Annotated in this window: 47 protein-coding genes and 2 tRNA genes (2 of these 49 cut by a window edge); 25 read left to right on the top strand and 24 right to left on the bottom strand. The window is 71.1% G+C overall.

All coding sequences use genetic code 11. The features are described 5' to 3' along the window. Positions 1-471: the final stretch of an MFS transporter gene (locus tag KY5_RS14000; RefSeq protein ID WP_098242560.1), read on the top strand. Its footprint begins 738 nt before the window's first position; only the last 471 of its 1209 coding nucleotides appear in the window; its start codon lies off the left edge, out of view; the stop codon is at positions 469-471. 36 nt (positions 472-507) lie between these two features. On the opposite strand, the gene KY5_RS13995 is transcribed toward KY5_RS14000, so the two are convergent. Further along, positions 508-1524 carry an aspartate-semialdehyde dehydrogenase gene (locus KY5_RS13995; RefSeq protein WP_098242559.1) on the bottom strand — a complete coding sequence of 339 codons (1017 nt, stop codon included), beginning with the start codon at positions 1522-1524 and terminating at the stop codon, positions 508-510. 177 nt (positions 1525-1701) lie between these two features. Here KY5_RS13995 and KY5_RS13990 point away from each other — a divergent pair, with 177 nt between their 5' ends. Further along, the gene (locus KY5_RS13990; RefSeq protein WP_098242558.1) at positions 1702-2244 is read left to right on the top strand and encodes an RNA polymerase sigma factor; all 543 of its coding nucleotides are present in this window, start codon (positions 1702-1704) and stop codon (positions 2242-2244) included. A gap of 1 nt (position 2245) precedes the next feature. Beyond that, positions 2246-3007 carry a hypothetical protein gene (locus KY5_RS13985; RefSeq protein ID WP_234362723.1) on the top strand — a complete coding sequence of 254 codons (762 nt, stop codon included), beginning with the start codon at positions 2246-2248 and terminating at the stop codon, positions 3005-3007. A gap of 8 nt (positions 3008-3015) precedes the next feature. Here the strand turns inward: KY5_RS13985 and KY5_RS13980 are convergent, their stop codons facing one another. Together KY5_RS13980 and KY5_RS13975 are read right to left on the bottom strand one after the other, a co-directional pair. Next, positions 3016-6300 (bottom strand): S8 family serine peptidase, encoded by a 3285-nt coding sequence (locus KY5_RS13980; RefSeq protein WP_234362722.1) that lies wholly within the window; start codon positions 6298-6300, stop codon positions 3016-3018. A 223-nt stretch (positions 6301-6523) separates the two neighbouring features. Further along, complete coding sequence (locus KY5_RS13975) at positions 6524-7081, bottom strand: CGNR zinc finger domain-containing protein (RefSeq protein ID WP_098242556.1); 558 nt, start codon at positions 7079-7081, stop codon at positions 6524-6526. Between the two features lie 114 nt (positions 7082-7195). Here KY5_RS13975 and KY5_RS13970 point away from each other — a divergent pair, with 114 nt between their 5' ends. The 6 genes from KY5_RS13970 (at position 7196) to KY5_RS13945 (ending at position 13675) form a co-directional block, all read left to right on the top strand. Continuing rightward, a complete protein-coding gene (locus KY5_RS13970; RefSeq protein WP_098242555.1) occupies positions 7196-7654 on the top strand; it encodes a VOC family protein in 459 nt (152 codons plus the stop codon). 88 nt (positions 7655-7742) lie between these two features. Next, positions 7743-8690: a pyridoxamine 5'-phosphate oxidase family protein gene (locus KY5_RS13965; protein ID WP_098242554.1), complete on the top strand. Its 948-nt coding sequence runs from the start codon at positions 7743-7745 to the stop codon at positions 8688-8690. Next, positions 8675-9142, top strand: a complete 468-nt coding sequence (locus KY5_RS13960; protein WP_098242553.1) for an NUDIX hydrolase — start codon at positions 8675-8677, stop codon at positions 9140-9142. Before KY5_RS13965 ends, KY5_RS13960 begins: the two co-directional genes overlap by 16 nt. A 257-nt stretch (positions 9143-9399) precedes the next feature. Then, entirely contained in the window at positions 9400-11229 is a 1830-nt protein-coding gene (locus tag KY5_RS13955; RefSeq protein WP_098242552.1) for a TIGR03767 family metallophosphoesterase, read from the top strand. 128 nt (positions 11230-11357) lie between these two features. After that, the gene (locus KY5_RS13950) at positions 11358-12536 is read left to right on the top strand and encodes a serine hydrolase domain-containing protein (RefSeq protein WP_098242551.1); all 1179 of its coding nucleotides are present in this window, start codon (positions 11358-11360) and stop codon (positions 12534-12536) included. After that, positions 12533-13675, top strand: coding sequence for a serine hydrolase domain-containing protein (locus KY5_RS13945; RefSeq protein WP_098242550.1), 1143 nt, complete (start codon positions 12533-12535; stop codon positions 13673-13675). Before KY5_RS13950 ends, KY5_RS13945 begins: the two co-directional genes overlap by 4 nt. Before the next feature lie 102 nt (positions 13676-13777). Here the strand turns inward: KY5_RS13945 and KY5_RS13940 are convergent, their stop codons facing one another. Together KY5_RS13940 and pepN are read right to left on the bottom strand one after the other, a co-directional pair. Continuing rightward, positions 13778-14833, bottom strand: coding sequence for a hypothetical protein (locus KY5_RS13940; protein WP_098242549.1), 1056 nt, complete (start codon positions 14831-14833; stop codon positions 13778-13780). 166 nt (positions 14834-14999) lie between these two features. Then, a complete protein-coding gene (pepN, locus tag KY5_RS13935; RefSeq protein ID WP_098242548.1) occupies positions 15000-17573 on the bottom strand; it encodes an aminopeptidase N in 2574 nt (857 codons plus the stop codon). A 144-nt stretch (positions 17574-17717) separates the two neighbouring features. Between pepN and KY5_RS13930 the strand changes: the two genes are divergently transcribed. After that, entirely contained in the window at positions 17718-18365 is a 648-nt protein-coding gene (locus KY5_RS13930) for a DsbA family protein (RefSeq protein ID WP_098242547.1), read from the top strand. Between the two features lie 3 nt (positions 18366-18368). Here the strand turns inward: KY5_RS13930 and KY5_RS13925 are convergent, their stop codons facing one another. The 4 genes from KY5_RS13925 to KY5_RS13910 form a co-directional block, all read right to left on the bottom strand. Next, entirely contained in the window at positions 18369-18575 is a 207-nt protein-coding gene (locus KY5_RS13925; RefSeq protein WP_098242546.1) for a hypothetical protein, read from the bottom strand. 162 nt (positions 18576-18737) lie between these two features. Beyond that, on the bottom strand, positions 18738-19388 hold the full coding sequence (locus KY5_RS13920) for a superoxide dismutase (RefSeq protein WP_098242545.1): 651 nt from the start codon (positions 19386-19388) through the stop codon (positions 18738-18740). A gap of 215 nt (positions 19389-19603) precedes the next feature. Beyond that, a complete protein-coding gene (locus tag KY5_RS13915; RefSeq protein ID WP_098242544.1) occupies positions 19604-21034 on the bottom strand; it encodes an amino acid permease in 1431 nt (476 codons plus the stop codon). A 135-nt stretch (positions 21035-21169) separates the two neighbouring features. After that, positions 21170-22582, bottom strand: coding sequence for an amino acid permease (locus tag KY5_RS13910; protein ID WP_098242543.1), 1413 nt, complete (start codon positions 22580-22582; stop codon positions 21170-21172). 274 nt (positions 22583-22856) lie between these two features. On the opposite strand from KY5_RS13910, the gene KY5_RS13905 reads away from it, so the two are divergent. After that, entirely contained in the window at positions 22857-23435 is a 579-nt protein-coding gene (locus KY5_RS13905; protein ID WP_098242542.1) for a biotin transporter BioY, read from the top strand. 27 nt (positions 23436-23462) lie between these two features. Here KY5_RS13905 and KY5_RS13900 read toward each other — a convergent pair whose 3' ends face one another. Together KY5_RS13900 and KY5_RS13895 are read right to left on the bottom strand one after the other, a co-directional pair. Next, complete coding sequence (locus tag KY5_RS13900; protein ID WP_199843069.1) at positions 23463-24791, bottom strand: FAD-binding oxidoreductase; 1329 nt, start codon at positions 24789-24791, stop codon at positions 23463-23465. Positions 24792-24953: 162 nt separating this feature from the next. Further along, complete coding sequence (locus KY5_RS13895; protein ID WP_098242541.1) at positions 24954-26432, bottom strand: amino acid permease; 1479 nt, start codon at positions 26430-26432, stop codon at positions 24954-24956. Between the two features lie 205 nt (positions 26433-26637). On the opposite strand from KY5_RS13895, the gene KY5_RS13890 reads away from it, so the two are divergent. Both KY5_RS13890 and KY5_RS13885 read left to right on the top strand, forming a co-directional pair. Then, positions 26638-27123, top strand: coding sequence for a ribose-5-phosphate isomerase (locus tag KY5_RS13890; RefSeq protein ID WP_098242540.1), 486 nt, complete (start codon positions 26638-26640; stop codon positions 27121-27123). Positions 27124-27215: 92 nt separating this feature from the next. Then, the gene (locus tag KY5_RS13885) at positions 27216-28028 is read left to right on the top strand and encodes an Fpg/Nei family DNA glycosylase (protein ID WP_098242539.1); all 813 of its coding nucleotides are present in this window, start codon (positions 27216-27218) and stop codon (positions 28026-28028) included. A gap of 90 nt (positions 28029-28118) precedes the next feature. Here the strand turns inward: KY5_RS13885 and KY5_RS13880 are convergent, their stop codons facing one another. Further along, the gene (locus KY5_RS13880; RefSeq protein WP_098242538.1) at positions 28119-29348 is read right to left on the bottom strand and encodes a GNAT family N-acetyltransferase; all 1230 of its coding nucleotides are present in this window, start codon (positions 29346-29348) and stop codon (positions 28119-28121) included. Positions 29349-29499: 151 nt separating this feature from the next. Here KY5_RS13880 and KY5_RS13875 point away from each other — a divergent pair, with 151 nt between their 5' ends. Both KY5_RS13875 and KY5_RS13870 read left to right on the top strand, forming a co-directional pair. Next, positions 29500-30675 (top strand): PP2C family protein-serine/threonine phosphatase, encoded by a 1176-nt coding sequence (locus KY5_RS13875; protein ID WP_098242537.1) that lies wholly within the window; start codon positions 29500-29502, stop codon positions 30673-30675. A gap of 4 nt (positions 30676-30679) precedes the next feature. Beyond that, complete coding sequence (locus KY5_RS13870; protein WP_098242536.1) at positions 30680-31825, top strand: hypothetical protein; 1146 nt, start codon at positions 30680-30682, stop codon at positions 31823-31825. Here KY5_RS13870 and KY5_RS13865 read toward each other — a convergent pair. Next, entirely contained in the window at positions 31756-32964 is a 1209-nt protein-coding gene (locus KY5_RS13865) for a cation:proton antiporter (RefSeq protein ID WP_098242535.1), read from the bottom strand. The genes KY5_RS13870 and KY5_RS13865 overlap by 70 nt on opposite strands. Positions 32965-33245: 281 nt before the next feature. Between KY5_RS13865 and KY5_RS13860 the strand changes: the two genes are divergently transcribed. From KY5_RS13860 to KY5_RS13850, 3 genes are all read left to right on the top strand, one after another. Next, positions 33246-34073 (top strand): ABC transporter ATP-binding protein, encoded by an 828-nt coding sequence (locus KY5_RS13860; RefSeq protein WP_098242534.1) that lies wholly within the window; start codon positions 33246-33248, stop codon positions 34071-34073. Next, a complete protein-coding gene (locus KY5_RS13855; RefSeq protein ID WP_098242533.1) occupies positions 34073-36526 on the top strand; it encodes an ABC transporter permease in 2454 nt (817 codons plus the stop codon). The genes KY5_RS13860 and KY5_RS13855 overlap by 1 nt, the downstream gene beginning before the upstream one ends. 124 nt (positions 36527-36650) lie before the next feature. Continuing rightward, positions 36651-37103 carry an HD domain-containing protein gene (locus tag KY5_RS13850; RefSeq protein WP_098242532.1) on the top strand — a complete coding sequence of 151 codons (453 nt, stop codon included), beginning with the start codon at positions 36651-36653 and terminating at the stop codon, positions 37101-37103. 8 nt (positions 37104-37111) lie between these two features. Here KY5_RS13850 and KY5_RS13845 read toward each other — a convergent pair whose 3' ends face one another. Next, positions 37112-38305, bottom strand: a complete 1194-nt coding sequence (locus KY5_RS13845) for an acyltransferase family protein (RefSeq protein ID WP_098242531.1) — start codon at positions 38303-38305, stop codon at positions 37112-37114. Positions 38306-38903: 598 nt separating this feature from the next. Here KY5_RS13845 and KY5_RS13840 point away from each other — a divergent pair. Beyond that, complete coding sequence (locus tag KY5_RS13840; RefSeq protein ID WP_098247237.1) at positions 38904-39098, top strand: hypothetical protein; 195 nt, start codon at positions 38904-38906, stop codon at positions 39096-39098. A 49-nt stretch (positions 39099-39147) separates the two neighbouring features. On the opposite strand, the gene KY5_RS13835 is transcribed toward KY5_RS13840, so the two are convergent. The 3 genes from KY5_RS13835 to KY5_RS13825 all read right to left on the bottom strand — a co-directional run bounded on the left by KY5_RS13835 (position 39148) and on the right by KY5_RS13825 (position 42275). After that, entirely contained in the window at positions 39148-40467 is a 1320-nt protein-coding gene (locus KY5_RS13835) for a cysteine desulfurase (RefSeq protein ID WP_098242530.1), read from the bottom strand. Continuing rightward, a complete protein-coding gene (locus KY5_RS13830; RefSeq protein WP_098242529.1) occupies positions 40454-41842 on the bottom strand; it encodes a family 2B encapsulin nanocompartment shell protein in 1389 nt (462 codons plus the stop codon). The genes KY5_RS13835 and KY5_RS13830 overlap by 14 nt, the downstream gene beginning before the upstream one ends. 362 nt (positions 41843-42204) lie before the next feature. After that, positions 42205-42275 (bottom strand) — tRNA-Gly (locus tag KY5_RS13825). Between the two features lie 154 nt (positions 42276-42429). Here KY5_RS13825 and KY5_RS13820 point away from each other — a divergent pair. The 5 genes from KY5_RS13820 to clpX all read left to right on the top strand — a co-directional run bounded on the left by KY5_RS13820 (position 42430) and on the right by clpX (position 47302). Further along, positions 42430-42506, top strand: a tRNA-Pro gene (locus KY5_RS13820). Between the two features lie 137 nt (positions 42507-42643). After that, the gene (gene tig, locus KY5_RS13815; protein WP_098242528.1) at positions 42644-44032 is read left to right on the top strand and encodes a trigger factor; all 1389 of its coding nucleotides are present in this window, start codon (positions 42644-42646) and stop codon (positions 44030-44032) included. Positions 44033-44455: 423 nt separating this feature from the next. Beyond that, positions 44456-45061 (top strand): ATP-dependent Clp protease proteolytic subunit, encoded by a 606-nt coding sequence (locus KY5_RS13810; protein ID WP_055552955.1) that lies wholly within the window; start codon positions 44456-44458, stop codon positions 45059-45061. A gap of 61 nt (positions 45062-45122) precedes the next feature. Beyond that, on the top strand, positions 45123-45827 hold the full coding sequence (locus KY5_RS13805) for an ATP-dependent Clp protease proteolytic subunit (protein WP_098242526.1): 705 nt from the start codon (positions 45123-45125) through the stop codon (positions 45825-45827). Positions 45828-46015: 188 nt separating this feature from the next. Beyond that, positions 46016-47302, top strand: coding sequence for an ATP-dependent Clp protease ATP-binding subunit ClpX (clpX, locus tag KY5_RS13800; protein WP_055552958.1), 1287 nt, complete (start codon positions 46016-46018; stop codon positions 47300-47302). Positions 47303-47397: 95 nt separating this feature from the next. Here the strand turns inward: clpX and KY5_RS13795 are convergent, their stop codons facing one another. The 3 genes from KY5_RS13795 to KY5_RS13785 all read right to left on the bottom strand — a co-directional run bounded on the left by KY5_RS13795 (position 47398) and on the right by KY5_RS13785 (position 50698). Continuing rightward, entirely contained in the window at positions 47398-48426 is a 1029-nt protein-coding gene (locus KY5_RS13795) for a hypothetical protein (protein ID WP_098242525.1), read from the bottom strand. 106 nt (positions 48427-48532) lie between these two features. Further along, positions 48533-49585: a hypothetical protein gene (locus tag KY5_RS13790; protein ID WP_098242524.1), complete on the bottom strand. Its 1053-nt coding sequence runs from the start codon at positions 49583-49585 to the stop codon at positions 48533-48535. A gap of 174 nt (positions 49586-49759) precedes the next feature. Further along, the gene (locus KY5_RS13785; RefSeq protein WP_098242523.1) at positions 49760-50698 is read right to left on the bottom strand and encodes a hypothetical protein; all 939 of its coding nucleotides are present in this window, start codon (positions 50696-50698) and stop codon (positions 49760-49762) included. A 136-nt stretch (positions 50699-50834) separates the two neighbouring features. On the opposite strand from KY5_RS13785, the gene KY5_RS13780 reads away from it, so the two are divergent. After that, the gene (locus KY5_RS13780) at positions 50835-53459 is read left to right on the top strand and encodes a valine--tRNA ligase (protein ID WP_098242522.1); all 2625 of its coding nucleotides are present in this window, start codon (positions 50835-50837) and stop codon (positions 53457-53459) included. 67 nt (positions 53460-53526) lie between these two features. Here the strand turns inward: KY5_RS13780 and KY5_RS13775 are convergent, their stop codons facing one another. The 4 genes from KY5_RS13775 to KY5_RS13760 all read right to left on the bottom strand — a co-directional run. Next, positions 53527-54876: a glycosyltransferase family 2 protein gene (locus KY5_RS13775; protein WP_098242521.1), complete on the bottom strand. Its 1350-nt coding sequence runs from the start codon at positions 54874-54876 to the stop codon at positions 53527-53529. Positions 54877-54910: 34 nt separating this feature from the next. After that, positions 54911-56074 (bottom strand): non-hydrolyzing UDP-N-acetylglucosamine 2-epimerase, encoded by a 1164-nt coding sequence (wecB, locus tag KY5_RS13770; RefSeq protein WP_234362721.1) that lies wholly within the window; start codon positions 56072-56074, stop codon positions 54911-54913. 223 nt (positions 56075-56297) lie between these two features. Next, positions 56298-56984 (bottom strand): response regulator transcription factor, encoded by a 687-nt coding sequence (locus KY5_RS13765; RefSeq protein ID WP_098242519.1) that lies wholly within the window; start codon positions 56982-56984, stop codon positions 56298-56300. Further along, positions 56981-57393, bottom strand: partial view of a sensor histidine kinase gene (locus tag KY5_RS13760; protein ID WP_159072524.1) — the 3' end only. It continues 724 nt past the right edge of the window; only the last 413 of its 1137 coding nucleotides appear in the window; its start codon lies beyond the right edge, outside the window — the gene reads right to left on this strand; the stop codon is at positions 56981-56983. The genes KY5_RS13765 and KY5_RS13760 overlap by 4 nt, the downstream gene beginning before the upstream one ends.

Raw genomic sequence — 57393 nt, 5'->3', positions numbered from 1 at the left:
CTGGAGCGGCTGCCCGACATCGGCGCCGGGCTCATCAGCGTGCTGCTGCTCGGCTACGGCGTCGCGGGCATCGTCGGCAACTTCGTGGCCGGAGCGGTGGCCGCCCGCGACCCGCGCCGCGCGATGCTCGCGATCTGCGCCGCGCTCACCGCCGTGGTCCTCCTCCTGGAGCCCGCGGGCGGTTCGCTCCCCGTGTCGGTGGTGCTGCTCGTCGCCTGGGGCGTGGCCTACGGCGGGGTCTCCGTCTCCACGCTGAACTGGGCGGTGGCGGCCGCTCCCCGGGCCCGTGAGGCGGCGTCGGCGCTGCTCGCCGGGGTCTTCAACCTGGCGATCGCCCTCGGCGCGTTCGTCGGCGGCCGGGTGGCGGACAGCCGGGGGGTCTCCCACGTGCTCTGGCTGAGCGCCGGGCTCGCGGGCCTCTCGCTGCTCGTGGTCGCGTACGCGAAGAGGGCGGCCACCCGCGCGGGGTGAGCGCCCTCCTCGGCGTTCTCGGCGTCCTCGCGGGCGTCAGCCCTTGAGCTCGGCCGCGACCAGCTCCGCGATCTGGACGGCGTTCAGCGCGGCGCCCTTGCGGAGGTTGTCGTCGGAGATGAAGAAGGCCAGGCCGTTCTCCACGGTCTCGTCGCTCCGGATGCGGCCCACGAACGCGTCGTCCTTGCCCGCGGCGACCAGCGGCGTCGGGACGTCCGTGAGGACGACGCCCTCGGCGGAGGCGAGGATCTCGGTGGCCCGCGCGGGGCTCAGCGGACGCGCGAAGCGGGCGTTGACCTGGAGGGAGTGACCGGTGAAGACCGGGACGCGCACACAGGTGCCGGAGACCTTCAGGCCCGGGATCTCCAGGATCTTGCGGGACTCGTTGCGGAGCTTCTGCTCCTCGTCGGTCTCGTTCAGGCCGTCGTCGACGATGGAGCCGGCCATCGGCAGCACGTTGTACGCGATGGGCGCGACGTACTTGTCCGGCTCGGGGAAGTCGACCGCCGAGCCGTCGTGGGTGAGCTTCGGGGCCTCCTCGCCGACCTTCTCGACCTGCTCGAAGAGCTCGTCGACACCGGCGAGGCCCGATCCCGACACCGCCTGGTACGTGGCGACGACGAGGGCTTCGAGCTCCGCCTCCAGGTGCAGCGGCTTGAGGACCGGCATCGCGGCCATCGTCGTGCAGTTCGGGTTCGCGATGATGCCCTTGGGGCGGTTCGCGACCGCGTGCGGGTTGACCTCGGAGACGACGAGGGGGACCTCGGGGTCCATGCGCCAGGCCGAGGAGTTGTCGATCACGACGGCGCCCTGCGAGGCCACCTTCTCGGCGAGGGCCTTGGACGTGGCGCCACCGGCGGAGAAGAGCACGATGTCCAGGCCCGTGTAGTCCGCCGTGGAGGCGTCCTCGACGGTCACGCCGTCCAGGACCGAGCCCGCCGAACGGGCCGAGGCGAACAGGCGCAGCTCGCTGGCGGGAAACTTCCGCTCGGCGAGGATCTTGCGCATGACCGTGCCGACCTGACCGGTGGCTCCGACGATTCCGACCTTCACAGGTACTTCCTCCGTGTGTGTGCGGCCCGGTGACCCTGGCCTGGGGTTGCTCCATGATGCGTCTGTCCAGGCCCGCGTTGTCCAATCCATTGTCCGAGGTGCGGGACGCCACATCCGGGGCGAACGTTTCGGGCCGCCCCGGCGTCGTAGGGGAAACGCGGGGATCGGAGGGGCACATTGCCGCGCAGGAAAGTGCGCCGCGCGTCACGGGCGGGGGCCGTGCCACGGGGGTCGGATCCGCTCGATCCGGCCCAGGAGGACCGGGTCAGGGCCGTGCTCGCGCTCGGCGGCGTGCCGCACGCGGACCTGCCGGACGGGGTGCAGCAGGTCCGCCTGAAACTCCTGGAGCGGGCGGCGGACGGGCGCGAGGCGCCGCGCGACGTCTCCGCGTGGGCGGCCGTCGTCGCCTCCAACCTGGCCATGGACTGGCACCGGGCCAGACGCAGGCAGGAGCGGCTCGGCGAGCGGCTGGCCGTGCTGTGGCGGGAGGCCACCGACGAGGACGGCGCGGAGGCCCGAGCCACCTCGCTCGCCGTCGCGCAGGGGCTCGGGGAGCTGCCCGACGCCCAGCGCCAGGTCGTGGTCCTGCGCTTCTACGCGGATCTGCCGGTCCGGGCGATCGCGGACGAACTGGGCATACCGGAGGGCACGGTCAAGAGCAGGCTGCACACGGCGGTACGTCTCCTGCGGGCGCGGCTGCACGAAGGGGAGGTGGTGTGACGTGCCGGGCGACGACAAGGCCGACGGCAGGGACGTCGACGCGCTGATGCTGGCGCTCACGGACGACCCGGTGCCCGCCGACGCGCTCAGCGACCCCGACTTCGCCGCCGAGCACGCGGCGGCCGTGGCGGACGTCACGCTGCTGCGGGAGCGGCTCGGCGCCGTGGGCGACGCGCTCGCGGCAGCGCCGACGCCGCCGGTGGTGCCGGTCAGGGCCCCGCGTTCGGCGGCGAGGCACCGCCTCACCGTCGGCCTCGGAACCGTCGCCGCGACGGTGGCCGCGCTGGTGATCGGCGGTCTCGGCTGGCTCGCGGTGGACGCCGGGCAGAGCACGAGCGGTGACTCGGACGCGGGGAAGGGCGCCGCCTCCGACAGCAAGGACGGCGCGGGCGGCGGCTCCGCCGATCTGACCCCCGAGGGCTTCGTCGCGTGCTCACGGCTCATCGTGGAGGGCACGGTCACGGCGGTGGACCCGGTGCCGGGCGGTGTGCAGGACCGCGTCACGGTCGACGTGCGGCGGTATCTGAAGCCGGAGTCCGGGCCGCGGACGATCACGTTCCCCATGAACCACGACGTGGACCCGCGCCTGGAGAAGGGCGACGACGTCCTGGTGACCATCCCGAAGGACGCGGCCGAGCCGGACAACTGGGCGAAGGACCGCAAGGACAGGGACCGGCTGCGCGCGATGGTCATCGAGGCCCTGCCGAGGTCGGCGACGATCCCGTGCGCCGGACGGGCTCGAACGAGCCCGTCCGGCGACTGAGGACACTGCTACGGCGTGACCTTCTCGACCTTCACGCTGCCGCTGCCCGCGACCGTGCCGCCCGCGTTCAGGAGCGACACCTCGCCGAACAGCTCACGGCCCGCGGCGGCCGGGGCCTTCGCCTCGACCTTGGCCTCGACGCCCGCCGTGGCGCCGTTGGCGAGCTTGATCTGCTTCGACTCGTCGACCGTGACCCGGCCGAGCGCGTCGGAGAAGAACACGTCGCGGTAGTCGTACGCGGTCGTCCCGGACGGCACCGAGTAGCCCGCCACCTCGATCGTGTACGTACCGGCGGCGGGCTTGGTCAGGCTGACCGACTCCTCCGAGTCGCCCTCGGCCGACGAACCGACGACGACGCCGTCCTTCTTGACGGCCAGGTCCAGGTCGGCGGCGACATCGGCGGTGGAGCCGATGGCGACGTCGAGACGCTCCGCGCCCGCGGGCACGACGACCTCGGTGACCTGCGTCTCACCCTGCTTGATGGTGGGCCGCGCCGACTTGGACGAGCCGAGCGAGCCGCCCTTCAGCTTGCCGTCGACGGCCGCGAAGTTGTTCGTGGCCTGCCAGGTGACGGGGGCGGGCGTGCCGACCTTCGCCTCGGGCAGCGTCTGCACGGCCGGGTCGAAGGCGACACCGAGCGCGGCGACGTTCAGCTTGTACGGGTTGTCGAGCAGCGGCGACGTACGGCGCGACTCGACCTCGATCTCCCAGACACCGGCCTGCGGGTCCGCGTACGAACGCAGGTCCGGACGGCAGGTGTTGGCGGGGTTCTCGTAGTTCGGGTAGCAGACGATCGACGAGGTGGAGTCGAGCGGGACGCCGTACGGGTGCACCGCGATGAAGCGCGTCTGGCTCTTGTCCTTCAGACCGCCGAGCGAGACCTCCAGGGACTTGGCGCCCTTGGGGACGGTGACGAAGTACGACTGGGTGCTGTTGCGCTGCGTCGAGCTCGTCGCCGAGAACGTGTACGACGGCTTGGCGAGCGGCGCCGAGACGACGACCGTCGACATGATCTGCTGGTCGATGCCCTCGGTGCGCTCGTCGTCCACGGTCAGGATCGCGCTGTGCAGACCCGCCGAGGCGGCCTTCGCCTGGACCTTGACGGTGACCGGCTTGTTCAGCGGCAGCGTCACCTCGTCCTTGCCCAGCAGCTTGAACGTGCCCTCGTGGTTGTTGGCCAGGTCCAGCTCGTGACGGACGCCGCGGTCGGGGCCCGAGGTGCGGGTGATCGTCACGTCGTACGTCCGCTTCTGGCCGGTCCTCAGGCCGCCCTCACGGTCGTAGATGCCGGTGCCGGGCTTCTTCAGCTCCTGCTCAAGGGCGGTGTCGACCGGGGCCTTCACCGTGTACGTGTGGGCCTTGGCGCCGTCCTCGATGGCGTCCCAGGCGTCCACGATGTCGATCAGGCCGGTGCCCTGCGCGTACGCCTGCTCGCCGCGGATGTGGCTCGCGGTCGAGGTCAGCGCGGTGCGCAGCTTCGCCGGGGTGAGGGCGATCTTCTCCTGCTTCGCGGCGGAGAGCAGCAGTGCCGAGGCGCCCGCGGCCTGCGGGGACGCCATCGAGGTGCCCTGGAGCATCGAGTAGCCGGCGGGGAGCTGGTAGCCCGCCTCGGCGACCGGGGAGCCCGGCAGCCAGGTCTGCGTGGTGTTGATGGCCGAGCCCGGCGCCGAGATGATCGGCGCGAAGCCGCCGTCCTCACGCGGACCGCGCGAGGAGAACGGCATCATGGCGTACTTCTTCTCCACCTGGGAGCCGTAGTTGGCGGCCCAGGTCTCCTTGGAGATGGCGGCGCCGACCGAGATGACCTTGTCCGCGAGGCCGGGGTCGCCGATGGTGTTCGCGCCGGGGCCGCTGTTGCCCGCGGAGATCACCAGCTGCACGCCGTACTCGTCGATGAGGCGCTTGTAGAGCTCGGCGCGCGCGTTGTTGCCGTCGTTCAGCGCCGGGAGCCCGCCGATCGACATGTTGACGATGTCGACGCCGCGCTTCGTGACGAGGTCGATCATGCCCTCGGTGAGCGCGACGTTGGTGCAGCCGCCGGTCCAGGTGCAGGCGCGCGAGGAGACCAGCTTGGCGCCGGGCGCCGCGCCGTTCATCTTGCCGCCGAACAGGCCGTTGGCCGCGGTGATGCCCGCGACGTGCGTGCCGTGCTCGGACTCGATGACGCCGATGTTGACGAAGTCGGCCTTCTTGCCGACCCAGTCGCCGCCGTACGGGTCGGTCGGCACGTCCTTGCGGATCTCGACGACGAACGGGACGCGCTCGACGACGTCGGTCGCCGGGTCGTCCTTGCCGAAGTAGGCGACCTGGTGGTCCTCCTTGTACGGCTTGAGGACCTCGTCGTCGGTGAAGTCGTTGTTGTCGTTCAGGTCGACGCGGACCGTCCCCGCGGCCGGGTCGTACAGGACGCCCCAGCTGTCGGTGGTGTCGCCGTCGCGGTTGATGTCGCCCTTGGCGTCGCCGCCGGTGGTGGCCGACTCGCGGAAGCGGTTGACCTGGAAGGAGCCCGCGGGGGCCTTCCACGTCTCGCTGTCCCAGGTGAAGACGGGGCCGGTGACCGGGTTGGTCATGCGGCGCCAGGTGCCGTCCGCGTCCACGATCGGGTCGGTCGCCGTCACCCAGTCGGTGATCTTGCGCTCGCCGGTGGTGGTCTTCTTCAGCGCGGGGTGGCCCAGGTCGATGCCGGAGTCCAGGATGCCGATGGTGATGCCCCGGCCGTCGGCCTTCGGGTGCTTCTTCACGAAGTCGACGGCGCCCGTCTCGGCGGACGGGTTGTACGGGTTCTTCGCCGGGGTGCTCTTGCCCGGGCCCGCGTACGTGCCCTTGGCCGCGGGCTTCGCGCCCTTGGCGCGGTCGGCCGCCGGGGTCGGGTCGTCGAGCTCGATCTCGTGGCGCAGGTCGATGCCGTGCACGGACGACAGCTTGGCGGCCGACTTGATCGCGGCGTCAGCCTCGGCCGTCGGCACGGTCGCGCGGACGTAGCCGAGCTTGTCGTAGGTGCGGCCGACCGAGCCGCCCTTGACGGCGTCGAGCTGGTCCGCGACCTGCTCGGTGGCGCCCGGCGCGGTGGCCACCATCATCGTGACGGTCTTCTCGCCGTCCGCCTTGGCGTCCGCGAGCAGTTCGGCGTCGGCCGAACCGAGCTTGTCGCCGGTGGACTTGGGCGCGGGGACGGGCGTGCTGTCCGCGGCGAAGGCCATGGGGGCGGCCCCGGTCGCGCAGAGCGCGGCGGTGAGACCGACGGCTATCGCGAGGCGGGGCGCGCGTCTGGCGCTGGAACTGGATCTGGGCATCGGCATCCCTGTGCGTGAAGGTCGGGAAGGAGGGTCTGTCCGGCCCCGGATTCCGGAACGTTCCGGAATCCGGGGCCGGATGACCGCTCAGCCTTACGCAAGTGACTGCTGTTTGGGGAGAGTTGTCCGAGCTGTGATCGGGGCGTGACGCAATTCCGCCATGCGCCATGGCGGACAAGGCGGGGTATAGGGGGACTTGGGCAGGGAACTGTTTCGGGTCCCCTCACGTCTCGCGCGAGCGCGCGTAGTGCCGCGACGCCTTCGCGCGGTTGCCACAGGCGGCCATCGAGCACCAGCGCCGGGTGCCGTTGCGCGAGGTGTCGAAGAAGTGCAGCACGCACGCCTCGTGGGCGCAGCCGCGGATCCGGTCGGGCGCGGCGGCGAGCAGCCGCAGGTAGTCACGGGCCGCGAGCCAGGCGGCGCCCCACGCCGGGTCCGCGAACTCGGGCTCCTCGCCGGGGCCTTCGCCGGTGAGGCGCGCGCGGATGCGGCCGTGCGCGAGGACCTCGTCGACGCGGGCGGCGCCCGCCGGGTCGCCGGGGGAGTCCACGGCGGAGGCGAGCGCGTCGCGGGCGCGCAGGACGTGTTCGAGCGTCGGCCCGTCGGCGGCGAACCGCTCGTCGAGCCCGTTCGCCGCGAGCCAGACCGCGAGCCCCTCGGTGCCGGTGAGCCCCTCGGTGCCCGTGAGCAGGTCCTGGCGCTCGCCGTCGCGCATCCAGACGGTGTTGAGCAGATCGAGGGAGAGCGGCTCGCCGGTGAGGGGGCGGGGGTCGTGCGGCATGGGGGTTCCCTTCAGTGCTAACCGGTCAAGCGTACGTGACTGGTTGACGCGCTCGGCGTCTAACCCTTAACCTCAATATGAAAGGTTAGGCGCATGTCCGACCAGGGGAGAGTCATGACCACGTCCACCGCTCCGCGCACCGGCCACATCGGCCTCAACGTCACCGACCTGGAGCACTCGCTCGCCTTCTACCGGGACGTCCTCGGCTACGGCGTACTCGGCGAGGGCAAGGAGGAAGGCCGCCGCTTCGCCTTCCTCGGGGAGGAGGGCGCCCGCCCCGTCCTCACGCTCTGGCAGCAGGCGGACGCGGCGTTCGCCGGGGGCAACGCGGGCCTGCACCACCTCGCGATCGAGGTCGACACCATCGAGCGCGTCAGGGAGTACGAGAGCGCGCTGCGGGCGTACGGCGTGGAGTTCGCGTACGAGGGGGTCGTGCCGCACGGCGAGGGCGCGACGTCCGGCGGAATCTTCTTCCACGACCCGGACGGCACGCGCTTGGAGATCTACGCTCCGTCCGGTGCGGAGTCGGGTGCGGCGCCGATCGAGTCGGCCCCCACCTGCGGCTTCTTCTAGAGGGGGGAGCGCCCCGCCAGGGGCGCCCCGTCAGGGGCGCGGGGAACTGCGCGCCCAGCCACAACGCACCCGCAGACGGAGTCCATCCATGTCCTCGCACGCAGTGCAGTCCCCCTACCACCAGGGCTCCCGCGCCCTTCAGAAGAAGGTCGGCGTAACGGACCTCGCCGACCATGTGGGCCGCTCCATAGGCCAGGGCATCCGCCCGGTAGCGGGCGCCTTCCTGGAGCTCCAGCCCATGCTGGTGATAGGCGCCCCCGCCAGCTCCGGCGCCGTCCACGCCTCACTGCTGACCGGCGCCCCCGGCTTCGTACGGGCCACAGGGCCCCGGCAGGTCTCGGTGGCGGCCTCTCCACCCGCCACCGACCCCCTCGCCGAGGTCCTGACCCACGACAGCACGCCCCTGGGCACCATCGCACTCGACCCGCGCACGCGACGCCGCATGCGCCTCAACGGCCGCGCGAGGCCCACGCCCCGCGGTCTCGCGATCGAGGCCGACCAGGTGTTCTCCAACTGCCCCAAGTACATCCAGAAGCGGGAGCTGTACGACGGGCGGCGGCCGGAAGGTCCCGGCGAGCCCCGGCGCGGCACGGCGCTCACGGACGGGCAGCGCGCCTTCGTGACCGCCGCGGACACCTTCTTCCTCGCCACGGTCCACGCGCGCGGCGCCGACGCCAGCCACCGCGGCGGCAACCCCGGCTTCGTCCGCGTCACCTCGCCGTACGCACTGGAATGGGACGACTTCCCGGGCAACGCGATGTTCCTCTCCCTGGGCAACCTCGCCGAGAACCCCCGGGCGGGCCTCCTCTTCCTCGACTGGACCACAGGCACCACGCTCCAGCTCACCGGCACGGCCGAGACGAGCCACGCCCCCGACGCCACCCGCACGGTCCACTTCACGCTCACCGAAGCGATCGAGACCCCGCACGCGAGCCCATGGCGCTGGTCGGCACCGGAGTACTCGCCCGCGAACCCGCAGGTTATCCCCCCAAACCCCAGCGGAGCGCCTAGCGTCGGCATGTGCAGAAAGAGCTGAGGGTGGCGGCCTACGCCGTATGCGTACGGGACGACCACGTGCTGCTCGCCCGCTGGGTGGCGGGCGACGGCAGCAAGCGGTGGACGCTGCCCGGCGGCGGCATGGACCACGGCGAGGATCCCTACGACACCGTGATCCGCGAGGTCGACGAGGAGACCGGCTACGCGGTCGAGCCGCTCACGCTCCTCGGCATCGACTCCCTGCGCCGCCGCTACCCCCGCAGGCTCGGCGCCGTCGCCGACTTCCACGGCCTGCGCATCGTGTACGAGGGCCGGATCACCGGCGGCGCACTGCGCCACGAGACGGACGGGTCCACGGACCTGGCCGCCTGGCACCCCCTGGAGTCCGTACCGGACCTCGACCGCGTCGGACTCGTCGACATCGGCCTCGCCCTGTGGCGCGCACGCCCCGCCGACGGGCACGGGACCCGCACCGCGGACCCCGGCCGCTGAACCCCCGACGAGCCTTCCCTTCCCCGGAAGATGAACGTGGAGTGACCGCCTCCTCTCCGGCCGGAGAGGGCCTCATGACCGCGCAGGGTATCGGCTGATCCACGTACGGTGATCTGCGCCGCACGTTGCGGTCTCGTTCACGCGCAGGTCATCCCCGCTGCCAACGATCCAGTACGAGCGGGGAGTTCGCAGGCCGAAGCCAGGCCCGGGCCCCCCGCGACCACTGCCGACGCGTTCGCACTCGGGGAGACCGCGCCATGCCGCGCACACGCTCTGTCGCCACCGCAACCGCCAAGGTCGTAGCAGGTACCACCGCCGCGACGGCCGACGTCGCCTCCGCCGTGGCCGGCGCCACGGCGCGACTCGACCGCCGTGCCTTCCTGGCCGCCGCCGGAGCGGTCACCCTCTCCGCCGGGGTCGGCTACGCGCTGGGCCCCGGCGCGGGCTCGGGCAACGCCGCACCCGCCGGGCACGCCACCGTGCCGCGCTCCCGGCAGGCGCCTGCGGCGCCCCTCGCGCCCTACCGGGGCGGCACCACCCTGCTCACCGCGGCCGCGGCGCGCGGCGCCTCCGGCTACCGGCGGCTCGGCGAAGGGCCCGCCTGGGGCCGCGTGGTCCGCGGCGACCTGGCGGCGGCGAAGCCGGGGCGCGAGGGGCGCAGGACCGCGCTCGCCGCGTTCGTCCAGTTCACCGATCTGCACCTGGTCGACGTCCAGCACCCGCTGCGCTACGAGTACTTGCGCGCGCAGACCGCGAGCGCCTGGCGTCCGCAGGAGTCCCTCTCGGTGGCCGGTGCCGTCTCCCTCGTCGAGCGCGTCAACTCGCTGCGCGGCGCGCCCGCCACCGGCGCGCCCCTGCACTGCGTCGTCACCACCGGCGACAACACCGACAACAACTCCCGCGGCGAACTCGACTGGTTCCTCAAGGTGATGAGCGGCGGCCGCATCACGCCCAACACGGGTGACCCGCGCCATTACGAGGGCGTCCAGGACAGCGGGCTCACGCTCTACTGGCACCCGGACGACGCCCTGCGCGACGCCGACAAGCGCCTCGGCTTCCCGCGCCTGCACGGCTTCCTGGACGCCGCGATCCGCGAGGTCAACAGCCCCGGCCTCGGCCTCCCCTGGTACTCCACGGTCGGCAACCACGACGCGCTGCCCGGCGGCTGCTGGGCGCCCGCAGACTCCTACTTCACCGAATTCGCCGTCGGTGGACGGAAGTTGATGGCACTGGACGAACAGCGCGGTGCCGCCCTGTGGAAGGCCGTCAAGAAGGGCCGCGACCCCAAGGGCGATCACTTCAAGGAACTGCTCAGGAGCGAGTCGCGGCGCATGCGGAACGTCACGCCCGACGCATCGCGGGCGCCCTTCACCCCGGCCGAGTACATACGGGCGCACCTGGACCCGGCCCACAAGGGCCGGGGCCCCGTCGGCCACGGCTACACGCAGGAGAACCTGGCGTCCGCCACCCAGTACTACTCCTTCCGCATCAGCGACGACGTGCTCGGCATCAGCCTGGACACCACCGACCCCGGCGGCCACTACGAGGGCTCGCTCGGGACCGCCCAACTGCGCTGGCTGGAAAGGGAACTGGCCGCCAACGAGCGGCGTGCGGGCGGTCCCTCGTACGTCGTCGTCCTCAGTCACCACACCAGCAGGACCATGCGGAACCTGCGGCACGACCCCGCACGGCCCGGCGAGGCCCGGCACGGCGGCGACGAGATCCTCGCACTTCTCGGCCGCCACCGATCAGTTCTGGCCTGGGTCAACGGCCACAGCCACAAGAACGCCATCACGCCGCACCGGACCGCGCACGGCTCCTTCTGGGAGGTCTCCACGGCGTCGCACATCGACTTCCCGCAGCTCGCGCGGGTGGTGGAGATCAGCGACAACCACGACGGCACGGTCTCCCTCTTCACCACGCTCATCGAATCCGCCGCCCCGCACCGCACGGACTTCGCCGACCTCTCCCAGACCGGCCTGGCCGCGCTCTACCGCGAGCTCTCCTTCAACGCCCCTGGTGCGAAGCCCGCGTTGGGCGGCGAGGCGGGGGACAGGAACACGGAACTCATCCTCAAGAAGGGCTGATCGGCCGAGACCGAGGAGGCGCCGGGCGATCGGCCGGAAAGCGCTCAACCCGCATGCCGCTGTCAACCTCCGCACCGGGCCGCCCAGTCCCCCCTGGCGACCACGATCGACAACGGAGGGGGCACCACATGTCAGTGCGGAGGGATCGTGTGCGAAGGGGTCGTGTGCTGGGGGCGGCGGCGCTGTTGAGCACGGTGACGGCGATGACGGCGGGGGCGCTCGCCGCCCCGGCGTCCGCCGCGCCGGGGCATGACCGTCATGAGGCGACCCGGCGGGCGCTCGACGGCATCGTCGCGGAGGGCGTGCCCGGGGTGACGGCTCAGGCGCGCGACAAGTACGGCACCTGGGATGCGGCTTCGGGCGTCGGCGACCTGAAACGGGGCACGCCGCGGGGCAAGCACGACCGCTTCCGGGTCGGGAGCATCACCAAGACGTTCGTGGCGACCGTGCTGCTCCAGTTGCAGGCGGAGGGGCGGATCGACCTGGACGACACGGTGGGCAAGTGGCTGCCCGGTGTCGTCGAGGGGAACGGGCACGACGGGGACGCGATCACGGTCCGCCAGATCCTGAACCACACCAGCGGCATCTTCGACTACTCCACCGACGAGGAGTTCTCGCGGAAGGTGTTCGGCAAGGAGTTCTTCCAGCACCGCTACGACACCTGGACGCCCGAGCAGTTGGTGAACCTCGCCATGCGCCACAAGCCCGACTTCGCGCCGGGCACGGACTGGAAGTACTCCAACACCAACTACATCGTCGCCGGGATGATCATCAAGAAGGTGACGGGCAACGCGTACGGCGACGAGATCAAGCGGCGCGTCATCGACCCCCTCCACCTGAACGCCACCACGGTCCCCGGCACCCGCGCGACCATGCCGCGCCCCAGCTCCCGCGCCTACGGCAAGCTCCCGTTGGACCCGGAGGCCAAGGTGTACGACGTGACGGAGCTGAACCCGTCCATGGGGGGCTCGGCGGGTGAGATCATCTCCGACTCCGACGATCTGAACCGCTTCTACTCGGCGCTGCTCGGCGGCAGGCTGCTGCCCAAGGCGGAGCTCACCGAGATGAAGACGGTGGTTCCCGTGGGCGGGAGGGGCGGCGGCTACGGGCTCGGCATCTCCGAGATGCAGCTGCCCTGCAAGGGGAAGGTCTGGGGCCACGACGGCGGCATCCACGGCTCGTCGTCCCTGGCGCTGACGACCCCGGACGGCCGCCACTCACTGGCACTCAACATGAACGGCGACTGGGCCGGTGACCTCGATCCCGTGGTGACGGCCGAGTTCTGTGGAGCGGAGAAGAAGGCATGACGCCGAGCAGAGGACTGACGGGCGCCGCGACGGCGCTGACCGTGGCGCTGGCGGCGGGCGCGCTCGCGGCCCCCGCGTCCGCCGCGCCGCGGCCGGACCGTCATGAGGCGACCCGGCGGGCGCTCGACGGCATCGTCGCGGAGGGCGTGCCCGGCGTGACCGCCCAGGTGCGCGACAAGTACGGCTCCTGGAACACCGCTTCGGGCGTCGGCGACCTGAGACGGGGCACCCCGCGGGGCAGACACGACCGCTTCCGCGTCGGGAGCATCACCAAGACGTTCGTGGCGACCGTGCTCCTCCAGTTGCAGGCGGAGGGCCGGATCGACCTGGACGACACGGTGGGCAAGTGGCTGCCGGGCGTCGTCGAGGGGAACGGACACGACGGGGACGCGATCACGGTCCGCCAGGTCCTCAACCAGACCAGCGGGATCGCCGACTACTCCCGGGTCGACGCGTTCGCCCGCAAGGTGTTCAGCAAGGAGTTCTTCCAGCACCGCTACGACACCTGGACGCCCGAGCAGTTGGTGAAGCTCGCCATGAGCAAGGAGCGGGCCTTCGTGCCCGGGTCGGACTGGGGCTACTCCAACACCAACTACATCGTGGCCGGGATGATCATCAAGAAGGTGACGGGGAACGAGTACGGCGACGAGATCAGGTGGCGCGTCATCGAACCGCTCCACCTGAACGCCACCATCGCCCCCGGCACCCGCGCGACCATGCCGCGCCCCAGCTCCCGCGCCTACGGCAAGCTCCCCATGGACCCGGAGGCCAAGGTGTACGACGTGACGGAGCTGAACCCGTCCTTCGCCGGCTCGGCGGGCGAGATCATCTCCGACTCCGACGACCTGAACCGCTTCTACTCGGCGCTGCTCGGCGGCAGGCTGCTGCCCGAGGAGCAGCTCGCCGAGATGAAGCACACGGTGTCCCGGGGTGATCGCGGCGGTGAGTACGGGCTCGGCCTCATCAAGCTGGAGCTGGACTGCAAGACGGTGGTCTGGGGCCACGACGGCGATCTGCACGGCTCATCGAACCTGGCGATGACGACCGAGGACGGCCGCCACTCGCTGGCACTCAACATGAACGGCGACTGGACGGGCGACGCCGACCCCGTGGTGGACGCGGAGTTCTGCGGCACGTAGCAGGGACGGCGCGCGTGCGAAGGGGCGGGAACCCGTGGCTTCACGGAGTCCCGCCCCTTCACTCCCCTCCTGCGGTCCTGCGACTGCCGTACCGCGCCCCCGTCACCTCGGCAGCACCACCACGTACGCCGCCGGGTCCCTGTCGGTCGACGCCATCAGCGCCGTCCGTACGATCGCGGCCTGCTGCTCCAGGGAATCCCGCAGCTTCTTGGGGGTGATGTGCACGACGGTGATGCCGAGCCGCTCCAGATGCTCGCGCTTGCGCGCGTACTCGGACCACAGGGCGTCGTCGTCCTGCCGGAAGCCCTGGCGCGGCGCCCGGGTGTCCAGCTCCACGGCGACGGCCTGGTCGGGCCAGTAGGCGTCGACGCCGCCGAGGTGCGGGCCGCCGGGCAGCCGCAGGTCCACGTTCCACAGCGGGTCGGGGAGTCCGTACTCGGCGACCATTTGGTACAGCCGGTCCTCGGCGATGGCGCGTCCTTCGGCGAGCAGGGAGTCGACGGCGTCCACGACGTGGGGCCGGGTCAGGAGCCGCGCGCGGTTCAACTCCCGCACGATCGCGGCCGGTTCGCAGTGCCCGCCGCGCACCGCCTCGGTGAGCAGGCGCCGCACCGCGCCCGCCTCGGCGAGCTGGGCCACCGCGTCGGCGATGGCGCGCGGCACGGGGGCGACGGGAACTCCCGTGATCTGCTGGGGAGTCGGCATTCCGTGACCGCGCACCAGCCGGGTGAAGCCGACCGAGCGCAGCCGCCGCGTGCGCGGCACGAGGACGTCGATGCGGTCCAGGGAGAGCAGCGGGGGCGCGGACGAGAAGCGGTGCAGGGCGAGCGCCGCGAGACCCGTGATCATCGCGTCGGCGTACGCGGCGTGCGGCTCGCCCGCGCCGGGCTGTGCGGGCACGGCCCGCGCCGTGCGGGCCGGGGGACGGCCCGCGTACAGCAGGGCGCCGTGCAGCCGCTCCTCGCTGGTGGGCGGACCCGGGTGCAACAGGCAGACGCCCGGCAGGAGTTGCTGCCAGGGGCCGCCGGGGCGGCAGTGGGCGCCCGCGTCGGCGGCGGAGACGCCGTGCGCGCCGAGCTGGGCGGTGCTCATGACGCGGAGCTGGGCGTTGGCGAGGTGCTGGAGGGGGAGGGGCGAGAGCGGGGTGTTGTGGTTCATGAAGCGGTCGTTCCCGCGGCCGGTGCCCCCGCTAACCGCTGTTACACGCCCGTCGACAAACCCGGACAAGCTCGCCCTAAAGTACGGATGTTCGACTGCCGATGAAACAGGGCTTCGGCGTAGGAACCGGTCCGCCGCGGGCGGCGGACCGGTTCACGCCAGAACGCTAGGCGGCGGCCTCGTCGCAGCGCTGCGCCCGCAGCGCCCGCGCCAGATCGTCCCGCGCTTCGAGGACGAGACGGCGCAGGGCGGGCGCCGACGCCTCGTGGGAGGTGAGCCACGCGTCCGTCGCCGCGAGCGTCGCCTCGTCGCTGACCAGGTTCGGGAAGAGGCCCCGCACCACGTCCATGCCGATCTGGATGGACCGCTCGGCCCAGACCCGCTCGATGGCGTCGAAGTACTTGCCCACGTAGGGCGCCACGAGCTCCCGCTGCGAGGGCTGGGCGAACCCGGCGATCGTCGCCTCGACCAGCGCGTTGGAGAGCGCGTCCGACTCCACGACGGCGGCCCACGCCTGCGCCTTGACCGCCGCGGAGGGCCGCGCGGCCAGGCACCGCACCTGGTGCCGCTTGCCCGACGCCGTGTCGTCACGCGCCAGTTCGGCGGCGATGACCTGCTCGTCGGCGGCGCCGTGCGCGGCCAGCGGGCTCAGGAACGCCCAGCGCAGCTCCTGGTCGACCTCCAGGCCGTCGATCTTGGCCGTGCCGTCCAGCAGGCCCGTGAGCAGCTGGAGATCGGCGTCGGAGGACGCCACGGTGGCGAAGAAGCGCGCCCACGTCAGCTGGTGCTGGCTGCCGGGCTCGGCGATCCGCAGCTCCCGCAGCGCCCCCTCGGCGAGCGCGCGCCCGCCCTCCTCGCGCCAGTCGGGCGCCGCGTAGTGCGTGAGGGCGGAGTTGGTCCACGCGTGCAGCATCTGCAGGACGCCGATGTCGCTCTCGCGCCCGGCGAAGCGCAGCACGAGGGAGACGAAGTCCCGCGTGGGCATCAGACCGTCGCGCGTGAGGCTCCACAGCGCGGACCAGCACAGGGCGCGGGCCAGCGGGTCCGTGATGTCGCCGAGGTGCTCGCGCAGCGTGGCGAGCGAGTTCTCGTCGAAGCGGATCTTGCAGTAGGTCAGGTCGTCGTCGTTGACCAGGACCAGCTCGGGAGCCTCCGCGCCCGCCAGCTCGCCCACCACGGTGCGCGGGCCCTCGACGTCGACCTCGGCGCGGGCGTACCGCTCCAGGTCGCCGCCCGCCGCGCGGCGGTAGAGGCCCACCGCGACGCGGTGCGGCCGCAGTTCGGGGTGCGACTCGGCGGCCTCCTGGAGCACGGAGAGCTCGGTGATCCGGCCCTCCGCGTTCAGGATGACCTGCGGGGTCAGGGAGTTGACGCCCGCCGTCTGGAGCCAGGAGCGGGACCAGGAGGCCATGTCGCGCCCGGAGGTCTCCTCCAGGACCGAGAGCAGGTCGCCGAGGACGGTGTTGCCGTACGCGTGCCGCTTGAAGTAGCGCCGGGCGCCCTCCAGGAACGCGTCACGTCCCACGTACGCGACGAGCTGCTTGAGGACGGACGCGCCCTTGGCGTACGTGATCCCGTCGAAGTTGAGCTTGGCGTCCTCCAGGTCGCGGATGTCGGCCGTGACCGGGTGCGTGGAGGGCAGCTGGTCGGCGCGGTAGGCCCACGCTTTGCGGTTGTTGGCGAAGGTGATCCAGCCGTTGGTGAAGCGGGTCGCCTCGACCATCGAGAAGGAACCCATGAAGTCGGCGAAGGACTCCTTGAGCCACAGGTCGTCCCACCAGCGCATGGTGACGAGGTCGCCGAACCACATGTGGGCCATCTCGTGCAGGATCACGTTGGCCCGGCGCTCGTACGACGCGGTGGTCACCTTGCCGCGGAAGATGAACTCCTCGCGGAAGGTCACCAGGCCCGGGTTCTCCATCGCGCCGAGGTTGTACTCCGGCACGAACGCCTGGTCGTACTTCCCGAAGGGGTAGGGGTAGTCGAAGTTGTCGTGGAAGAAGTCCAGGCCCTGCTTGGTGACCAGGAAGACGTCGTCGGCGTCGAAGTGCGGGGCGAGGCCCTTGCGGCACATCGCGCCGAGCGGGATCTCCAGGCGCGTGCCGTCCTCCAGGACGCGCTCGTAGGAGTCGGTCACGTAGTGGTAGGGACCGGCCACGACCGCCGTGATGTACGTCGAGATGGGCTTGGTCTCGGCGAACTTCCAGACGCCGTCGGCCAGTTCGCCGACGCCGTTGGACCACGCCGTCCAGCCCTCGGGCGCCTGCACCGCGAAGCGGTATGGCGCCTTGAGGTCGGGCTGCTCGAAGTTGGCGAAGACGCGGCGCGCGTCGGCGGGCTCGTACTGCGTGTAGAGGTAGACCTCGCCGTCCTCCGGGTCGACGAAGCGGTGCATGCCCTCGCCGGTGCGGCTGTAGGCGCACTGGGCGTCCACCACCAGCTCGTTCTCCTCGGCCAGGTCCTCCAGCGTGATCCTGGTGCCGTCGAAGACCTCGGAGGGGTCCAGGTCCTTGCCGTTGAGCGAGACCGCGGTGACGGCGGGCGCGATCAGGTCGGCGAAGGTCGCGGCGCCCGCCTCGGCGGAGCGGAAGCGGATCGTGGTGACGGACCGGAAGGTGCGCGGCTCCTGACCGCTCTCGCCGACCGCCGACCGCAGGTCGAGGAAGACCTCGTAACCGTCGACGGAGAGCAGCGCGGCCCTCTCATGGGCCTCGTCGCGGGACAGATTCTCACCGGGCACGGGCGGCACTCCCTTGTGACTCGCATGACTCGTACGAATGTCTACGATCCTCGCATGTGCCGTCCTCGGCCGACATCCGGGAATGCCCTGGTGCGCCACTGACGTTTTCCCGGCCAGATGCGAACGGATTCCCTAGGGAGAGACATGTCCGAGAACGGCAGCAAGACCCCCGTCGACTTCTGGTTCGACCCGCTGTGCCCCTGGGCGTGGATGACCTCGCGCTGGATGCTCGAGGTGGAGAAGGTCCGCGACATCGAGGTCCGCTGGCACGTGATGAGCCTCGGCGTGCTGAACGAGGACAAGCTCGACGAGCTCCCCGAGGCGTACCGCGAGAACATGCTCCCCGGCGGCAAGTCCTGGGGCCCGGTCCGGGTTGCCATCGCCGCGCGGGAACTGCACGGTGAGGAGGTCCTCGGCAAGCTCTACACCGCGCTCGGCACCCGCATCCACAACCGCGGCCAGGGCGTGAGCGACGAGAGCATCGCCGGTGCCCTGGAAGAGGTGGGCCTGCCCGCCGACCTCATCCAGTACGCGCGCAAGGACACCTACGACACCGAGCTGCGCGCCTCCCACAAGGAGGGCATCGACCTGGTCGGCCAGGACGTCGGCACGCCCGTCATCGCGGTCCCCGGCGCGGACGGCGAGCAGATCGCCTTCTTCGGCCCCGTCGTCACCCCGGCCCCCAAGGGCGAGGCCGCGGCGAAGCTGTGGGACGGCACGCTGCTCGTGGCGTCCACGCCGGGCTTCTACGAGATCAAGCGGACGCGGACGCAGGGCCCGATTTTCGACTGAGGCTCACGGCGGCGGGGGCAGGTCGAAACCGTCCCGGTAGTTGAAGTAGTTCTGCACGCGTCGGCAGCCGGAGCGGCCGCACCGCCAGTACTTGCCGGAGTCCGCGAGCCCCACTCGGGCGACGACGAAGTCCAGCGCGCCTCCCTCGGGCCGCTGGAAGTTCTGGAAGCTGTCGGCGCAATTGAGGCAGCGTTTCGACGGGTCCGTCATGGCGCCACCGTCCCCCGGAACCCCGCATACCGAAAGGCCCCCGTGAGTCATGTCCTCACGGGGGCCTTTCCTCTATCCGCCCGCCTCGATGAAGGTTGAGAAGACGATCACGAGGCAGGACGTTGGACGGCTGTCACCGGGGGAGCGGCTGACAGCCGTGGCTCACGGGGCCAGCAGGAGGCTGTTGACCCGCTCCTTCGCGGCCGCGTAACGCTTGGCCACGTCCTGCCAGTTGACGACCTGCCACATGGCCTCGATGAAGTCGACCTTCTGGTTCTTGTACTGCAGGTAGAAGGCGTGCTCCCAGGCGTCGAAGACCAGGATCGGCGTCGAGCCCTGGCCGATGTTGCCCTGGTGGTCGTAGACCTGCTCGACGATGAGGCGGTTGCTGAGCGGCTCGTAGGCGAGCACGCCCCAGCCGGAACCCTGCGTGGTCGCCGACGCCTTGGTCAGCTGGGCCTTGAACTTGGCGAAGGAGCCGAAGGACTCGGTGATCGCGTCCGCCAGGTCACCGACGCCGTCGGCGGCCAGCGGCTCGCCGCCGCCACCGTCCTTCGGGCTGTTCATGTTGTGCCAGTAAATGCTGTGCAGGATGTGGCCGGAGAGGTGGAAGGCCAGGTTCTTCTCCAGGCCGTTGATGGCGCCCCACGATTCCTTGTCGCGCGCCTCCTCCAGCTGCTCAAGGGTGTCGTTCGCGCCCTTCACGTACGCCGCGTGGTGCTTGTCGTGGTGCAGCTCGATGATCTGGGGGTTGATGACCGGTTCGAGCGCCGCGTAGTCGTACGGAAGTTCAGGAAGCGTGTAAATGGCCATGATCCGAGCCCTCCGACTGCTGCTCTGCTGTAGTGCGCTGCGTTGCCCAAGTTATTGCAACTCATTCGCAAGTGCAGGCTAGCAGCAGGATGCGCGAGAAGTTGATCAGCCCTTCGTCCTAGGTCCGCACGGGAATAAGCGGGAACGAGAAAGCGAGAACGACAAGGAGCCCCGGACCAGATGGTCCGGGGCTCCTCCAGGTCGGGCAGCGGGCGTTAGAGCGCCGCCCGCTTCTCCGCGACCTTCTGCCGCACGATCCCGATCACGGCGAGCGCCAGCGTCAGCGCACCCGTGGCGAGCAACTGCTTGCGAGTGTCGGGCTGCTCCGTCATCAGGTAGAACACGTACGCCATCGCGGCCAGCGCCACCCAGGTCAGGAAGGGGTACGCCCACATCTTGATGACCAGCTTCTCCGGCTCCTCGCGCTCCGTCCTGCGGCGCAGGATCAGCTGCGAGGCGGCGATGAAGATCCAGACGACCAGGATCATCGCGCCGATCATGTTGAGCAGCCAGGGGAAGACGTCGTCGGGGCGCCAGTAGCTGAGCAGCACGCAGACGAAGCCGAAGACCGAGGACGCGAGCACCGCGTAGCGCGGCACGCCGCCCGAGACCTTGCCGAGCGCCTTGGGGCCCATGCCGCGGTGGATCAGCGAGTACGACATGCGCGACGCGCCGTAGATGTTGGCGTTCATCGCGGAGAGCAGGGCGATCAGGACGATGACGTTCATGATCTGACCCGCGCCGGGGATGCCGAGGTGGTCGAGCGTGGCGACGTACGGGCCCTTCGCGACGACCTCCTTGTCGTCCCAGGGCAGCAGCGTGACGACGACCAGCATCGAGCCCACGTAGAAGAGGGCGATGCGCCACATCGCGGTGCGCACGGCCTTGGCCACGGACTTGACCGGGTTCTCGGACTCGGCGGCGGCGATCGTGACGGTCTCCAGACCGCCGTACGCGAAGACCGACGCGAGGAGGCCGATGATCAGGCCGTCGGTGCCGTTCGGCATGAAGCCGCCGACGCCGGTGAGGTTGTCGGTGCCGGGCGCCGACGCGTCGGATCCCGGCAGGATGCCGAGGATCGCGAGGACGCCGATGCCGAGGAAGAGCGTGATGGCGCCGACCTTGAGGGCGGCGAACCAGAACTCGAACTCGCCGAAGTTCTTCACGGCCGTCAGGTTGGCGCCGCAGAACACCAGCATGAAGAGGGCCACCCAGGCCCACTCGGGGCTGTCGGGGAACCAGCCCACCATGATCTTCGCGGCGCCGATGCCTTCGAGGCCGACGGCGACGCAGAGCAGGAACCAGAAGCCCCAGCCCGCGGTGAAGCCCGCCCAGGGGCCGATCGCCCGCTCGGCGTGCACGGAGAAGGACCCTGACGCGGGGTTCGCCGCCGACATCTCGCCCAGCATGCGCATCACGAGCATGACGAGCGCGCCGGATATCGCGTAGGCGAGGACGATCGAGGGCCCTGCGGCCGCGATGCCCGCCCCGGAGCCGACGAAGAGGCCCGCCCCGATCACGCCGCCGAGGGCGATCATGGAGAGGTGCCGCTGCTTGAGGCCGTGCACCAAGGGGGAGTCGGCCTTGGGGGCCGCGTCGGGTGCTGCGTCGGGTGCTGGGTCCTGCGGGGTGGACGTCCGAGACATGGGCGTGCCCTGTTCAGTAGCCGAGACGGGGGAGCGAGCGGCCCACAGTCTGAGGTCCGGTACCGGTGACAGGGAACAGCTGACCGCTATACGGACACGACGCTCACACTTCGTGAAGAAATGAGCACGACAAGTTCACGCGCGGTTCACGTTTCTCTGGCGCCACTCCCGCAGCCCCGCGATCGCGAGCACGAGCCCCGTCGCGCCCGCCGACCACAGCAACTGCGGCCGCGCCCCGTCGTCCGTCACCATCAGACCGAGCACGGCGGCCATCGCCGCGAGCGCCGCCCACGTCAGATAGGGGAACGCCCACATCCGCAGCACGAGCCGCTCCGGCGCCTCGCGCTCGATGCGCCGACGGAGGCGCAGCTGGGAGACGGCGATCAGCGCCCAGACGAACAGGAGCACCGCGCCGACCGCGTTGAGCATGTAGAGGAAGACCGAGTCGGGCCACTTCAGATTGAGCACGACCGACACGAAGCCGAAGGCCACCGAGGCGAGCACCGCGCGGCGCGGCACGCCGCCGCCCGCCACCTTCAGCAGGGACCTCGGGGCCTCGCCGCGCTCGGCGAGCGAGAAGATCATCCGGGAGGAGCCGTAGAGGTTGGCGTTGAGCGCCGAGAGCAGCGCCACGAACACCACGATGTTCATGATCGTCCCGGCGGACGGCACCCCGATCGAGTCGAGCACGGTGACGTACGGACTGATGCCCGCCTTCTGCGCCGTCCACGGCAGCACCGTCACGATGACCAGCATCGACCCGACGTAGAAGAAGAGGATGCGGTAGACGGCGCTGCGCACCGCGCGGGCCACCGAACGCACCGGGTCGTCGGACTCGGCGGCCGCGATCGTGACGACCTCCAGGCCACCGAACGCGAAGACGACGGCGAGCACCCCGGAGATCACGCCCGACCAGCCGTGCGGCAGGAAGCCCCCGTCACCGGTGAGGTGGGTGAAGCCGACCGGGTCCGTGTCCGGCAGCACGCCGAAGACCGCGAGCAGACCGAGCACCAGGAACGCGACGATCGCGCAGACCTTCAGGGTCGCGAACCAGAACTCGAACTCGCCGAAGTTCTTCACCGCGGCCAGGTTGGCGCCGGTGAAGACCAGCATGAAGATCAGCACCCAGGCCCACTGGGGGACGCCCGGCGCCCACCCGTTGGCGATCTGCGCGGCCCCCGTCGCCTCCACGGCGAGCACGACCACGAGCAGGAACCAGTAGAGCCAGCCGACGCTGAACCCGGCCCAGCGGCCGAGCGCGCGCTCCGCGTGCACCGAGAAGGATCCGGAAGCGGGCATCGCCGCGGACATCTCGCCGAGCATCCGCATCACGCACATCGCGAGCGCGCCCGCGATCAGGTACGACACGACGATGCCGGGTCCGGCGACGGCGATCCCCGCGCCGGAACCGACGAAGAGCCCGGCTCCGATGACCCCGCCGAGGCCGAGCATGGTGAGGTGGCGCTGCTTGAGGCCGCCGGACAGCGGTTCGTTCTCTTCCCCGAGGGGCGTGGCCGTGGCGGCCGCGACGGTTTCGGGCTCGTGCATGGTGCTCAGTGCTGCTCTCGGGCTCAGCAAAGCTCCGGCGAAGCTTTGGCAGGAACCTACAGTCTCCCCGCGTGGCAGCCCTTCGCGCAAAACGGGGCACCTGCCCGCCGACCTCAGTGACGAGCATCACGCCCGCCGAGGTGTACAGCGGTCCCTTTGTGCGGAGCCCACCAAGGCCCCGCCCCCGGCTTGTCGGCCGGAGACCGTGTCGCGCCGCGCCCGCCTGGGATAGCGTCGGCAGGTCCCAACCTGCCCTCGTCCCAGCGGAGTCCCGATGAGCATCGCCGCCGCCCACACCCGCCCCGGCCAGGTCCTCGCCGACCTGCTCCCGTCGTCCCGCGTGAAGGACGCCGCCCTCGTGCTCGGCGGCGCCGCGCTCACCGGGATCGCCGCCCAGATCGCGGTGCCCGTGCCGGGCTCCCCGGTGCCGGTGACCGGGCAGACCTTCGCCGCGCTGCTCGTGGGCACCGCGCTCGGCGCCCGCAGGGGCTTCCTCTCGCTCGCCGTGTACGCCCTGGTGGGCATGGCGGGCATGCCGTGGTTCGCCGAGGCGGGCTCCGGCGTCGCCGCGCCGTCCCTCGGCTACGTCCTCGGCATGCTGCTCGCCGCCACCGTGACCGGCGCCCTGGCCCGCCGCGGCGGTGACCGCTCCGTGCTGCGCACGGCGGGCACGATGGTGCTCGGCTCCGCGATCATCTACGCGGTCGGCGTCCCCTACCTGGCCGCCGCCACCGGCATGTCGATGACCCAGGCCGTCGCCGCCGGGCTTACGCCCTTCCTGATCGGCGACGCCCTCAAGGCCGCGCTTGCGATGGGCGCGCTGCCCACGGCGTGGAAGTTCCTCGACCGCTGAGCCGCCCGGCGTCCCGCGCTCAGCCGCTCAACTGACGTCGTAGTTCCGCCTGAAGAGGTTCGCCGGGTCGTACGTGGCCTTCAGCTCGGCGAGCCTCTTCCGCGTGTGCGGGTCGTAGAGCCCCTCGGGCCTGTCCCCGCCGCCGAAGGCGAAGTTGAGCGAGCGCCCGACGGCCTCGTGCGCCACGAGTCCGAACGCCTGCGCGTGCACGGCCCGCGCGGCCGTGACGTCCGTGCCGTCGAGCGGCGACAGGATCCGGATCAGCCAGCCCGCGTCGCGGAAGGGCACCGCGTTCGCCGCGGGCCTCGCGAGGGCCCCGCCCAGCTGGTTGACCTGGACGACGTGCATCGCGTCCGCCGCGGGCCCCGTCAGGGCGAGCAGTTCACCGGCCGCCGCGACGTCGAGAGCGCTCAGGACCACGCTGTCCCCGTAGTACGCGTGCGGGAAGTCCGGGTCGCTGTGGATGGTGTGGCTCTCGGCGTACGGCATCTCCCGCAGCGTGTCCGACACCGCGTCGCCGAGCTCCCGCAGCGGCGCCACCAGACGCTCGCCCTCGGCCTCCGTGCCGGTGAACGCGACGCGGACGGAGACCAGGTAGCGGCCGCGCAGGTGCGGCGGGAGCTGCGGCGCGTCCGGGTAGACGAGGGCCGAGAAGGACGAGGTCAGCTCGTCGGGCAGGGTCCGCGTCCACGCCTCGTAGCCGCGCAGCAGGGCGGCCGGTTCGCCCGCGCGCCCGTCGAAGGCGATCGCCCCGCCGTACAGCCTGGCCACCGGCACCAGGCCGATCTCGAGGCCCGTGACCACGCCGAGGTTCGCGCCGCCGCCGAGGAGCCCCCAGAACAGCTCGGGTTCGCCGTCCGCCGTGACGTGGCGCGGGGTGCCGTCCGCGGTGACGACGTCGAGCGAGCGGACGTGGTCGGCCGCGTATCCGAACTCCCGGCTCAGGATGCCCAGTCCGCCGCCCAGCGTGTACGACACGGCGCCCACGCCGGGCGCCGAGCCGTTCAGCGGGGCCAGCCCGTGCGGCGCCGCGGCCTCGGCGACCTGCCCCCACGTGGCGCCCGCGCCCAGGGTCACGGTGCGCGCCGCGGCGTCGACGCGCACGGAGTCCATCCGGCGCGTGCTGACGAGGACGCCCCCCTCACAGGCCGCGGGGAGGCCGTGCCCGGTGGCCTGCACGCCGATGGGCAGGGCGTGCGCGGCGGCGTACGACACGGCGGCGACCACGTCGTCGGTGCTCCGCGCGCCGAACACGATCGCGGGCCGCGTCGCGAAACCGGTCTGGAAACCGGCGATCTCCTCGTCGTATCCGGCGTCCTCGGGCCGGAACACGAGTCGCTGTGCGGTGAAGTCCACGGGAAGCCTCCGTTGTGCTGCGGTGCCTGACGCGGAGGAGCATCCCGCAATAACCTGACACCTGCCGTCAACTTTTCCGGCTCCCGCGCGGGCTTCCCGGCCCGGACACGACGACGCCCCCGCGGAAGGGCTCCGCGGGGGCGTCGTCGTACGACCCGAGGGCTAGCTCCGGACCTGCTCGGTGACCTCGGCCTCGACCTCGTCCCTGGGCCGGATCCTCTCCCGGACCAGCGAGAACACGACCACGAACGCGGCCGCGAGGAGCGAGAGGAGCACCTGCTTGCGCCCGGCCTCGTCGGTGAGCATGTAGACGAGCACGAACGAGATCATCGCGATCGTGACCCACGTCAGGTACGGGAAGAGCCACATCTTCACGACGAGCTTCTCCGGCTCCTCGCGCAGGATGATGCCGCGCATCCGCAGCTGGGTGAAGGAGATCATCAGCCAGACGAACAGGGCCACCGCGCCCGAGGAGTTGAGCAGGAAGTCGAAGACGGTGTCCTTCCACTGGTAGTTGAACCAGACGGCGACGAAGCCGAAGACGACGGAGCCGAGGATCGCGGCCTGCGGCACGCCCCGGGAGTTGGTGCGCGCGAAGGCCCTGGGCGCGTCGCCGCGCTGGCCGAGCGAGAAGGCCATGCGCGACGCGGTGTAGAGGCCCGAGTTGAGGCAGGAGAGCACGGCGGTCAGGACGATGACGTTCATGACCTGACCGGCGTGCGGAATGCCGATCGAGTTCAGCGCGGCGACGTAACTGCCGTCCTTGACGATCGACTTGTCGTTCCACGGGAGCAGCGTGATGACGACGAAGATCGAGCCCAGGTAGAAGACGCCGATGCGCCAGATGACGCTGTTGGTCGCCTTGGTGACGGCGCGCTGCGGGTCCTCGGACTCACCGGCGGCCAGCGTCACGATCTCGGAGCCCATGAAGGAGAAGACGACCATCAGGACGCCCGTGAGGATGGCGCCCGCGCCCTTGGGCATGAAGCCGCCCGCGTCGGTGAGGTGCGCGAATCCGGCGCCGGGGTTGTCCGACCCCGGCAGCACGCCGAAGACGGCGAGAAGGCCGACGATCACGAAGCCGCCGATGGCGACGACCTTGATCCCGGCGAACCAGAACTCGAACTCGCCGTAGGAGCCCACCGACACGAGGTTGGTCGCGGTGAGCACCACCATCACGATGAGCGCCCAGCCCCACTGCGGGACGGCGGGTATCCAGCCGTTGAGGATGACGGCACCCGCGGTGGCCTCCACCGCGAGCACGACGACCCAGAAGAACCAGTAGAGCCAGCCGATGGAGAAACCGGCCCAGCGGCCGAGCGCCTGGTCGGCGTAGGTGGAGAAGGAGCCGGAGGTCGGCCGCGCGGCGGCCATCTCGCCGAGCATCCGCATCACGAGGACGACCATCGTGCCGACGAGGGCGTACGAGATGAGGATCGCGGGCCCCGCGGCGGCGATGCCGGAGGAGGAGCCGACGAAGAGCCCCGCGCCGATCACGCCGCCGATGGCGATCATGGAGAGGTGGCGGTTCTTGAGACCCGCTTGCAGGCCGTCACCGTTGTCACCGTTGTGGCCAGACTGCGGATCCCCAGGGGATGCGGTGCCGCTGTCTGCCTTCGCAAGGGAGGGTTGCGAGGTCATTGACGAATCCTTAAGTTCTCGGGTCTCGAGCCCCCGCATTCAAACTCAGGGGTGAACGGGACGGAAGTCCTGAATCCGGATCGTTGTATTCAGGCCAATGGCCTGGACCAAGGTCACCGCCGGAGACGTCCCGGCGAGATCTCGACAAGATCAAGGTCCTGCCCGGTCGCGGCTACCCCCTCCACGACGTGCCACACTCGGACCCATGCGCGTGTACCTCGGCTCGGATCATGCCGGCTACGAACTCAAGAACCACCTGGTCGAATGGCTCAAGAGCCATGGCCACGAGCCCGTCGACTGCGGGCCCCACATCTATGACGCCCAGGACGACTACCCGCCGTTCTGCCTGCGCGCCGCGGAGCGGACCGCCGCGGACCCGGAGGCCCTCGGCATCGTCATCGGCGGCTCGGGCAACGGCGAGCAGATCGCCGCGAACAAGGTCAAGGGCGTCCGCGCGGCGCTGGCCTGGAGCGAGCAGACCGCGGCGCTCGGCCGCGAGCACAACGACGCCAACGTCGTCTCGATCGGCGGCCGCATGCACACCCAGGACGAGGCGACGAAGTTCGTCGAGATCTTCCTGAGCACGCCGTACTCCGGCGAGGAGCGGCACACTCGCCGCATCGACATGCTGTCGGCTTACGAGGAGTCCGGGGAGCTGCCCCCGATCCCCGCGCACCACCCCCAGCCGTAACCCACGGGGCTCCGCCCCGGACCCCGCTCCTCAAACGCCGGAGGGGCTGAACTCTCAGCCCCTCCGCACCGCACCACCCCCGGAGGGACCCCGTGCCAGAGGGGCACACCATTCATCGGCTCGCGCAGGACCACAGGGAACGGTTCGCGGGGAAGCCGACGACGGTCCGCAGCCCGCAGGGCAAGTTCGGCGACAGTGCCGCGCTCCTCACCGGGCAGGTGATGGAGACCGCCGAGGCCCACGGCAAGCACCTGTTCCTGGGATTCGGGGACGCCGACTGGATCCACATCCACCTCGGCCTCTTCGGCAAGTACTCCCTCGGCGAGACCCCCGCCCCGCCCCCGACGGACACCGTCCGCCTCCGCCTGCTGAACGACCGGTACTACGCCGATCTCCGCGGCCCGACGACCTGCGCCCTCATCACGGACGACGAGAAGCGGGCGATACACGAGCGGCTCGGCCCGGATCCGCTGCGCGACGGGGACGACCCGGACAAGGCGTACCGGCGGATCTCCCGCAGCCGTACGACCGTCGCCGCGCTGCTCATGGACCAGAAGGTCATCGCGGGCGTCGGCAACGTCTACCGCGCCGAGGTCCTCTTCCGGCACGGCATCGACCCGTACACCCCGGGCAAGGACCTCACCGAGCGCCAGTGGGCGGCGATCTGGCAGGACCTCGTGGAGCTGATGCGCGAGGGCGTCCGCCTCAACCGCATCGACACCGTCAGGCCCGAGCACACTCCCGAGGAGATGGGCCGCCCGCCGCGCGTCGACGACCACGGCGGCGAGGTGTACGTCTACCGCAGGGCCAACCTGCCCTGCCACATCTGTGGCGGCGAGATCCGCACCGCCGACCTCGCCGCCCGCAACCTCTTCTGGTGCCCGACCTGCCAGAGAGCCTCGTAAGCGGCGCCCCGCAAGGGGCGCGGGGAACTGCGCGCCCAGCCACGGCGCACCCGCGGTCAAAGAGCCGAAGAAGCCGCCCGAAGCCCCCGGCTAGAACCCGTGCGGCAGCCACGGCGCCGCCGCCGACCCGAAGGCCAGCGACGCCTCCGCCAACGCGCCGCCGCGCGACTCCCGCACACGGCCCGCGCCCGCGAGGGACGCCAGGGAGGTGCCGCCGAGGTAGGCCGCGCCCAACTCCCTTACGGAGAGCGCGAGATCGGCCGGGTCCGCGGTGCGCTCGCACGACGCGCCCTTGGTGTCACCCGTGAGGCGCCAACGCCCCTCGTTCCAGGGACAGAAGGCGTCCGTCACCTCGAACACCACGTCGACGGGCGCCTGATAGGTGCGCGCCTCCAGGGCCGCGCCGAGCTCCACGAGCCGTACGTGCAGCGAGTCCCGCACCGAGATGTCGCACCGGCGCACGTCCGAGACCAGGTGCAGCAGCGGGTCGTCCACCGGGCGGCTGCGCGCGACGACCGACGACGTCAGGTCGATGTCGAAGAGGAACTGCCACAGCGCCGCGTACGCCGAGGGGTCGACGGCCTCCAGATCGCGCAGCAGGACCGTGCTCTTCGGGCCCTGCCACTCCCACGCGGGCTTGACGGCGAACCGCACGTACCCGACGAGTTCCCCGTCCCGCTCGGCGACCACGCACTGCAACGGCGACGCGCCGTCGCGGTCGGACGCCGGGTCGAGCAGGCCGAGCCGCTCCCAGCCGGGGCTCCGGGCGAGCAGCCCCGGACGCTCGGGGACCCGGCGCGCGTACAGGGCCTCGCACGCCTCGTGGACGTCGGCGGGCTTCGCGTACCGCAGGCGTACGTCCGCCGTCCCGGTCGGCGGGGCGAGCCGCACCCGGGTCGTGTCGATGGTGGCCTTCATCTGCTGGCTGGCCGCTCCGTACCCGAACCGGCCGTAGATCGCCGGTTCCGACGCCGTGAGCACGGCCAGCGGCTCGCCGCCCGCGCGCACGTCGTCGAGCTGCCTGCGCATCATCGAGGTCAGGATGCCGCGCCGCCGGTGCGTGGCCGCGACGCTGACCATGGTCACGCCCGCCGCGCCCACCAGGGCGCCGCCCGGCACGGAGAGCCGGAAGCTGAACGCCCCCGTCGTCCCCACGCACGCCTCCCCGTCCCACACGCCGAACGAGCGGTCGAACTCGGTCAGCTCGCGCCACAGCTGCTGCTCCTGGGGCGACTCGGCGACACCGCCGAACGCGACGTCCAGCGCCCCGTACCACGCGTCCCAGTCCGCTTCGTCGAGCATCCGCACGTCTGTCGTCATATGCCATCCCTACCAGCGCGGCACACGTCGGTGCGACAGGATTTCCCCGTCCGAAAGTCGCGTCCGCGCCGGTTTGCGGCATGCCTCCGACGGGGGACAACTGGGACCTCCCGTGCGAAGTGCCCGGCCCGCTGGATAGGGTCCACGAGCAATGGCAGTACGAGAGCAGGGGCGCGCCCGACGCGAGCGTCGTGCGGAAGCCGAGACGTTCACGGCCCGGATGAAGAAACGGCTGCACCGGGCCCGCATCGGCCTGCGCAAATCCGGGGTCGACTACTTCCGCGGCGACGGCTCCGACTGGGTCGCCCTGGCCGGTCTGCTCCTGACCGTCCCCGTGATCACCTGCTGCACGATCGTCAACAACGTGTGGTTCTCGCCCGCCGCGCTCGTCCTGCCGATCGTCGCGGGCGGCCTGCTGCTTCGCCCCGCCAGCCTGCTCGGCCTGTACGCGGCCTCCGCGGTGGCCCTGATCGTGGAGTCCGTGCGTCTTGGCCCCTACACGGAAGGGCCGTCCCGGGTCACCCCCGGCGTGGTCCTCGTGGTCGCGGCCTGCGGCTTCTTCGGCCTGGTCATCGCCCAGTTCCGCAGCAGGGTCGGCGTGCCCTGGCGCGGCGGCGGCACCATGCTCTTCGACCTGCGCGAACGCATCCGCGTACAGAGCAAGCTGCCCAAGCTGCCGCGCGGCTGGCACCGCGAGATGGCGCTGCGCCCGGCCGGTGGCCAGTCCTTCTCCGGCGACTTCGTGGTCGCGGCCCGCACCAACGGCGGGCGCACCCTGGAGGTCGTCCTCACCGACGTCTCCGGCAAGGGCATGGACGCGGGATCGCGTGCCCTGCTCCTGTCCGGCGCCTTCGGCGGCCTGCTCGGCTCGCTGCCCCCGCACGCCTTCCTGCCCGCCGCCAACGGCTATCTGCTGCGCCAGGACTGGGACGAGGGCTTCGCGACCTCCATCCACCTGGTCCTCGACCTGGAGACCGGCGACTACGAACTCTTCTCCGCGGGCCACCCACCGGGCCTCCAGCTCAGCGCGGGCAGCGGCCGCTGGGAGGAGAAGGCGGGCCAGGGACCGCTCCTCGGCGTCTACGACGGAGCACAGTTCGACCCGGTCAAGGGCATGCTGCGCCCCGGCGACGTCCTGATGCTCTTCACGGACGGCCTGGTGGAGACCTCCGACCGCGACATCGCGGAAGGAATGGACCGCCTGACCGGCGAGGCCGACCGCTATGTGGCAGGCGGCTTCCACGGCGCGGCCTGGCACCTGATCGAGGCGGTCGCGAAGGACGTGAACGACGACAGGGCGCTGCTGCTGATCTGCCGGGAGGCGTGAACGGATGAGCTCCTCGAGCACGTTGTTCAGCGGTGACGTCGACGTCTCCTACTGCCAGCTGTACGTGGTGAGCGATCCCGACGGCTGGGGGGACATCCCGTACGACCCGTTCTCCGGGCAGACGTCGGGTCTGTGCGGCGCGGCCGTGCCCGGCTACCTGCATCTGAGCACCGGACTGCACACCGGCCCCGTCGGCTGCACCGTCGAACTGCACGAGACGGAGCCCGCGCTCGACGAGAGCTGGGAGGAGATCACCGAGGTCTCGTTCCGGCCCGTATCCGCCGGGGTCTCGCTCGAACTGTGGGGCGGCGACGGCAGCTTCCCGCTCGGCCTCGACCTGCTGGACTACCGCGTACGGCACCACGTCAGCGGCATGGACGAGGCCCGTGAACGGGAGCTGGAGTGTCTGGACGGCCTGGTCGTCGAGCGGCACCTGCTCCAGTTCTGGCCCGCGCCGCCCGCCCGTGACCGCCTGATCAAGCAGACCGGCAGCAGCGCGGCGTACTCGCACGAGCGGGCCGGGAAACTGCCGGAGCCCCCGACGCCCGAGCAGCTCGCCGAGGCCGAGCGGCTCGCCCGCGAGCAGGAGCGGCGGGCCGCCGAGGAGCGGCATCTGCGCCGGCTGAAGGACGAGTGGGGCGGACAGCTCCCCAGCACGCGCCTCCTCGAGGTAGGCGGCAACGTGGCCGGCATCCGGGAACTGGCACCCGAACTCGCCCACGCCCTGGACCGGCTGGGCCCCGACCGGCAGCGCGCCGTCGCCCGCTGGGCCGCGCGGCGCGCCTACGAGAAGGCCGGGCTCACGGACGTCGGCTGGATCGTCCCGGCCCTGGCCGCGGCAGAGCGCGGGCAGCCGTTGCCCGCGCCCTTCGACGCGGTCGACGACCACGCGAGCGTGTGGGAGCGCCTGTTCGGAGACCCGGACGTGCCGGACACGATCGTGCCGTCCACCGACGGCCGCATCCCGAACATGCGGCAGCAGGCCATGGCGATCCCCGCCCTCTACGGAGCCGTCGAGGACGACCCGCTCCGGGCCGCCCTCGACGCGCTCTACGCCGCCGCCGTCACCTACGGCCCGGCCTACGACACGCTGTTCGCCGAGGCCCGCTCCGCCTTCTCCGGGGAACTGGGGCCGTCCGCCAACGCGTAGTCGGGTCCCCCGGGCAGGATCCGCGCCAGCCACTCGGAACGGCCCGCCGCCAGGGGGCCGAGGACCGCGAGCAGCAGGACGTACCCCGCGATGAAGGGGGAGAGGCGCGAGTCGAGGCCCGCGCCCGCCGCCATCGTGGCGAGGATCAGGGCGAACTCGCCGCGGGCGAGCAGCGTGGTGGAGATGTTCGCCGCGGGGCCCGCGCCGAAGCCGTACACGCGTGCCGCGCCGAGTCCCGCGAGGACGTTCATCAGCAGGGTGAGCGCGACCGCCACGAGGACGGGCCACAGGACGACCGGCAGGTCGCCGGGGTCGATGGAGAGACCGAAGGCGAAGAAGAAGATCGCGCCGAAGGCGTCGCGCAGCGGGTGCACCAGGGTGCGGATGCGGTCGCCGGACGCCGTGCTGCCGAGCATCAGGCCGACCATGAACGCGCCGATCGCGTCCGCGACCCCGAACCACTCGGAGACCCCGGCGACGAAGACGGCGACGCCGAGGAAGGAGATGACGAGCAACTCGTCGTCCTTGGTGTCGAAGAGCCGTCCGATGACCCGTGTGCCGAAGCGCGCCACGAGCGCGAGGAGCAGCAGGAACCCGAAGGCCTTGCCGCCGTCCATCACGGCGGCGGAGAGGCTGTCGGCACCGGACAGGATCGGTTGCAGCGCCGCCAGGTAGAGCGCGAGGAAGATGTCCTCGACGACGATGATGCCGAGGATCGGCTTGGTCTCGGGGTTGCCGAGCCTGCCGGTGTCGACGAGGACCTTCGTGACGATCGCGGAGGAGGAGATGCCGAGGACTCCGGCGAGGACCAGGGCCTCGGAGGTGCCCCAGCCGAGCGCGAATCCGAAGCCCAGGCCGGCGCCGACGTTCAGGGCGAGGTAGATGCCTCCCGCGACGGCCATCTTGCGGCCGCCCGTCTTGAGGTCGTCCATGTGGAACTCGAGGCCCAGGTAGAAGAGCAGGAGCACCAGGCCGAGCGCCGAGAGCATTTCCAGGTCGTGGGGGTCGGAGACCAGGACCACGCCGGGGGTGTGCGGGCCGAGGAGTATCCCGGCCAGGATGAAGAGGGGAATGGTGGGGAGACCGATGCGGCCGCCCAGGCGGGCGAGCACGGCGGCGGCGAGAAAAGCGCCGCCCATGGCTATCAAGGTGTCTGCGTGTCCGATGGGCCCGTTCCTCCTGTTTGGTCGGTACGAGTCGTCAGGGCAATGCCGTCAGGGCATGAGAAATAGTGCAAAGGAAGCGTCAAGAACGCGTCAATACTTAGGTTACCAAACGATCTGATGGGCGATCCCTGAAGATCATTGGTGGGGTTCTCCCCACCTCCGGTTCGCCAGCCGCCCTCATGGTCCGCACCACCCCCGAATCCGTACGTTCGAGACATCGATCAGCGACGTACGAACGGAAGGCGGGCACAGCCATGGGGCTGCGACGGAAGAACCGGACCGAAGACGGCACGGGGGCCGTACCGATGCCCGCCATGCCGACCACCCGGCCCGGCGCCGTGGCCGTCGAACTGCGCGGTGTCCGCCGCCAGTACGGCCGGGGCTCCGGCGCCGTGCACGCCCTCGCGGGCATCGACCTGGCCCTGCCGCGCGGCAGCTTCACCGCCGTCATGGGGCCCTCCGGGTCCGGCAAGTCCACCTTCCTCCAGTGCGCCGCCGGACTCGACAGGCCGAGCGCGGGCACGGTCCACCTCGGCGGCACCGAGATCACCGGCATGAGCGAGAACAAGCTGACCGCGCTGCGCCGCACCCGGCTCGGCTTCGTCTTCCAGGCGTTCAACCTGCTGCCCTCGCTGACCGTCGAACAGAACGTCGTCCTGCCGATGCGCCTCGCCGGCCACCGCCCCGACCGCCGCAAGGCCGCCGAGATGCTCACCCGCGTCGGCCTCGGCGACAAGGGCCGCCGCCGTCCGGGACAGCTCTCCGGCGGCCAGCAGCAGCGCGTCGCCATCGCCCGCGCCCTGGTCAACGAGCCCGACGTGATCTTCGCCGACGAGCCGACGGGCGCCCTGGACACCACCACGGCCACCGAGGTGCTCGGCCTCCTTCGCTCCGCCGTCGACAGCATGGGCGCCACCGTCGTCATGGTCACCCACGACCCGTCCGCCGCGGCCTGCGCCGACCGCGTCCTCTTCCTCGCCGACGGCTCCCTCGTCGACCGCATCGAGCGCGGCTCCGCCCAGCAGATCGCGGCCCGCATGACGACGCTGACCGCGCCGTCCTACGCGGGGGCAGCGGCGTAATGGCGTACACACCCAACGGTCTGGCCCGCGCGGCCGTCCGCTTCAAGCCCGCCGCGTTCGTCGGCACCTTCGTCGCCCTGATGATGGCCTCGCTGATCGTGGCCGCGTGCGGGATCCTCCTGGAGACGGGCCTGCGCGCCTCCGTGCCGACCGAGCGCTACGCGGGCGCCCCCGTGGTGGCCGCTGCCGACCAGTCGGTCCGCTTCGTCACCGGCAGCGGCGACAGCAGGTCCGAGAGCGTCACGCCGCTGCCCGACCGGGCGCGGATCGACAACTCCCTGGTGGCCGAGGCCGCTTCGGCACCCGGCGCGCGCACCGCCGTCGCCGACGTCACCTTCCCCGTGCGCTCCGGCGACAAGGCCGTCACCGCGCACGGCTGGGGCTCCACCGCCTTCACCGGCGAGAAGCTCGCGTCGGGCAGGGCGCCGGGCCCCGGCGAGGTCGTCCTCGCGGCGCCCGGCGCCTCGGTCGGCGAGCGCACCACGCTCACCACGGCGCAAGGACCGCGCGACTTCCGCGTCTCCGGCACGGTCGCGGCCGGCGAGGGCGCCGCCACCGCCTGGTTCGCCGACTCCGAGGCCGTACGCCTCTCCGGGCACCCCGGGAAGATCGACGCCATCGCCGTCCTGCCCAAGGCGGGCGTCTCGGCCGACACCCTCAAGTCCCAGGTGGCGCACGCCGTCGGCGGCAAGGCCGACGTCCACACCGGCGACGACCGCAGCGCCGCCGAGGGCTCGGCGCTCGCCTACGCCAAGGAGATGCTCACCGGCCTCGGCGGCTCCTTCGGCGGCATCGCCGCCCTGACCGCCGTGTTCACCGCCGCGGGTACCGTCGCGCTCTCGGTGGGCCAGCGCGCCCGCGAGTACGCGCTGCTGCGTGCCATCGGCACCACCCCGCGCCAGATCCGCCGCACCATCGCCACCGAGACCCTGCTCGTGGCGCCGCTCGCCGGAGCGGTCGGCGTGCTGCCCGGAATCGCCCTGGCCCGCTGGTGGTTCGGGCAGCTGAAGGAGAAGGGCGCGATCCCCGAGGCCGTCGACCTCTCGATCTCCTTCATCCCGTTGGTCACCGCCGTCGGCGTCGCCCTGCTCACCGCGCTCGGCGCCGGATACATGGCGGCCCGCCGCCCCTCCCGCATCAAGCCGGGCCAGGCGCTCAGCGAGGCATCCGTGGAGCGGGCCGGGCTCGGCTGGATCCGTACGCCGCTCGGCATCGCCGCCGCGGCGGGCGGCGCGGTCTTCGCCGGGTTCGCCGCGAGCAACACCGGCGACGACGCGGCGAACGCGGCCCTCGGCGTCGTCATGCTCTTCATGCTCGCCGTGGCGCTGCTCGGCCCGCTGGTGGCCCGCGGCTGCGCGACCCTGTTCGGCCTGCCGCTGCGCGGCGCGGGCGCCTCCGCCTCGCTCGCGGCCGCCAACTCCCGCAGCAACTCCCGCCGGATGGCCTCCGCGATCACCCCGATCGTGCTCGCCATGGCCTTCTCCTCCGTCCTCGTGTTCATGCACACCAGCGAGGAGCGGGTCGCCGCCGACCAGCAGCGCGCGGGCATCACCGCGGACCACATCGTCAGCTCCGACCAGGGCCTCGCCCCCGGCGCGGTGCGCGAGGCGGCCGCGGCGGACGGGGTCACCTCGGCCGTCGGACTGCTCAAGACGTCCGTGCTCGTCCCGGTCGGCTCGGGCGGCGACCGCTGGCTGGCGTCGGCCTCCACCCAGGGCATCACGGGCTCGGCCGCCGACCTGGCCGAGGTCCAGGACCTGAAGGTCGAGACGGGTGCCCTGAAGCTCGGCAAGGGCGAGATCGCCGTCGACGCCTCGCTCGCCCGCTCCGCCCACGTCGGCACCGGCGACCGCCTGGCCCTCCGCCTGCCCGACGGCACCAAGGCGTCGCCGAAGATCGTGGCGACGTACGGCCGGGGGCTCGGCCTCTCCCAGGTGACGATGCCCGCCGCCGACGTGAAGCAGCACGTCACCTCGGCGTTCGCCACCGAGATCTGGACCAGGGGCGGCTCCGCGAAGTCGCTCTCCGGCCTCGGCACCCTCACCGACCGCGAGGGCTACGCCACCGCCCGGTCCATGGACGGCGAGCTCAACGCCTGGGCGAACACCACGATGGCGGCCGTACTCGGCGGCTTCGCGGCCATCGCCGCGGTCAACACCCTGGTGATGACGGTCCTCGACCGCCGCCGCGAACTCGGCACGCTGCGCCTGATCGGCTCCACGCGCCGCCAGGTGCTGCGGATGGTCCGCTGGGAGGCACTGATCGTCGCCGTCGCGGGCATCGTCCTCGGCTCGGGCATCGCCCTGGCTACGCTCGTCCCGATGATGAAGGGCCTGACCGGCGAGTCCCCGTACATCCCGCCGCTGGTCTACGGCTCGTTCGTGGCCGCGATACTGGCCATGGGCCTGGCGGCGGCGACGATCCCGGCGCGGGCGGCACTGAGGTCCAGGTAATTCAGCCCCTCCGGCGTTTGAGGAGCGGGGTCCGGGGCGGAGCCCCAGGGTGCCGAGTCGCCTCCGGGGTCCGGGGCGGAGCCCCGGTTTCGGGAAGGGGCGGGGTGGGGGAAAGAATCCCCGCATGAACCCCGCCCCGATCCTCCCGCTCACCGAAGTGGAAGCCCTGGCCCGTCGCGCCCACGCCACCCGGACCGACAAGGCGGGCCGCCCCTACGCCGAACACCTGAAGGCCGTGGCCGACGGAGTCCGCGCACGGGGCGGCGACGAGGAACAGATCGCCGCCGCCTGGCTGCACGACGCGGTCGAGGACGACGCCCTCTCGGAGCAGTGGCTGGCGCGGGCCGCGCTGACCCCGCGTACGAAGGCCATCGTCCTGGCCCTCACCAAGCGCGCGGACGAGCCCAAGGAGGCGTACGCGGAACGCATCCTGGCCACGGAGGGAGCCCGCCTCGTCAAGGAGGCGGACCTGGCGCACAACGCGGACCCCGCCCGCCTCGCGCTCCTGGACGACACGACAAGGGCGCGCCTGACGGAGAAGTACACCGTCATGCGCGCCCTGTTGGGGATCCGATAGGCCCTCGGCTACGAGGACTTGGCCCGCTCCCTGGCGAGCTGCGCCGCGTCCCGCTTGAAGGCCCACTCCATCTTGGGCTCCATCGCGAACCGGAACATCCGCTGCACCGGCGGAGTGCAGAGCAGCGTCACCACGGTCGCCGCGACCACGGTCACGAAGATCTCACCGGCGGGCTGGTGCAGCCACGCGTAGTCGTCGAACCAGCCCCCGAAGCGGGAGCCCTTGGCGAGGAAGCCGTGCAGCAGATAGCCGTACAGCGTGCCCGCGCCGAGGACCGTGAACCACATCTTGCGGCGCGGCACCCACGCGAAGAAGCACGCGGTGAGGATGACCGAGCAGCCGAAGAGCGCCAGCGTCATCATGACGCCGATCCACCAGGGGAAGCCCAACTCCTGGGCGCTGTCCCTGCGGTAGAACCAGACGGAGGACATGCGCGGGGCCGCCCAGTAGGCGAGCAGCAGGGCGCACGCGAAGATCGGTACGGACAGGATCCGCACCTCGCGGCGGCGCACCAGCTGGAAGTGCTCGGGCTTCATGCACAGTCCGAGCACGAAGAACGGCAGGAACTGCAGGACGCGCTGCAGGTCGAGGTCGTCGCCGATGTCCGGCGAGATCACGGCGAGCGTCGCCACGGCGAGGGCGAGCGGCAGCGGCCAGCGCACCAGTTTCCACAGCGGCACGGTGAGCCGCCACACGAAGAGCGCGACCAGGAACCAGGTGAGGTACCAGGGGTCGAGCAGGCTGATGGGCTGCGTCGGGTCGTCGTCGGCCCACCGCTTGAAGAAGGTGTACGCCACTTCGAAGATGACGTACGGCACGGCGACACCGGTCACGAGCCGCTTGAGGCGGTCGGGCCGCATGTCGAAACTGCGGGAGAAATAGCCGGAGATCACGATGAACGCCGGCATGTGGAAGGTGTAGACGGTCATGTACAGCGCCTCGGCGGTGCGGCTGTGATCCGTCAGGGGTTCCCACGAGTGGGCCATCGCCACGAGGACGATCGCCAGGTATTTGGCGTTGTCGAAGAACGCGTCGCGCTGCTTGGCGGGTTTCGACGCGCCCTTGGCGGTGCCGCCGGCCGGGGTGGGGGGAGCCGTGGCCTGCGGGGAGGGATGGGCGCGGGGAGTGGGGACTCCGGCCGCCGGTGCCTGGACCGGGGGGAGCGGCGTCCGGTGTCCGTGCGGATGCACCGAGTTGGTCACAGGCCCTCCCGCCGACAACTCGGTGGGACGATCCGGGACCGCACTGCGCCTGCGGGGGTGGTGGCAGCGTGGAACATCTGAGGCACCTTAGCGGCGCGGCGGTGTATTCGTAAAACCCTCGTCACTTCTCTCAACTCAATCCGTCTTGGGAATCCCGCATATCAGGTCCGGGTACCCAGGAATCAGTGAGAGTCGACAAAGAGATGTGACGGTATCTTGTCCCGTACGTCACAACTCATCCGGTTTAAATGGTGCATAACACCCTCGGGCGACTCTGGTGAAATGTCCGTATCGTCGGAGAATTCAAGGCCCGAGATGTGCGCCCGGCAACAATTCGAATTTCCTGCGAACGTGGTGTGTGGCGATGGAAACGATCAAGCCGAAATGGTGACCCCCGGAACCCGCCCAATTGCCGCACGGCAACGCGCCGCTCCCGCGCCCTCCGGGCGCCCCCGCGCGCCCGTCCCACGAAGCGTTGGCCGACGATGTGTCACCGGCCGCATACCGGGCCCGTGTTGGTGGCACGATGGTCCTGGCGGGGGTGTGCGGGGTCGTACCCCCCGGGCCGGGAGTGCGACCGACCTAGGGTGTGATCAGTGTGGCCATTTCGCTGTCAGTGGTACTGCTGTTGGCGATCATCCTTGTGGTGCTGATCCGCGGGGGATCACTCAAGGGAGGGCCAGCGATCGTCGCGGTGCTCTTCGGCTTCTTCCTCGCCTCCACCGGGATGGCACCTTCGATAAACAGGTTCCTGAACCAACTGGCGGAGACCATCAACTCGATCAGCTTCTGAGGCCCTCGGGGGAGGGCTTTCCGCGCGCCCCGATCCCCAAGGGCGCGGCTCAGGACGCCTGTTGGAGTCCGCGCAGCGAGCTCACCAGGCGGTCCACCTCCTCCGAGGTGTTGTAGAGCGAGAGCGAGGCGCGCGCCGCCGACTCCAGGCCGTAGTGCGCGAGGGCGGGCTGCGCGCAGTGGTGGCCCGCGCGGACCGCGATGCCGTCGCGGTCGAGCCAGTCGGCGACCGTCGCGGGGTCGTGCCCCGCGAGCGTGAAGGTCAGCACCGCGATCCGGTCGGGCGCCGCCCCGAGCAGGGAGAGTCCCGGCACGGTGGCCATGGCCTGCTCGGCATAGGCCATGAGCGCGTCCTCGTACGCCGTGACGGCCGCGCGGTCGAAGGACGTCAGCCAGTTCAGCGCGGCGAGCAGCCCCACCACCCCGGAGATGTGCCCGGTGCCGGCCTCCAGGAGGTGCGGCGGAGGGGCGAACGTCGTCCGGTCGAAGGAGACCGACTCGATCATGTTGCCGCCGCCCTGCCACGGTTTCAGCGCCGCCATCACCTCCGGCCGCGCGTACAGGGCGCCGATGCCGGTGGGCGCGAACAGCTTGTGCCCGGAGAAGGCGTAGAAGTCCGCGCCCAGGTCCTGTACGTCGACGGGCAGGTGGGCCACCGCCTGCGCGCCGTCCACGAGCACCCTGGCGTCGTAGCGGTGCGCGAGCGCGGTCATCTCCTTGACCGGCGGGACCGTGCCGAGGACGTTCGACGCGTGGCTGATCGCGACCAGCCGGGTGCGGTAGGAGAGCAGATCGGCGTACGCGGCCTGGTCGATCTGCCCCGCGGCGTCCAGCGGCACGGGGACCACCCGGGCGCGCGTCTCCTTGGCGATCAACTGCCAGGGGACGATGTCCGAATGGTGCTCAAGGACCGGCACGAGGATGTCGTCGCCAGGACCGAGGTTCGCCCGGCCCCAGCTCTGGGCCACCAGGTTGATCGCCTCGGTGGTGCCGCGGACGAAGGCGATGGTCTCGGGCCCCTCGGCCCCCAGGAACGAGGCGACCGCGGCGCGCCCCGCCTCGTACATCTCCGTCGCCTCGCGGGCCATGGTGTGGGCGCCGCGGTGGATGTTGGAGTTGGCGGCGCTGTAGTAGGCGGTGAGGGCCTCGATCACCTGGCGCGGCTTCTGCGTGGTGGCGGCGTTGTCGAGCCAGACGAGCGGCTGCCCGTTCACGGTCCTGTGCAGGATCGGTACGTCGCCGCGGGCCGCCTCGGGGGAGAACGTGCCGGGAGGCGAGAGCGAGACGGCGGGCAGCGCGGGAGCCGTCGGCGCGACCCCCGTGAGCGCCGTGGGACCGGGCCCGAAACCCTGAACGTCAGGAATAGTCATGGTACTTGGCCACCTCGACGTTCTGGAGGACGGCGATGGCGTCCTCCACCAGGACCGCGGTGTTGAAGTACGCCGTCATCAGGTACGACGTGATGCCCTTGTTGTCGACGCCCATGTTCCGCATCGACAGGCCCGGCTCGGCCTCGTCGGGCACCTCGGCGGGCCGCAGCCCGACCACACCCCTCTCGGCCTCGCCCATCCGCATCAGGAGGATCTCGGTGGTGCCCGTGTGGACGCCGCCGCCGTTGGTGAAGCGCACCTTGTCCGAAGGGAGCAGCGGCACCCCGCGCCAGGTGAGCAGCGGACTGCCGAACCGGTTGTCGGTCACCGGGGGCACGCCCCGGCGCGTACATTCGCGGCCGAACGCGGCGATCGCCTTCGGGTGCGCCAGGAAGTAGCCGGGCTGCTTCCAGACCTTGGCAAGCAGCTCGTCCAGGTCGTCGGGGGTGGGCGCGCCGGTCCGCGCCTGCACGCGCTGTCCGGGGGAGACGCTGTTGAACAGGCCGAAATCGGGGTGGTTCAGGAGCGCGGACTCCTGCCGCTCGCGCAGCGCGGCGATGGTCAGGTTCGCCTGCGCGCGGGTCTGGTCGATGGGCCCGTTGTAGAGGTCGGCGACGCGGGTGTGCACGCGCAGCACGGTCTGGGCGAGCGTCATGTGGTACTCGCGGGGCGCGTCCTCGTAGTCGACGTACGTCCCCGGCAGGTCGGGCTCGCCGACGTGCCCCGCCGTGAGGTCCACCGGCACCTCGGAGCCCGGCATCGGGGCGTCGCCCTCCTGGTACGCCGCAAGCTCGGCGCCCAGCGCCTCGTCACGCTCGACGAGCGCCGCGAGCGCGCTCCGCTCGGCGCACAGGGCCGTGCCCCGGGTGAGCGCCTGGACGCGGTACGGCATCGGCTCGGACCTGCTCCACGCGCCCAGGTCGAAGAACTGCCCGTCCCCGACGACTTCGAGCAGCGCGTCCTCGCCGTACCGCCCGGTCACCCGCTTCTCGGCACGCCCCTGGACGATGATCCAGAGCCGGTCCGCGGCGTCGCCCTCCTGCACGATGACCTGCCCGGCCTCGAAGGACACCTCCGTGAAGGCGTCGGCGAGTTGGGCGACCGCGGCGTCGTCGGCCTCGCGCAGGTACGGCACCTCGCGTAAGTCGCCGGGGACGACGCGGGGGCTGCCGTTGTCGTCGTAGGTGCTGATGCGGTCGTCGCCGAGGACGAAGGTGCGGCGCCGGTTCACGCGGTACACACCGGAGTCGAGGTCCACCCAGGGCAGGGCGCGCAGCAGGTACCGGGGCGTGATGCCGCGCATCTGCGGGACGGTCTTGGTGGCGGTCGCCAGTTGCCGTGCGGCATCCGGGCCGAGGGAGAGTCGATCGGTCATCGGAACCTCCGTGGGTCCATGAGGACGGGGAGAGGGCGGGTGAAGGGGACCGATCGTCCGGTCGGCGCGTCCGGGATCACAAGGGGTCTCGCGAACGCCCTTGGCATAGGCCAGGCGCAAAACCGCCGCAGGGGGAACGGGCGCGGGCCCCTGAGCGGCCGGGCAGCCGACCCGGCCCTCGCGGCAGGCGCTCCCACCGGCCGGTATCCGACCCGATACGTCCCTGAGGGCGAGCTATGCACCCCTGAAAGATCCCGTTATGGCAGGGCTCGCGCAGGCCACCGGGAGGGCCCGGAAAAACCCGGGAAGGCCGGGAAACGCGAAGAACCCCAGACCTTGAAGGTCCGGGGTTCTTCGCTCGGAGCGGGCGACGGGAATCGAACCCGCGTAGCTAGTTTGGAAGACTAGGGCTCTACCATTGAGCTACGCCCGCACGGTTCGCGCCACGGCCGGGGCCGCGGTACGACAGGCATCGTAGCGGGTCGGGGGCCCTCACCGCACACCCCCTTCACCATCCCCCCTCGTACGGTCCCCGTTTATCCGGGAGCCGCACTGCCTGCGGGCATGTACCCTACGTGTCGCACCGACGGGGTGTGGCGCAGCTTGGTAGCGCGTCCGCTTTGGGAGCGGAAGGCCGTGGGTTCAAATCCCGCCACCCCGACCACCTTGCAACTCTCCGCGTTTCTCTCCACAAGATCGCATTGTGGCTCGACTCCCGCTTGCCGTTACTATGCAAGCTGTGTGCCCGTGTGTCTCTCAACCGGGCAGTCCCAAGAAGTCAGCCCCCAAGGAGACCGAACCGTGAAGAGCGCCGTGGAGACCCTGAACCCGACCCGGGTTCGGCTCACTGTCGAGGTGCCCTTCGAGGAGCTCAAGGACAGCCTCGACGCGGCCTACAAGAAGATCAACCAGCAGGTCACGGTGAAGGGCTTCCGTAAGGGCAAGATCCCGAACCGGGTCATCGACCAGCGGTTCGGTCGCGGCGCCGTCCTCGAAGAGGCCGTCAACGACGCGCTCCCGAAGTTCTACACCGAGGCCGTGAACGAGGCCGAGCTCAACGTCCTGGGCCAGCCCGAGGTGGACATCACCGAGCTGAAGGACAACGAGACCCTCAACTTCACCGCTGAGGTCGACATCCGTCCCGCGATCGAGATCCCGGACTACTCCGGCATCGAGGTCGAGGTCGACGCGGTCGAGGTCAGCGACGACGACGTCGACAAGGCCGTCGAGGAGCTGCGCGAGCGCTTCGCCTCCACGTCCCCGGTCGAGCGTGCCGCCGAGGACGCCGACGTCGTGACGATCGACCTCGAGGCCAAGGTCGACGGCGAGGTCCTGGAGGACGGCGTCGCGTCCGGCGTCTCCTACACGATCGGCTCCGGCGAGCTCCTCGAGGGCATCGACGACGCCGTGAAGGGCCTGGAGGCCGGTGGCGAGGCCACCTTCACCTCCGAGCTCAAGGGCGGCTCCGCGCAGGGCAAGGAGGCCGAGGTCACCGTCAAGGTCACCCAGGTCGCCGCCCGTGAACTCCCGTCCCTGGACGACGACTTCGCGCAGCTCGCCTCCGAGTTCGACACCCTCGACGAGCTCAAGGCGGACAGCCGCAAGCGCCTCGAGAACATGAAGCAGTACGACCAGGCGACGCAGGCCCAGGAGCGCGTCCTGGAGAAGCTGCTCGAGCTGGTCGAGGTCCCCGTCCCCGAGAAGCTCCTCGCGGACGAGATCCAGACCCGCACGCACAACCTCGAGCACCACCAGCTCGGCCAGATGGGCCTCGACCTGGACAAGTACCTGGAGATCCAGGGCAAGTCCCGCGAGGAGTTCGACGCCGAGACCAAGGAGCAGGCCGAGAAGGGCATCAAGACGCAGTTCGTCCTGGACGAGCTCGTCAACAAGGAGAAGCTGAACGTGAACCAGGAGGAGCTCACCGAGCACCTCATGCGTCGCGCGCAGTCCTCCAACATGTCCCCCGACCAGTTCGCCCAGGCCGTCGTCGAGGGCGGCCAGGTCCCGATGCTGGTCGGCGAGGTCGCCCGCGGCAAGGCCCTCGCGGTCGTCGTCGAGGCGGCGACGGTCAAGGACACGAACGGCGAGATCGTGGACCTGGACGACGAGGAGGACGAGACGGCTGCCGCCGAGGGCGAGCAGACCGAGGCGTCCGACTCCGCCGAGGGTGACAAGACCCAGGCGTAATCGCTTCCGCTGTACATGAGCGACGGGCCCCTGGGACGCAACTGTCCCAGGGGCCCGTCGTGCCCCGTAGGGGCGCGGGGAACTGCGCGCTCAGCCCCCGCCGGGGCGCGGTCGCGTCTGCCGCGGCAGGTTCCACGGCGGGTGCGGCCCGTCGCGGGCCGGCCGCGCAGTTCCCCGCGCCCCTGACGGGGCGCGAGTCACCCCTCCGCCCAAGCCGAGCGCAGCGACCTGCGCTCACAGCGAACAGTTAACTCTGCGGGATTCCCCGGAGGGATCCGCGCGTTAGGGTCCATGAATACGAGGGCAGGGGAGTCCCCGAAGCCGCCCCGGAGCGGTGAGCACGCGGGGCCCCAGGCCTTACGAGAAGACGTGAGACGGCCCGGCGCCGTCGTAAGACGAGCAGGTGGATACGTGACGAATCTGATGCCCTCCGCCGCCGGCGACCCCTCCATCGGTGGTGGCCTCGGCGACCAGGTCTACAACCGGCTGCTCGGCGAGCGGATCATCTTCCTCGGCCAGCCGGTCGACGACGACATTGCCAACAAGATCACCGCACAGCTGCTGCTCCTTGCCGCCGAGCCGGACAAGGACATCTTCCTGTACATCAACAGCCCCGGCGGATCGATCACGGCCGGCATGGCGGTCTACGACACCATGCAGTACATCAAGAACGACGTCGTGACGATCGCGATGGGCATGGCCGCCTCCATGGGCCAGTTCCTGCTCAGCGCCGGTACGCCCGGCAAGCGCTTCGCGCTGCCGAACGCCGAGATCCTGATCCACCAGCCCTCCGCGGGCCTGGCGGGCTCCGCGTCGGACATCAAGATCCACGCCGAGCGTCTCCTGCACACCAAGAAGCGGATGGCCGAGCTCACGGCTCACCACACCGGTCAGAGCGTCGAGCAGATCACCCGCGACTCGGACCGCGACCGCTGGTTCGACCCGCAGGAGGCCAAGGAGTACGGCCTCATCGACGACATCATGTCCAGCGCCGCCGGCATGCCGGGCGGGGGCGGCACGGGCGCCTGAGGCACCCCTCAGCGCCCGCAAGCCGACACCCCAGCCCACGCTCCTCAGGAGACCAAGAGAGATGAACAACTTCCCCGGCAGCGGCCTCTACGAGCGCACCATGGCCGAGTACGGCCAGGCCGCGCAGTCCGAGTTCACCGGCCCCCGCGCCGAGTCCCGCTACATCATCCCGCGCTTCGTCGAGCGCACCTCGCAGGGCGTGCGCGAGTACGACCCGTACGCGAAGCTCTTCGAGGAGCGCGTGATCTTCCTCGGCGTGCAGATCGACGACGCGTCCGCCAACGACGTCATGGCGCAGCTCCTGTGCCTGGAGTCGATGGACCCGGACCGTGACATCTCGATCTACATCAACAGCCCGGGCGGCTCGTTCACGGCCCTCACGGCCATCTACGACACGATCCAGTTCGTGAAGCCCGACGTCTCGACGGTCTGCATGGGCCAGGCGGCCTCCGCCGCCGCCGTGCTCCTCGCGGCCGGTACGCCGGGCAAGCGCATGGCGCTGCCGAACGCCCGCGTGCTGATCCACCAGCCCTACAGCGAGACCGGCCGCGGCCAGGTCTCCGACCTGGAGATCGCCGCCAACGAGATCCTCCGGATGCGTTCGCAGCTGGAGGAGATGCTGGCCAAGCACTCCACGACGCCGATCGAGAAGATCCGCGACGACATCGAGCGCGACAAGATCCTCACTGCCGAGGACGCGCTCGCGTACGGTCTCGTGGACCAGATCATCTCCACCCGGAAGATGAACAATGCCTCGGTGGCCTGACACGGCGCTGTAGCATCTGCCGCTCCTTGGCATGGTTCGCGGAACGTTCTCGCGGGGTCCACTCAGAGCCCGCGTCCAAGTGAACCGTGCCAAGGGGGGCCCGAACGGGGGGCCCGGCAAGGTACCGTCGGATAGAGGCACCAGGAGCCGCTGAACGTGGCGTCTCCCAGGCGAAGGGGAAGCACCTCGTGGCACGCATCGGTGACGGCGGCGATCTGCTCAAGTGCTCGTTCTGCGGAAAGAGTCAGAAGCAGGTCAAGAAGCTCATCGCAGGCCCCGGTGTGTACATCTGCGACGAGTGCATCGACCTCTGTAACGAGATCATCGAGGAAGAGCTCGCGGAGACGAGCGAGGTGCGCTGGGAGGAACTCCCCAAGCCTCGCGAGATCTACGAATTCCTTGAGGGCTACGTCGTGGGCCAGGAGCCCGCGAAGAAGGCCCTCTCGGTAGCGGTGTACAACCACTACAAGCGGGTCCAGGCCGGAGAGAACGGCGGCGCACAGGGCCGTGACGACGCGATCGAACTCGCCAAGTCCAACATCCTGTTGCTCGGCCCGACAGGTTCCGGCAAGACGCTCCTCGCGCAGACGCTGGCGCGCATGCTGAACGTCCCGTTCGCCATCGCGGACGCGACGGCGCTGACGGAAGCCGGCTACGTCGGCGAGGACGTCGAGAACATCCTGCTCAAGCTGATCCAGGCGGCCGACTACGACGTCAAGAAGGCCGAGACCGGGATCATCTACATCGACGAGATCGACAAGGTCGCCCGCAAGAGCGAGAACCCGTCGATCACGCGCGACGTCTCGGGTGAGGGCGTCCAGCAGGCCCTGCTGAAGATCCTGGAGGGCACCACCGCCTCCGTACCGCCGCAGGGCGGCCGCAAGCACCCGCACCAGGAGTTCATCCAGATCGACACGACGAACGTCCTGTTCATCGTGGGCGGTGCCTTCGCGGGCCTGGAGAAGATCATCGAATCCCGCGCGGGCGCCAAGGGCATCGGCTTCGGCGCCACCATCCGCTCCAAGCGCGAGATGGAGGAGAAGGACCAGTTCGAGGACATCATGCCGGAGGATCTGGTGAAGTTCGGGATGATCCCCGAGTTCATCGGCCGCCTCCCCGTGATCACCTCGGTCCACAACCTCGACCGCGAGGCCCTGCTCCAGATCCTGGTCGAGCCGCGCAACGCCCTGGTGAAGCAGTACCAGCGCCTGTTCGAACTCGACGGCGTGGAGCTGGACTTCGAGCGCGAGGCCCTGGAGGCCATCGCGGACCAGGCCATCCTCCGCCAGACCGGCGCGCGCGGCCTGCGCGCCATCATGGAGGAGGTCCTCCAGTCGGTGATGTACGAGGTGCCGTCCCGCAAGGACGTCGCCCGCGTGGTCATCACCGCGGACGTCGTCCGCTCGAACGTCAACCCGACGCTGGTGCCGCGCGAGGCGCGGGGCCCGGGTTCGGGGGAGCAGAAGTCCGCGTAGGCGGCGCCCCGTCGCGTACGGGAAAGGGGGCGCCCGGCGAGTGATCGCCGGGCGCCCCCTTCGTCGTGTCCGGGGCCGGACCGCCGTGTCCGGGGTCAGAGCTTGACGCGCGTCTCGTCGCGGACCTTGAGCGTGGTGGCCGAGGCGTTCTTCAGCGAGGGGGCCTTGCCCGCCATGGCGTCCGCGATCGCGATGGAGGCCACGACGGCGATGGTGCTGTTGTCGCCCCAGATGCACAGGGGCATGCGCATCTCCTTCGGGGCGTCCGAGCTCGGGTTGTCGTTGGTGACCACGGACTCCTGGCACTTGAGGACGACCTTGTCCGTGCTGAAGTCCTGGGGGCTGCCGACCAGTTCACCGGTCTCGGAGCTGTTCGCCTTGGAGTCCTTCTTGACCTTGGCGAACATGACGTCGACGACCTTCTCCGGGTCCGAGACCTCTCCGTAGACGCCCATGAACTGGAGGGCCTTGGCCGACAGGGGGTTGCTCTTGTCGCCCGCCTGGTACCCGGCGTCGATGTCCTGGGGGTCCTTCACCCCGGCCTCCTCGGCGGCCGCGATGTCGCTGGAGTTGAAGCCCCCGGTGGAGCTGTTGTCCTTCGTGTACTCGGTGAGCAGCGTCGCGGGCGTCGTGAGCTTGTGCTTCCCGTCGTCCTTGATGCCGCCGTCCGCGACGCTCGACGAGCCGCCGTTCTTGCCGCCGCCCTTGTCGTCGTCACCGCCCGCGAAGACGAAGTAGCCGCCGACCGCGGCCGCGGCGACCACGGCGGCCACCGCGACGATGATGCCGGTCTTCTTCTTCCCGCCGCCCGGGGGCGGCGGAACCTGCCCGTAGGGGACCTGCCCGTACGGGGCCTGCGGGGGCTGGCCGTACGGGGGCTGGGGCTGCTGCTGCCCGTAGGGGCCCGGCTGCTGGGGCTGGCTGTAGCCGCCCTGCTGCGGGGTCTGCTGGGGGTAGCCGTAACCGGGCAGGGGCTGGGGCGGCTGCGGGGGATAGCCGTAGCCGGGCTGGGGGGCCTGGGGCGGCTGCCCGTAGGGCCCTGGCTGCTGCGGAGGCTGCCCGCCGTACGGACCGGGCTGGGGCGGCTGCTGCCCGCCGTACGGGCCCGGCTGGTGGTGGCTCATGGCGTGGTTCCCCTCCGAAACGCTGATGTGTTGCCGACATCCTGACGCAGGGGCCCCGGTCGACCGACCGGGGCCCCTCACTTCCACGTCGTGCGGCGGCACGGCATCAGCGCTTGACGCGGACCTCCCCGCGGAACTTCGCCGTGGTGCCCGCGGCCTCGTCGAGGTCGACGGAGGCGCCGGACACGGCGCTCGCCACGTCCGTGGCGACGACGTAGCCGATGGTGCTGTGGTCGCCCCAGATGCAGGTCGCCGCCGACATCCCCTTCGACCCGCCGGCCCCGGCCGTGGACCCGGTGGTGCCCGCGCCGCCGCCCAGGTCGACCTTCATCTCCTGGCACTTCAGGACGGCGCCGTCGAGCCCTGCGGGCTTGTACTCCTTCGGCTCGCCGACCAGCGTGACCTCCTGGCCGCCACTGGCGCCCGCCGAGGACGCGTTCTTCTCCTTGGCGTTGGTGAACATGTGGTCCACGACGCCCTCGGGGTCCTCGATGTCGCCGTAGACGCCGCCGAAGTTCAGGATCTTCTGCGCCATCGGGTTCTCTTCGCCGCCCGACTTGTACGCGGCCGACACGTCCTTGGGGTTCTTCACCCCGGCCGCCTCGGCCTTGTCGAGGTCGACGCTGTTCATGCCGCCGGACTGGCTCGGGTCCGTCTTGTACTCCCCGAGCACGGTCGCGGGCGTCGTCAGCTTGTGCGGGCCGTCGTCCTTGATGCCGCCGCTGTCTCCCCCGCCCCCAGCGACGTTGGAGGAACCGCCGTTCTTGCCGCCCTTGTCGTCGTCACCGCTCGCGAAGACGAAGTAGCCGCCGACCGCGGCGGCCACGACCACGGCGACCGCGGCGATGATGAGGCCGGTCTTCTTGCCGCCGCCACCGCCGGGCGGCGGGGGCGGGACCTGCCCGTAGGGGCCCTGGGGCTGCTGGCCGTACGGGGGCTGGGGCGGCTGCTGCCCGTAGGGGCCCGGCTGCTGGGGCTGACTGTAGCCGCCCTGCTGCGGGGCCTGCTGGGGCGCCTGGGGCGGGTAGCCGTAGCCGGGCTGGGGGGCCTGGGGCGGCTGGCCGTAGGGGCCAGGCTGCTGGGGCTGCCCGCCGCCGTAGGGACCGGGCTGCTGCGGCTGCTGCTGCCCGCCGTACGGGCCCGGCTGGTTGTAGCTCATTACTGGGGTTCCCTCCCGATGCTTATGTGTTCCGAACATCCTGGCGGATGTGGGCGCGGAGTTGCCTCGTGGTACCGGATCGATGCGGAGTTGTTGAGGGGCTGTTCCAGAGGCCGGACGTGCGAAGGCCCGGGGCGGCGGTCCGTCCCGGGCCTTCGCTCCTCATATGGGCCGTTACGCCTTGACCCGCGCCGCCTTGCGCAGGTCGGCCGCGAACCCGGCGACGTCGTCCGTGGCCATGCCGCCGCCCTTGGCCATCGCCGCCATGTCGACGCCGAAGACGATGCCGTAGGTGCTGTGGTCGGCCCAGATGCAGATCGGCAGCTTCTGCTCCTTGCCGCCCTGCTCGAAGCTGGCGCTCTGGCACTTCATGACGGCGTTGTCGAGGCCGTCGGGCTCGACGGTCTCGGGGCTGCCGACGAGCTTGACGTCGTCGGAGCCGCCCGCTCCGTTGTCCGAGCCCTTCTTGGAGTTCTCGTCGGCCTTGGCGAAGCCGTCGTCGACGGCCTTCTCGGGGTCGGCGATGTCCCCGTACATCCCCTGGAAGCTCATCTGCTTCCCCTTGAGCGCCTCCCCCGACTCGTAGGAGGCCGCCACGTTCTCCGGGTTCTTGATCCCGATCTCCTCGGCGTTCTTCTTGTCGCCCGAGCCGAGCGGGCCGTCGTCGGGGGAGGTCGAGTCGTCGCCCTTCTTGAACTCGCCGACCGAGGCGGGCGGCACCAGCTTGTGCGCGCCGTCGTCCTCGATCGACGTCGAGTCGCCGCCGAAGAGGAAGTACGCGCCGACGCCGAGCGCCGCGACCACCGCGACCGCGCCGATGACGAGCCCGGTCTTCTTCTTGCCCCCGCCCTGTGCCGGAGGGGGCGGGACCTGCCCGTACCCGTAGGGGGCCTGCTGCGGCGGCTGGCCGTAGGGGCCAGGCTGCTGGGGCTGGCCGTAGCCGCCCTGCGGCGGGGGGCCGGGCGGCTGCTGGGGGAACCCGTAGCCGGGCTGGGGCTGCTGGGGCTGGGGCGGCTGGCCGTAGGGCCCCGGCTGCTGCGGGGGCTGGTGCCCGTAGGGGCCGGGCTGCTGCGGCTGCTGGCCGTCGTACGGTCCCGGCTGGTGGTGGCTCATTGCGTGGGTCCCCCTCCGAACGCTGACGTGTCCCGGACATCCTGAACGACGTCGTGGCGCCATGGGACCCCGGGCCGCAAGCGATATTGAAGATTCCGGTTTCGGGACCACTCCCCGGCCCCTCTAAACTGGCCGCGTGACCGAGAACGCTCAGCAGCAGCCTCCAGCGACCACTCCCGAACTGCCGACCCAGTACGCGCCGGCCGAGGTAGAGGGGCCGCTGTACGAGCGCTGGGTAGAACGGGGCTACTTCTCCGCCGACGAGAAGAGCGAGAAGCCGCCGTACACCGTCGTCATCCCGCCGCCGAACGTCACGGGCGCGCTGCACCTGGGCCACGCCTTCGAGCACACGCTGATCGACGCCCTCACCCGCCGCAAGCGCATGCAGGGCCACGAGACGCTCTGGCAGCCCGGCATGGACCACGCGGGCATCGCCACGCAGAACGTGGTGGAGCGCGAGCTCGCCAAGGAGGGCAAGTCCCGCCACGACCTGGGCCGTGAGGCGTTCATCGAGCGCGTCTGGAAGTGGAAGGGCGAGTCCGGCGGCCAGATCTCCGGACAGATGCGCCGCCTGGGCGACGGCGTCGACTGGGAGCGCGAGCGCTTCACCATGGACGAGGGCCTCTCGCAGGCCGTCCAGACCATCTTCAAGAAGCTCTACGACGACGAGCTGATCTACCGCGCCGAGCGCATCATCAACTGGTGCCCGCGCTGTCTGACGGCGATCTCGGACATCGAGGTCGAGTACCAGGACGACGACGGCGAGCTGGTCTCGCTGAAGTACGGCGACGGGGACGAGACCGTCGTGGTCGCCACCACCCGCGCCGAGACGATGCTCGGTGACACCGCGATCGCCGTCCACCCCGACGACGAGCGCTACAAGCACCTGGTCGGCAAGCTGATCAAGCTGCCGCTGACCGACCGCTCCATCCCGGTCGTCGCGGACGAGCACGTCGACCCCGAGTTCGGCACCGGCTGCGTCAAGGTGACCCCGGCGCACGACCCGAACGACTTCGAGATCGGCCAGCGCCACGACCTGCCGAACATCGCGGTCATGGACGAGCACGCGGTCATCACGGTGCCCGGTCCCTTCCAGGGCCTGGACCGCCTTGAGGCCCGCTCCGCGATCGTCGGCGCGCTGCGCGCCGAGGGCCGCATCGTCGCCGAGAAGCGCCCCTACTCGCACTCGGTCGGCCACTGCTCGCGCTGCAAGACCACCATCGAGCCGCGCCTGTCGATGCAGTGGTGGGTCAAGGTCGGCCCGCTCGCCAAGGCCGCCGGTGACGCGGTCCGCGACGGCAAGGTCAAGATCCACCCGCAGGAGATGGAGAAGCGGTACTTCGACTGGGTCGACAACCTCCACGACTGGTGCATCTCGCGCCAGCTCTGGTGGGGCCACCGCATCCCCGTCTGGTACGGCCCGAACGGCGAGATCGTCTGCGTCGGCCCCGACGACGAGGCGCCGACCGGCGAAGGCTGGACGCAGGACAACGACGTGCTCGACACGTGGTTCTCGTCGGGCCTGTGGCCGTTCTCCACGCTCGGCTGGCCCGAGGAGACCGAGAGCCTCGCGAAGTTCTACCCGAACTCCGTCCTGGTCACCGGCTACGACATCCTCTTCTTCTGGGTCGCCCGGATGATGATGTTCGGCCTGTACGCGATGGACGGCACCCCGCCGTTCCACACGATCGTGCTGCACGGCATGGTCCGCGACCAGTTCGGCAAGAAGATGTCGAAGTCCTTCGGCAACGCGGTCAACCCGCTGGACTGGATGGACAAGTACGGCTCGGACGCCCTGCGCTTCACGCTCGCCCGCGGCGCCAACCCCGGCACCGACGTGCCGATCGGCGAGGACTGGGTCCAGGGCTCGCGCAACTTCGCGAACAAGATCTGGAACGCCACGCGCTTCGCGATGATGAACGGCGCCACGATCGAGGGCGACCTGCCCCCGGTCGAGGAGCAGTCGGCGACGGACCGCTGGGTGCTTTCCCGCCTCAACGCCACGGTCGCCGAAGTCGACGCGCTCTACGACGACTTCCAGTTCGCCAAGCTCTCCGACGCCCTCTTCCACTTCGCGTGGGACGAGGTCTTCGACTGGTACGTCGAGCTGTCCAAGACGACGTTCATGGCGGGCGGCGACGGCGCGAAGGTCTCGGCCCGCGTCCTGGGCGAGGTCCTCGACGTCACGCTGCGGCTGCTCCACCCGATCGTCCCGTTCGTGACGGAGACGCTCTGGACCGCGCTGACCGGCGGCGAGTCGCTCGTCATCGCCGACTGGCCCTCCGACAGCGGCTTCCGCGACGCCGCGGCCGAGCAGGAGATCGAGACGCTCCAGCAGGTCATCACCGAGGTCCGCCGCTTCCGCGCCGACCAGGGCCTCCAGCCGGGCCAGAAGGTCCCGGCCCGGCTCACCCTGGACGGCACGGCGCTCGCCCCGCACGAGGCCGCCATCCGTCAGCTCCTGCGCCTCCAGCCGGAGGGCGACGCCTTCACGGCGACGGCGACGCTGCCGGTCTCGGGCGCCACGGTCGCGCTCGACCTGTCGGGCACGATCGACGTGGCGGCCGAGCGCAAGCGCCTGGCCAAGGATCTGGCCGCCGCCGAGAAGGAGAAGGCCCAGGCCACGGCGAAGCTGGGCAACGAGGCGTTCCTGGCGAAGGCCCCGGACAACGTGGTCGACAAGATCCGCGGCCGCCTCACCAAGGCGGAGGGCGACATCGCACGGCTGCAGGCGCAGCTGGAGGCGCTGCCCGCCGCGTAGTGCCTGATGGGCTTAGGCAGACGAAGGCTCCCGGGACCGTGCTTCGGTCCCGGGAGCCTTCACCGTTCTACGCCTCCGTGGCGACAGGACCCGTGCCCACGGCCTCCGCGTTGCGCCGCGTCTTGGCCCAGCCGTTCCTGCCCCGCAGGACGCGAAGGAGCCCGCGGGTCGCGACGACGAACACGTGGTAGGCGTACAGCCAGAGCGCGAAGCCCCACAACAGGCCCTTGAGCCAGGAGTGTTCGGGCGCGAAGTCCCTGCGGTAGACCGGGCCCCACAGCGCGAACGGCAGGATCGAGAGCAGGCACAGGACGACCACCAGGGGCCAGACGCCGAGCGCCGATTCCAGCGGGGCGCGGCCGAGCGCGAGGGCGGCCACGAGCAGCACGGTGAGCACGAGCGAGGCGACGTGCGCGAGGGGCTGCATGAAGGTGTAGAGCGTCTCGACGACGCCGCGTCCCGAGTAGTGGCGCGAGCCGACGATGCGCGGCGCGTACCGCACGCACTGGAGATTGCCCTGTGCCCAGCGGGTGCGCTGCGTCAGGAAGCGGCGGGCCCGGGGCAGGCCCTCCTGGGAGACGTACGTGTCGGCGATGTGGCCGACCCGGTAGCCGTTCAGGATCATGTGCAGGCCCAGTTCGTAGTCCTCCAGGAGCGCGTCGCGCTGCCAGGGGCGGCGTTCGGCCGCCGCGATCCTGTCGAGGGCGGTGAGCCGGGTGAACTGGCCGTTGCCGCCGAGGCCGACGGATCCCGTGCGGCCGCGCAGGAGCTGCATGCCCGCGTTGGAGACCGCGAACTCCATGTCCTGCATGCGGACCAGGAGCCGGGCGAGGACGTTGGGGATCCGGCCGCGCTCGGGCAGCGGGCGCGGCTCCTCGACGTTCCGCATCCGCACGCTGACCTGCACGCCGCCCATCTCGGGGTCGCCGAAACCGGCGGGCCCGCTGACCGCGTCGAGGGCGCCGGGGGCGAGGTGCCCGTCGGCGTCCACGACGCACACGACGACCAGGGAGCGGTCGGTGTCGGCGGGCAGGAAGTCGTCGAGCTCGGCGTAGGCGGCGTTGAGGGCCGCGCCCTTGCCGACGCGGGCGTCGGGCAGGCGGCGCGAGACCAGGTGGACGCGGACGTCGTCCTCGGCGAGCGCGGCGACCACGGAGGCCGTGCGGTCCTCGCTCGCGTCGTCGACGACCCACACGTGCGCGGCGGGGAAGTCGGTGCGCAGCCGGTGCACGGTGGCGCCGACGACGGTCTCCTCGTCCCGGCAGGGCACGAAGAAGTGCCATGCGAAGACCCCGGAGTCACCGGCCTCGTGGGCGGGACGCCGCAGGTAGGCGTGGCGGGCGCCCGCCCAGTAGAGGAGGAAGCAGGCGAGCAGGACGAAGGGGAAGAGGAAGAGGAGCCGGTCGAGCGTCAGCATGGCAGTCCAGGGCGTCGTGGCGGGAGGGCGGTGGTCAGGCCGCTGCGGGGAGCGGGGCGGCGGCCGTGGTGCCGCGGGTCACCAGGTCGGTCAGGAGCGCGACGACGCGCTCCGATGCCGTGGCGTCGCCGAAGGGGCTGGGGGTGGCGGCGAGGCGGCGCAGCCCGGCGGGGCCCTCGTCGAGCCTGCGCCGCGCGGCCTCGCCGACCTCGGGGCCCGGCGACACCAAGTCGGCGAAGCCCGCGGCCATGGCCTCGGGGCGCTCGGTGGAGCGGCGTACGACGACCAGCGGGCGGCCGAGGACGGTGACCTCCTCCTGGACGCCGCCGGAGTCGGAGACGAGCAGCGCGGCATGCCGGGCGAGCGCGAGGAACTCGCCGTACCCGATGGGCGGCAGGAGCGTGAGCGGGGCGAGCAGCCCGTCGAGCCCGGCGGCCTCGGCGCGTGCGCGGGTGCGCGGGTGCAGCGGGAGGAGCACGGGCAGCCGCTCGGCGAGCGCGGCCAGTTCGGTCAGGACGGACCGCAGCGCCGCGGGGTCGTCGGTGTTCTCGGGGCGGTGCACGGTGGCCAGGACGTACGCGTCCGGGGTGAGGCCGTGCGCGTCGAGGAGCGCGGCACGCGCGGTGGGACCCGGCAGCGCGTCGGCGACGGAGGCCACGACGGTGTTGCCGGTGACGGCGATGCGCTCGGCGGGGATCGACTCGGCGAGCAGGTTGGCGCGGTTGTCCTCGGTGGCGGCGCACAGCACGTCGGAGAGCTGGTCGATCAGGACGCGGTTGTGCTCCTCGGGCATCGCGCGGTCGTGGCTGCGCAGGCCCGCCTCGATGTGGACGAGCGGGATGTCACGGGCGTTGGCGGCGAGCGCGCCGGACAGCGCCGCGTTGGTGTCGCCCTGGACGACCACGGCGCGCGGCGGCCGTGCGGCGAACTCCTCGTCGAGCTGGGCCAGCGCGGCGGAGATCTGCACGGCGCGCGCCTGCCCGCCGACGCCGTCGAGCAGCGTGGGCTCGGGCAGCCCGAGCTCGGCGAGGAAGCGCCCCGAGAGGGAGTCGTCGTAGTGCTGCCCGGTGTGGATCAGCCGCGCCGCGTCCCCGAGCAGCCGCACGAGCGGCGCCAGCTTGACCAGCTCGGGCCGGGTGCCGAGCACGACGGCGACGCTGCGGGCGGGGAGCTGGTGGGCGGGGGCGGCGGTGAACACTCGGGCACTCCAGAGGAAACGGGACATAGCGGCTTATGTCCTGGAGAGTGCGGAGGCATGGTTGCGCACCCGGATCGCATTCGGTTGCGCGACGGTTGCACATGCGCGGGGCGCGGGATTCGGGACCTTGGGCAGGGACTTTCGTCCTGGCAGGGGGTACGTAGTTGGGGGCGCGGGGAACTGCGTGACATGCCCCCACCGGCCCGCAGCCGAACGCGAGAGCCTAGTGGGGCCCCCGATACCGATACCCCAGCCCCCGCACGGACTCCAGCGGATCGTCCACCCCGGCCCCGGGGGCCACCGCCAAGCGCCGCCGCAACCGAAGCACCGCGAACTTCACCCGCTCCCGCCCCGCCCCGTCCGGCGAATCCCACACCAGATCGAGCAGCTGCTCGGTGGTGACGACGCGCCCCCGGTTGCGTACGAGCACCTGAAGCAGCCGGTACTCGATGTCGCTGAGCCGGATCTCGCGCCCCTGCCAGACGGCGGAGCGCCGCTCGGGCACCATCCGCAGGCCCGACTCCACGTAGTCCCCGCGCCACTGCTCGGGCCTGCTGCGCCGCAGCAGCGCCTCGACGCGGGCGAGCAGCTCCTGGGAGTCGAAGGGCTTGGTCAGGTAGTCGTCGGCGCCCGCGCGCAGCCCCCGCACCCGCTCGGCGGGGCTGGTGCGGCCGGAGAGGATGAGGACCGGCAGGTCGGTCATGTCCCGGGTGCGGTCCAGGACCTCCCAGCCGTCGAGCCCGGGCAGCATCAGGTCGAGGACCATCAGGGCGGGCCGCTCGGCGAAGAGCAGCCGCAGCGCCGCGTGCCCGTCGTCGGCGAGCACGGTCTCGTACCCGGCCTGGCCCAGGACGGCGCGCAGCGCGATGCCGAGGTCGGGGTCGTCCTCGACGACGAGGAGACAGCTCATGCGCGTCCGGGGGGTCCGGGGCTCCTGGTGGGGAGCCGGAGCACCACGGTGGTCCCTTCGCCCGCCGCGCCGTGCACGGCGATCTGCCCGCCGTGCAGCCGCACGGTGTCGCGGACGGTGGAGAGCCCGAGCCCGGTGCCCGGGTAGCCGCCGCGACGGGCGTTGGGGGCGCGGACGAACTCGGTGAAGACCTCTTCCTGGAACTCCTTGGGGATGCCGATGCCGGTGTCGGACACCGCGATCTCCCAGCCGCTGCCGTCCTGCTCGGCGTAGGGATGCGCGGAGACGGTGACGGTGCCGCCCCGGGGCGTGAACTTCACGGCGTTGTCGAGCAGCGCGGCCAGCGCGTTCTCCAGCTGGCCCCGGTCGGCGAAGGCGGGCGGCCCCGCCTCGTGGTCGTGGGCCAGGA

It is taken from the genome of Streptomyces formicae (genome assembly GCF_002556545.1).
Classification (GTDB): Bacteria; Actinomycetota; Actinomycetes; order Streptomycetales; family Streptomycetaceae; genus Streptomyces; species Streptomyces formicae_A.
The sequence above is the reverse complement of the archived record's forward strand: the minus strand, read 5'-3'. Positions and strand labels throughout refer to the sequence as shown.

What these genes read in the sequence shown, in the direction of transcription:
- KY5_RS13790 (WP_098242524.1), bottom strand. Translation starts at nt 49,585, where the DNA reads ATGAGCTACAACCAGCCGGGCCCGTACGGCGGGCAGCAGCAGCCGCAG.
- KY5_RS13880 (WP_098242538.1), bottom strand. Translation starts at nt 29,348, where the DNA reads ATGACGACAGACGTGCGGATGCTCGACGAAGCGGACTGGGACGCGTGG.
- KY5_RS13980 (WP_234362722.1), bottom strand. Translation starts at nt 6,300, where the DNA reads ATGCCCAGATCCAGTTCCAGCGCCAGACGCGCGCCCCGCCTCGCGATA.
- KY5_RS13785 (WP_098242523.1), bottom strand. Translation starts at nt 50,698, where the DNA reads ATGAGCCACCACCAGCCGGGACCGTACGACGGCCAGCAGCCGCAGCAG.
- KY5_RS13795 (WP_098242525.1), bottom strand. Translation starts at nt 48,426, where the DNA reads ATGAGCCACCACCAGCCGGGCCCGTACGGCGGGCAGCAGCCGCCCCAG.
- KY5_RS13890 (WP_098242540.1), top strand. Translation starts at nt 26,638, where the DNA reads ATGCGCGTGTACCTCGGCTCGGATCATGCCGGCTACGAACTCAAGAAC.
- KY5_RS13850 (WP_098242532.1), top strand. Translation starts at nt 36,651, where the DNA reads ATGAACCCCGCCCCGATCCTCCCGCTCACCGAAGTGGAAGCCCTGGCC.
- KY5_RS13905 (WP_098242542.1), top strand. Translation starts at nt 22,857, where the DNA reads ATGAGCATCGCCGCCGCCCACACCCGCCCCGGCCAGGTCCTCGCCGAC.
- KY5_RS13955 (WP_098242552.1), top strand. Translation starts at nt 9,400, where the DNA reads ATGCCGCGCACACGCTCTGTCGCCACCGCAACCGCCAAGGTCGTAGCA.
- KY5_RS13975 (WP_098242556.1), bottom strand. Translation starts at nt 7,081, where the DNA reads ATGCCGCACGACCCCCGCCCCCTCACCGGCGAGCCGCTCTCCCTCGAT.
- KY5_RS13855 (WP_098242533.1), top strand. Translation starts at nt 34,073, where the DNA reads ATGGCGTACACACCCAACGGTCTGGCCCGCGCGGCCGTCCGCTTCAAG.
- KY5_RS13870 (WP_098242536.1), top strand. Translation starts at nt 30,680, where the DNA reads ATGAGCTCCTCGAGCACGTTGTTCAGCGGTGACGTCGACGTCTCCTAC.
- KY5_RS13915 (WP_098242544.1), bottom strand. Translation starts at nt 21,034, where the DNA reads ATGTCTCGGACGTCCACCCCGCAGGACCCAGCACCCGACGCAGCACCC.
- KY5_RS13810 (WP_055552955.1), top strand. Translation starts at nt 44,456, where the DNA reads ATGCCCTCCGCCGCCGGCGACCCCTCCATCGGTGGTGGCCTCGGCGAC.
- KY5_RS13940 (WP_098242549.1), bottom strand. Translation starts at nt 14,833, where the DNA reads ATGAACCACAACACCCCGCTCTCGCCCCTCCCCCTCCAGCACCTCGCC.
- KY5_RS13930 (WP_098242547.1), top strand. Translation starts at nt 17,718, where the DNA reads ATGTCCGAGAACGGCAGCAAGACCCCCGTCGACTTCTGGTTCGACCCG.
- KY5_RS13765 (WP_098242519.1), bottom strand. Translation starts at nt 56,984, where the DNA reads ATGAGCTGTCTCCTCGTCGTCGAGGACGACCCCGACCTCGGCATCGCG.
- KY5_RS13910 (WP_098242543.1), bottom strand. Translation starts at nt 22,582, where the DNA reads ATGCACGAGCCCGAAACCGTCGCGGCCGCCACGGCCACGCCCCTCGGG.
- KY5_RS13830 (WP_098242529.1), bottom strand. Translation starts at nt 41,842, where the DNA reads ATGACCGATCGACTCTCCCTCGGCCCGGATGCCGCACGGCAACTGGCG.
- KY5_RS13945 (WP_098242550.1), top strand. Translation starts at nt 12,533, where the DNA reads ATGACGCCGAGCAGAGGACTGACGGGCGCCGCGACGGCGCTGACCGTG.
- KY5_RS13970 (WP_098242555.1), top strand. Translation starts at nt 7,196, where the DNA reads ATGACCACGTCCACCGCTCCGCGCACCGGCCACATCGGCCTCAACGTC.
- KY5_RS13925 (WP_098242546.1), bottom strand. Translation starts at nt 18,575, where the DNA reads ATGACGGACCCGTCGAAACGCTGCCTCAATTGCGCCGACAGCTTCCAG.
- KY5_RS13965 (WP_098242554.1), top strand. Translation starts at nt 7,743, where the DNA reads ATGTCCTCGCACGCAGTGCAGTCCCCCTACCACCAGGGCTCCCGCGCC.
- KY5_RS13875 (WP_098242537.1), top strand. Translation starts at nt 29,500, where the DNA reads ATGGCAGTACGAGAGCAGGGGCGCGCCCGACGCGAGCGTCGTGCGGAA.
- KY5_RS13860 (WP_098242534.1), top strand. Translation starts at nt 33,246, where the DNA reads ATGGGGCTGCGACGGAAGAACCGGACCGAAGACGGCACGGGGGCCGTA.
- KY5_RS13920 (WP_098242545.1), bottom strand. Translation starts at nt 19,388, where the DNA reads ATGGCCATTTACACGCTTCCTGAACTTCCGTACGACTACGCGGCGCTC.
- KY5_RS13895 (WP_098242541.1), bottom strand. Translation starts at nt 26,432, where the DNA reads ATGACCTCGCAACCCTCCCTTGCGAAGGCAGACAGCGGCACCGCATCC.
- KY5_RS13775 (WP_098242521.1), bottom strand. Translation starts at nt 54,876, where the DNA reads ATGCTGACGCTCGACCGGCTCCTCTTCCTCTTCCCCTTCGTCCTGCTC.
- KY5_RS13805 (WP_098242526.1), top strand. Translation starts at nt 45,123, where the DNA reads ATGAACAACTTCCCCGGCAGCGGCCTCTACGAGCGCACCATGGCCGAG.
- KY5_RS13865 (WP_098242535.1), bottom strand. Translation starts at nt 32,964, where the DNA reads ATGGGCGGCGCTTTTCTCGCCGCCGCCGTGCTCGCCCGCCTGGGCGGC.
- KY5_RS13835 (WP_098242530.1), bottom strand. Translation starts at nt 40,467, where the DNA reads ATGACTATTCCTGACGTTCAGGGTTTCGGGCCCGGTCCCACGGCGCTC.
- KY5_RS13950 (WP_098242551.1), top strand. Translation starts at nt 11,358, where the DNA reads ATGTCAGTGCGGAGGGATCGTGTGCGAAGGGGTCGTGTGCTGGGGGCG.